The sequence below is a fragment of the Pseudoalteromonas sp. SR44-2 genome, from assembly GCF_014163745.1.
GTDB lineage: Bacteria > Pseudomonadota > Gammaproteobacteria > Enterobacterales > Alteromonadaceae > Pseudoalteromonas > Pseudoalteromonas distincta.
In genome coordinates, this window is sequence record NZ_JACJDW010000028.1 from 1 (window position 1) to 51,752 (window position 51,752).

Sequence of the window (51,752 nt, forward strand, 5' to 3'; positions counted from 1 at the left end):
GCGTGAGCAGGACGCGGAAGCTTTGCTCGGTTTTTACTTAGCCCACTAGGTTACAAATCTCGCGCCGCGATTAAATAGCCCCTAGTTTGAACAAATTTTAATCCGCAAAGTTCAACAGACCCTAAAGTTAATAGCTTAAACCTCTCGTTTGTTTTTAACATTCACACTTTTTAGTAATTGACCTTTTGGTCAGTAAAGCTACAATCAATCAATACGTTAAACACGCAAACTCTATAATGACCACACAAATAAAGCCAAATAAAAAAGAAATTACACGCGAGAAAAACCAAAAACTAATTTTAGATGCCGCCGAGCAATTGTTTTCGCAATTAGGTTACGACGGAGCAAGTATGAGCATGGTTGCTAAAGAAGCGCAGGTGCCAAAAGCTAATATTTTGTATTACTTTAAAAGTAAGGATGGTCTGTACGAGTCTGTGATTGACCGCATAATAGCTAATTGGAACTTAGGGCTCGATAACGTCACAATTAACGACGATCCAGCTACCGTGCTTTATAACTATATTAAAAGCAAAGTAATACTGGCCGTAAATCAGCCAATGCAATCTCGCTTATTTGCCAGTGAAATACTGCGCGGTGCCCCTTATTTACAAAACTACTTTAGAACCAATACCCGCCCTTGGGTTAAACAAAAGGTTGATGTACTTCAAGCATGGATGGATGCAGATAAAATGGATAAGGTTGACCCCTATCATTTGCTCTTTACTATTTGGTCTACCACGCAATATTACGCCGACTTTCAGGCTGAGGTTTTACTCGTAATGAACAAATTAGAGTACGACGAAACCGATGTGGCACAAATTACGCAATCAATTGCCCACATAATTTTAAAAGGTATTGGCCTTAAAATACCTGAGCAAAGTGAGACTTAACCCATGACACCCTTTACTACACCCGATTTATTTGACGATCATCGCGATAACGTGCAAGTAGCAGACAGCGGCCTTTACCACTTTGGTAAAAAAAACACGTTTTATGGCAAAGTAGTTACCGTTACCTGCCCAGAAGATAACTCTTTTGCCGCCGATATATTGCATGAAAATGGTGAAGGTAAAGTATTGGTTATAAACGGGTTTGCGAGCAAACGCTTTGCGTTTATAGGCGATATTATGGCTGAGCGTGCCTTAAGTAATGGCTGGGAAGGCGTAATAATAAATGGCTGTTGCCGAGATATAGAAATACTTGCCACGATGAACTTACCTGTAATGGCGCTAGGCTCTACACCACGTAGTACCTTAAAGCGCGGCTTTGGTGATAAAAACCAAGCTATTACCATGCTTAGCACCACCATAGAACCTAACGATTGGGTTTACGCCGATATTAACGGTTTAATCATCAGTAAAACGCCCCTTATTTAGCACTCAAAACCATATAAATAAAGACCAACTTGGTGCATCTGCGCACCAAATTGGTTTGTTTTAGCTCATTTTAATCTCAATATTTTTATAGCCCACACTTACAAATCTCATACAACCCACTAAATCCTGACCAGTTGGACAGGATTTTAATTTATGGCATTCCTCTTGCTTAGTCTAAGCACTATAAAATCAAAACTACCGATTAAAAAGCACAGCTTTAGCAATTGCATTAAATTAGTGATCTATTATAACGAGAAGAAAATGACGCAGTGAGTGCGCTATTTAATCCGATAAAATGATCATGTTTTTAATAAAATTGGTATTCATAATAATAATAACCAGCCCGCTTTTTAATCACTCTTAACTTAATAAGTAAGTACTTGGTCAGTTTTATAATAATGAGCTGCAAATGAGTGATAAAAAAAACAACAAAGGTATATTTTGCAATCACGGTCCTACCCTGTGGCAAACAAACCACTCTGGAGTGCTTGCAAACAATCGCTTAGCTGTAAAAGATGTATTTGCAGTAAAGGGCGAGCGTAACAGCGCAGGCAACCCACACTGGTTTAAAACAGCTAAACCGGCTCAAAATACGGCAAGCTCGGTTAATAAGCTCATGACCGCTGGTTGTAACTTTATAGGCTTTACCCATACTGACGAGCTGGCTTATAGCTTAGAGGGTAATAATATACATTATGGCGCTGCGCAAAATCCTAAATTAAAAGGGCATGCTTGCGGTGGTTCGAGTATGGGGTCTGCAGCAGCCGTTGCTGCTAACTTAGCTGATATTGGCTTAGGCACCGACACCGGCGGCTCAATTAGAATACCCGCCAGCTATTGTGGTTTATATGGCATAAGGCCAAGCCATAACGTGATTGAAAAAGACGGCCTAATACCGTTGGCTCCGCCTTTTGATACCATAGGTTGGCTTACCCAAAGCGCCGAGCTATTAAGCAGCGTTGGCGATATATTATTACCACAACAAGCTATTAATAAAGTAAATACGCTGGTTATTTGCGAAGCACTATTCGAACTCGTTGACCCTGCTTTACAAGCCCCACTTAAACAATTGCTTGAAAAAACCAAGCCTAATTTTAAGCACCATAAAGAATTTGAACTACCTAACAGCAACTTATTAAATGAACTTGCGGATAGTTTTAGAGTACTGCAAGGGCGAGCAATCGCAAAAACGCATAAAGATTGGCTTCAATTGCCGGGGCAACTTCCCCAGTTTGCTCCAGCAATTGCGGCACGTTTTAATATGGCGCTTGCCCTAACTGATCAAGAAGAACAAGAAGCACTAAAAGTACAAACCCAATGGCAAACACTAATAGCTAAAAACCTAAATACAAACAGCTGTTTATTTTTGCCAACCACCCCCACAACCGCACCTAAATTAGGCGCCGACACAAGCGCCTTACGCATGCAAATTATTACGCTTTCGGCAATTGCAGGGCTTAGTGGCTCAGCGCAAGTGCATTTACCGCTGGCTGATTTAGCAAATGATCATCCGTATGGTTTTTCATTAATGATGAGCCACGGTAACGATAAAAGCCTACTTGCTTGCGTTAAGCACCTAGCTGCACACTTTAAACAGGACACACCGGCATGACCACACACAACATTGCATTTACCGCGTCTCATTTTTCGGCCACTGAGGCGGGTATAAATATACTAAAACAAGGCGGTACAGCTACCGAGGCTATGGTAGCGGCTGCCGCTGCTATTAGCGTTGTGTATCCACACATGAACTCAATTGGTGGCGACAGCTTTTGGCTTATCGATAACCCAAACCAAAAAACGCCCACAGCTATTGACGCCTGCGGCCGCGCAGCAACTAATACAACGGCATATAACTCGCTCACGCAAATACCAGAGCGCGGCGGATTAAGCGCACTTACTCAAGCGGGCACAATACGCGGCTGGCAAAAGGCGCTTGAACTAGATGAGCACGCAGCACTACCACTGTCACAAATTTTAGCACCCGCTATTGAGCTTGCGCGCGAGGGCTTTACCGTTACAAAAAGCTTGCAAGCAGGCTGCGAAAAGCTAGCCACTGCTAACAATACCAATAACGCGTTTAAAAACCTCTACATACCCAATGGCAAGCCCTTACAAGCAGGTCAACATTTTAAAAACCCTAAACTTGCAGCAACGTTTGAATACCTAGCAAAACATGGTTTAAACGCATTTTATGAAGGCGCACTTGCCAACTCATTTGCCGCCGACTTAGCAAAAGCAGGCAGCTCAATTACCGCAGGTGACATTGCAAATACTAAAGCCGAGGTAGTTACTGCGCTAAATGCAAACCTCAGTGGTATTGATTGCTACAACTTACCCGCGCCAACACAGGGCGTGCATTCACTACAAATAATTGGTGCCGTAAATAAGTTAAAGCATTTAGCTAAAACCGATGCCGACTGGACGCACTTAATTGTTGAGGCAACTAAGCAAAGCTTTACCCATCGCCCTACCCTTTGGGCTGACCCTGATGTGTTGGGGGATGATTATAAAAACGCACTAACCGATAATCGCCTAAGCGAACTTGCTAACAATATTGATATGAGTAAAGCCAAAAAATGGCCATTTAACGCAGAGCCTGGCGATACTGTGTGGATGGCAGCCAGAGATAAAAACGGGCAATTAGTCAGCTTTATTCAAAGTATTTACTGGGAATTTGGCAGCGGAATATTAATGAGTGAAGGCGGCTTTGTGTGGAATAACCGTGGTTTAAGCTTTAGTTTAAACAATCAAGATACCAACGCTCTTGCTCCAAATAAAAAGCCCGCTCATACACTTAACCCAGCACTGGCAAAGTTTAGCGATGGTCGTCGACTTGCTTACGGAACAATGGGCGGTGAAGGGCAGCCACAAACTCAAGCCGCTGTTTTTGCAGGCTACGCATGGCGAAATAAATCTATTAAACAAGCAATTAGCGACCCTCGTTGGTTACTTGGACGCACATGGGGCGATACGAGTACAAATTTAAAAATTGAAAAAGGGTTAGTTTTTCATATAGAACATGAATTAAATCAACGTGACCACGATTGGGTAAGCGTTGATAATAATAACGAAATGATGGGGCACGCTGGGGCGATTTTAGATACACCTACAAGCCTTGAAGCTGCAACAGATCCTCGTTCAGATGGACGTGCAACAGTAACTAAAGCAGGAACACAATGTCAGAAATAATAAACCAATGGCCAATAGTAGCGGCCTTAATAGCAACCGGTATTTTTGCCGGAATTTTAGCAGGACTTTTTGGTGTAGGCGGCGGTATTGTTATCGTCCCTGTGCTGTATTTTTTACTGCAAGGTTTTGGCGTAAGCCCAGAATCGGCAATGATGATAGCCACCGCTACATCACTTGCAACCATAGTACCTACTTCGCTTTCATCTATTCGCTCGCATCATAGCAAAGGGAATATTGACCTTGCGCTAATAAAATACTGGGCACCATTTATTTTAGTTATGGCCGTTGTAGGCAGCTACTTAGCGCACTCAATACGCGGTAATGCACTGGTACTTATGTTTGCCTGTATTGCTATTTTAGTCAGTTTAAACATGCTATTTAGAGCCGGCGCACCCGCGCTTGTAAAACAACTACCAGGTAAATTTGGTCAAGGCGTTATGGCAAGTATTGTAGGTGGTTTGTCGGTAATGATTGGCATAGGCGGCGGCACTATTGGCGTACCTATGCTAAACGCATTTAATGTACGTGCCCATGTTGCAGTAGGTACTGCGGCCGTTTTTGGTTTATTGATTGCGCTACCTGGCGTTATTACCTTATTAAGTATTGGCACAACGCCAACCGATGCTCCCCTAGGTACGTGGGGGTTGGTTAACCTCCCTGCCTTTTTTCTTATTATTCCGTTGACTATTTTATTTGCGCCTATTGGCGTAAAAATTGGTAGCAAGCTGGATCAAAAACAACTAAAACGCGCCTTTGCCGTTGTCTTAATGATAACCGGCATACGCATGCTTATTCAGACTCTGGGAGCCTAAAATATGTTTAATAACACGCAAGTTCAAACCTTAAACCCACCACAGCGTTTATTAATGGGACCAGGCCCTATTAATGCCGATCCTCGTGTTTTACGTGCTATGTCGGCGCAGCTTATAGGCCAATACGACCCAGTAATGACCGGTTTTATGAACGAAACCATGGCACGTTACCGCGAAATTTTTAAAACCAAAAACGAATGGACCATGCTAATAGATGGCACATCGCGCGCAGGTATTGAAGCCGTATTATGCTCAATTTTACGCCCAGGCGATAAAGTCCTTGTGCCAATTATGGGGCGCTTTGGCCACCTACTTGCTGAAATAGCAGAACGCGTTGGCGCAAAGGTGCACACAATTGAAGTACCGTGGGGCGAAGTGTTTACGCCAGAACAAATCGAAAAAGCCATTGTTGATGTAAAACCCCATGTACTTGCTATGGTACAAGGCGATACATCCACCACCATGAACCAACCTCTTGAACATATTGGCGATATTTGCCAAAAGCACGATGTACTATTTTATTGCGATGCCACCGCCTCTATTGTTGGTAACGAACTTCCTGCCGATGAGTGGAAACTCGATGCACTTTCTGTTGGCCTGCAAAAATGTTTAGGCGGTCCTTCTGGGTCTGCGCCATTAACACTTAGCGATAAATGCGCCGAGTGGATCCAAAAACGTAAAAAGGTAGAGGCAGGTATTCGCACGGCCGACCATACCGACGGCACAGAACCCTTTGTACGCTCAAACTATTTTGATTTAGGCATGATCATGAATTACTGGGGAGAGGAGCGCCTAAATCATCATACCGAAGCCACCAGCATGCTGTACTGCGCCTCAGAATGCGCCCGCATAGTCATTGAAGAAGGCGTGGATAACTGCGTATCGCGCCACAAATTACATGGCGATGCCATGCTAACAGGCATTCAAGCGCTCGGCTTAAATGTATTTGGCGATTTAACGCATAAAATGAACAACGTACTGGGTGTTTATATACCCGAGGGCATTAATGCCGATCACGTACGCGGACAAATGCTAACCGATTTTGGAATAGAAATTGGCACCTCATTTGGACCGCTGCATGGCAAAATTTGGCGTATTGGCACTATGGGCTACAACGCCCGAAAAGATGCTGTATTACAAACACTTGCAAGCTTAGACGCTTGCTTACATGCCAACGGTTACAAAGGCCCTAAAGGCGAAGCCGCCATTGCTGCCCTTGCTCACTATAAATAAAAAAGGATTTAGCATGACGATTGAATGCCCACAACATAGCCCTTTATTAGATAAAGAACTTGCTGATGAATACGCTACACGCGCTTTATCTCGCTGTAAAACCCTCAGCGCACTATCGCAAATGCAAGCCGGTATTCACCGCGTGTACTTATCAAAAGAGCACAAAGAGTGTAACGCCGTTACTGCATCGTGGATGGTTGAAGCAGGCATGCAATCGTGGCAAGACGAAGTGGGCAACCTTTGGGGGCGACTTAAATCATCAAACCCACATGCTAAACGTTTAATTATAGGCTCGCACCTAGACACCGTACCAAACGCAGGTGCGTTTGATGGTATTTTAGGTGTACTACTGGGGATAGAAATTGCAGCGCTTGCACATAAGTTAAAGCTCGACCTGCCCTTTCATTTAGATGTAGTGGGCTTTTGCGATGAAGAAGGCACCCGCTTTGCCACTACTTTAATTGGCTCAAAAGCACTCGCTAACGAATTTGACCCACAGTGGCTAAACATTGAAGACACAAACGGCATAACAATGCGCCAAGCCATGCTGGACTTTGGTTTAAACCCTAACGACTATGCAAAAGCCGCACTAAACAAAAACGAATTACTAGGTTACTGGGAAACTCATATTGAACAAGGTCCTGTACTCGAATCGGTTAATCAGGCGTTAGGCGTTGTAACGGCTATTGCAGGGGCAAAACGCGCCATGCTTACCCTAACAGGCCAAAGCGGTCATGCAGGCACTACGCCTATGAATTTACGTCAGGATTCGTTAGCAGGCTGCGCCGAATTAGTAACCGAAATCGAAAAACTAGCAAGCAATGCTAAAAATGGCGAAGTTGCCACCGTAGGGCAAATACAGTCTCGCCCTGGGGCTACAAACGTGATTGCAGGCAAAACAACCATAAGCCTAGACGCACGTGCACAAAGCGACACCGATCTCGCTAACTTACTAAGCGCCATACAAAGCAGCGCACAATCTATAGCAAGCAAACGCAATTTAACACTTGATTGGCAATGGACTCATGCCGCCGATGCCGTAGCGTGCGACACTAAAATTCAGCATTTGTTTTCAAGCGCATGTAAACTCAATAACCAAGCATCGCCTTCACTTGCCTCAGGCGCAGGGCACGATGCAATGGCAATCGCTCCAATTTGCCCCGTTGGCATGTTGTTTATACGCAGCCCTGGCGGTATAAGCCATCACCCAGCAGAAGCGGTTATCGACAGCGATGTAACAAAGGCACTCAGTGTAATGTACAGCGCGCTCTTACTTTATGTGAAAGAGTGTGAGTGATTTAAGGTAATCGAGTAAACCAAGTATATTAACTTGGTATGCTTAGGGGCTTAAACCTCCTCAAAGTCATTTGGAGGTTATTACTGAAGGCAGGTAAATGCAGGAATATACGTTATTTAAAGTAGCTTTATCGGGCTGCCCTTTGCTCTTTTAGGCTAAGGCGTTTATGTGAGCTATATACATGTTGAATGCTTATACCATTAACCAAATATGCATCCATTTCGACGGTAATTAAACCCGATAATGGCTTGATTTCTAGAACACCCAACTCACCTAAATTTGCAGATAGTAAAGTATTATTCCTAATAGCTAACAAAGTTTTGTCAGTATCTCGTAAGTCACCATTCACATATAATTTAGCACCACTAAACCAAGTGTTAATTATTTCAACTTTGATTGACTTAATAGTAAATTCAAAGGATTTTCTCATCAGATCTCCATACCCAGAAATGTAATTATTATACTTTATGTTTTTATGTGTTTGGCGCACAAACACTTTCTTTTAATACCCGTTTAGTCGATGCTGGGTAATTTTTTAGTGCAGCCAAAGGGCGAATTGGCCGCTGAACCAAATTACCTGTTTTGTCGGCCTCGCTCCCAACAAAATAATTTACTCAAAAAAACATACAATCCCTCGAAACAGCTAACAAGCTGCAGGTTAACTCTTTTTTTTATTTTTATTGATAAACAAACCATAGCCGAGTTCATATTTTGATTCAATCGATTACTGTATTTTACGTGGGATATAAAAGGGAGTTTTAATGGTGTTTTGATTGGCGTTTTAAAAGGCATTATGGTGGCTATAATTGACAAGAAAATCAAAATATAGCTACCCGTTTTCTTTAATGCTTATTTAAGGTCTTATTTAATCGTTACCTTAGCATCACTTACCCATGTTTCAGTTATAGCTTCATCATTTTTATCAACTAAATACGCGCGTATGTTCACCGGATTGTTGTTAGCTTGTTTGTAGTCAAACGCTAATCGCCATTGGTTTGTACCAACTACCGGATAAACTCCAATAGGTTCTAGTATTTCACCGTTGCTGGCTTCAACAATCGGCTTTATACCACTTTTGTTATCTAAGCCTTTAAATACTGGACCTTCAAAATCAATCACCATCTTGTTAACACCTTCAGGAATAGGCTGGCCGGGAATTCCGCCTAAGCCTTGGCGAGTATTTACAACGCTTGCAAGCGTTTTTGATTTTGGATCGAGTGGACGCCATTCAATATCATAAGAAAAGGTAAACTCATCACCTTTGCGCGCCTCTTTTTCGGGCAACCAGTAGGCAACAATATTGTCGAACGTTTCATCTTTTGTAGGAATTTCGATTAACTGTACTGCGCCTTTTCCCCAATCGCCAGTAGGTTTAATCCACGCTGATGAACGCTTATTGTAAAATACGCCGTCGTCTTGGTAGTTATTAAAGTCACGATCTCTTTGGATTAAGCCAAACCCTTTTGGGTTCTCATCAATAAAACTATTGGTCGACACCGACTGAGGATTATTTAATGGGCGCCAAACGTATTGACCCGATCCTGTGTGAATCGCCAGGCCATCGCTGTCGTGAATTTCTGGGCGCCAATCTTTAGCTTCTGTTTTATCTTTTTGTGAGTACCAATACATACTGGTTAATGGCGCTACGCCTAAACGCTCAACATCTGCGCGCATATACAAATTTGCCGTTACAGAAGTAATATGGCCTTTGGCTTCTTTGTTATCTTTGCTTAAACCAAATCGATAAGCACCAGTGATAGAAGGCCCTTCAAGCAATGCCCAAACAGACACACTTTCACCTTTTTTCTCTGCAGGGCCAATCCAAAATGCAGAAAAGCGCGGAAATTCTTCTGGCTGATTCATACCCGTATTAATTGCAATACCTCGAGCCGACAGTCCATATTGCCCCTCTGGCCCGTCGGTACGAAAATAAGACGCGCCTAAAAAAGATATCCAATCGGGTTTCATATCTGGGCGCATTATTCTAAAGCCTGCAAATCCAAACCCCTCTGGGAGATCGTGAGCTGGGCTGTCATCAGGCATATCAAAAACATCATTACTAAAAGGTACATTTTGAACCTGATTTTTATCGTCTCTGATGTAAATACTTACAGGCTCTGGAAAATATCGGCCAGGGTAAAATAATTGTACGGGCGCCTTTTTTCCACTTGGATATAAGGTTTCATCTTCTTTAAAGCGTATTTTCCAATGTTCGTCATACGTAATTTTATCGATAAGCTCAGGGGCTGGTACTGCAGTTGGCGTATAGGGCTTTTCGGCTGAAGCTTTTGCTAGGGCTTTTAAGTCTTCAAATGAAAACTGCGTTTTATCTACTGCTTCTGTCGCGTAAGACGACATCGAAGTGCTAAAAATAATTGCGATAAATAACTTTAACTTCATAAAAAGAATATCCAATAAATTGAGTCAAATAAAAATGGGAACGCTGCACGAACGTATGTTTAACTTAAAGTTCTGTATGGATATTACGTGACGCAATATGAACTAGCGTTTACTAAAATATTGTTATTTGACTATAGGACCTCCCATAATTATTTTTTTAGGGTATTGGTTTTAAGGGAAATTGCGCGCGTTTGATGATATCGCTGAAGTGAAAATAAGTGGAGATAGGGCAATTTATTATTAGATCGCTGATATTCAAATGGATAAGGGTTGTATTTAGGCGGTGGAAAACAAAGAGGCTCACCACTTTTAAAACTTGCAATTAATGGCTGAATTTTACTTGGCCTTCACTTCAGGGCATATTTTGAAGTTAATTTTTCAATGGCATTTTTAGCTTCTTTCAAACTTACACCAAGAGCAAAATGTATTTTTATCTTATTTTAATTATTCTTATTGGCTACTGGTTAAATAGCCTTTCGCATTTTATTTAATAACTCGTAGCATGCTTTATACAACAGTATTTCCATGTCTTCGTTATGATAAAAAGGACCCCAACGAAAAAAGCCTCTTAAGCTAAATTTTTTAGCTATGAATTCGCGCCACGTAACAGATTTAGAAACGCTGAACGTTTTAATCGTCTTGTTGTGTTTAATGTTATACAAGCGCGATACTAGCTTAACTTTTGGTCGCCAAAATAGCGGAATAATAGCTGTATCAAAATCTATAGTGAATGCATCACCACCATGCAAAGTAACTATAACAACATCTAAACCAATATCTGACTTTTTAGGCTCTTTAATAGATGAGATGCTGTGAAGACAAAAAATATCCTCAAGCTTCTTGTGCATATGATCTTGTAGTGAATCGCCCGTTATATAAAAAAACGACTCTACCTTAGAAAAATGGCTGTTATTAGCTACAGCTAACGATCCCAAATAAACATTTGGCTTTTCAGAGCTAAACCAATCGAATAGCAAATTTAAATTCCTTTTTTACTTATGCCGAATAAATAGGCCGTAAGGTTCTTATCTAAGGTTAGGATGAAGGAGCAAAAACCAGTTTTTTTTATTCTGCTTTACGGTTTATGTATTTACGCTCAACTCTTTTACGACGTAATTGAATACCAAGTAATGTCCCTAATAAAACAGCAACAACATGCAGAAAAGCTGGAATTAAATATATCAGAGGATCCATTGATATTTCTAATAAAATGTATAGTAAGGCACCGACACTTAGATCAATGAGGCACCGCAACTAAAAAGGCTTGCTTATAGGACTCGCTGTTTGCTTATAGCCTAGGTAACAATAAACGATTAAAGAGGTTACAAATCCGAGGACGTAATAAGTAAAAGTTAATGGGGTACTTTGAGTCATTTCATCAAAGCCAACAATCTTTGTTGCTATTGTTGATAAAGCAACTAGCAATAAATACAAGCCTACTGAAAAGAGTACAATCCTAGAGTATTTCACGATAATCCTTTAGTAATATAATTAGGCTGTAGATTTGAATGCTAACGCCTTGCTAAGCGGCGTAAAATTGTTGGCTAAAATTAGTGAGGCATGAACGCAAGCCAACTGTTTTAAGTCCGTTTAAGCAACTTGTTAGGCTTAATTGCGCGATATATAGCTATTGGCTGAAGCATAATCCTCGGATATCTACAGGTTCGAATCATTGCTTCTAAACCGTCAAATCCTCTAAACATTCCTCGAAAAGCACTTTCTACTGACAAATGCTCATTACCTTCTTGCTCAAGGTCTTCACTATCAAATTCCTCCATAGGATCAAAACCTTCGTCATCTCTTTTAGGAATTGAAGTGATTACCCCTAACATTGTCACTTTAATGGTTGGCTTTGAGCCAAATAAAAAGTGTACTGATTCAGTATCATCATCGAGGAAAAACTCCCTTTTAACATTTGACATGACATGGAAGTTCATAAAATCAGAAAACGGGTAAAGACGTACATTAAATATATTTGGCAAAAATACGTTTACCCAAGTTTTAAGCCCTTCGATAATCCACTCATCGACTTTACCAACCAACTTAGTGCAAATTAAAGTATCTAGTGAGTTTTCAAGTTCTTTTAACTCATTTATTTTCTTATTTTTTTGTGAACCATTTTTAATTTTGCTGATGTCTTCTTTCATGACTTTTATATTATCAAAAAAGCCCTCTAACTCAGGAGCCTCTTTTAAACTTGACTTGATACTATTATTAATAAAGCCAGTGACATCCTCATAATTATCAGCTATTCGAGTTATTCTTTCATAATCTTCTAAAACGATATGTCCTTCAGCTTTTACACATAAAGCACTTTCAAATATATCAGTAGCAGTACCTGACTCAACATGTTCTTTAGTAACATCCGTTCCAATTTCAGCAATGTAGCCATGCTTAAATAGTTCTCGTTCTAATTCCGTATATACCTCATGATGACTCACTCTGACTTCTTTCAGACCTTGTGATTCTGTCTCTGTTCCACCAGCTTCATGTTTGAATATTTTAAAATTATAATTGCGTAGATTTTTACTATTTTCAGAAGAGTTTGACGATACTTCATACGTTTGCAAAATCCCTCCTGAAACTTGACTATAAAGGGAGCTTACCTTACTCATATCCAAATAAATAAAATCTTTAACTTCTTCCATGTTACCCACTTTGATTTTAAGCCTAACATCTTATTGAACACCACTCTGGGGGTTTATAACACCCCAAAACGGCGTATATTACATTGTTCAATAATTCCACTAAATAACTTTAATGTAAACAAGTAATTAGGCATGTTATAAAAAGCCCTTTGTTATTTTGCTCCAAAACGACTTTTAATAATGTTATTGGACAAACTAAAATAGCTATTTATAGAAACAGCTCGCTTTGAAGGTTTACTTACTACTTGTTAGGGGCTTTATACGTTTCAATAGTTAGCGTTTGACCTTATTCGGTAGACAAACTCGAGTAAAGAACAAAAGAAGTAATAGAAAAATTTTGGCTTTATGTGCTTAGCGTGTAATTAGCTCAAACACTAGTTAAATAAGCGAGCCTTAACATACTAATGATACAGGCCCGCTGAGGTGTTTATGATAAAAACGAATGAATGAGGTATTTACTTTACATCAAAGTTCACATGGTCAAAGTATGGGTTTTTCTCTCGCGCTTTAAGTACGCTGATTGTAGTTAGCACAATGAGTTGCAGCTCGCTATTTACGCTAACAACTATGCATTCGTCTCTATTAGCATTGCGTTTTGTGTCAGTTGCTACGCCACATACACCATCGCCATTTTTTAATATAAGCTCAATGCTTAAATGGTGCATACAGGCAATTTCGATGTAGTCGTATTGGTTGCAACTGATCATAATGTCCTCTTTATATGTTATTTAGTCGGTTTAAAAATCATTAAAAAAGCAATAACAACAAGGTTGGCTATATACCACAAATCTTTAATTACAAATTGCCCTAAACGATCCAATAAAGTGGATGAACTAAATGCACCGGTTGCGGTAATTAAGAATGTTTGGGTCATCATAAATACGCTTAAACACGCTAAGCCACTTACAATAATTAGCTTTTTATTATTTAAAAATAGCCCTAAGCCCAATAACACAGCAAATAATACATCAAACCCGCCAATCATGTTAGACGCGCCTTGTACGCTAAATACCGTGTATAACCACGACATAAATGGTGAGGTTTCTACTAAACTTACAATGCCTTTTGCTTCAAATTCATAAAACTTCATGCCGCCAATCCACAATAAAACCATAGCAACCGGTATAAAGTTTAAAAGTACGTGTTGTTTGTCGGTAAGTTTGTCTTTATAAAACAAAAATACATACAAAGGCACTACAGCAAAGTATTTAATTATGCCCTGCCCGCTACCAATGATTGGAAAGCCACCAAGTTGCGCCATCCAACGGTTACTGGCAAATAAGGTAAGTAATGCAACCAAACTTATAATTGCTGCAAGTAAAAGTGCTGGCGTAGGTTTCATTAGTTTAAGGTGAGCGAGCACGGTGGCAAACGCTAAGGCAATCATAAAGGAGCCACTAATTAAACCTAATGCAGATACAGACATTAGTGAGTCAACGCCATAAAAACTAAACGTAGCCGTTAACGTATTAGGGTTTGATCCTAACGCAAACGACAAGCCAAGTAGTAAAAAGCTACTCGTTAATAAAAAAGTAATCACGTTATTGGTTAGTTTTAAGTTCATTGTATTTCCAAGTATTCGTTGAGGTTTATAAAGACCTTACGAACCTATAAAACAATTCAAGCTAACTCTAAAAAATTAGAGTTAATTAAGCACACTGTAAGCTCTTATCGGGTAATGTAATCAATCACTTTAGTTTATAGTTTATTTCCTCTTTATTAATAAAATTAAATAAGTCTAATATTCATATGATGTGCGTCATCTTTTTTATTATTAAATGAAGTAGAATAACGTCGCCTTTTCAATAAACAGAATGCAAGCATTTCTAAAACTTAGGGATATTTTTAATGAAGGGTACTGATATTCGAGTTACCTCTGGACTGATTTCTATAGCCATTGTTTTACTACTTTGGTTTGCTGTACCGCCTCCGCAAGGTGTTACCGAAAACGCATGGCATTTATTGGCTTTATTTGTAGGCACCGTGGTTGCCATTATTGGAAAGGCGATGCCAATTGGCGCGATAGCAATTTTAGCCATTACTGCTGTTGCATTAACGGGAGTGACTAATAGCAGTCCTTCGGGCGCTATTAAAGATGCATTAAGTGGCTTTTCTAATTCATTAATTTGGTTGATTGGTATTGCTATTATTATTTCTCGGGGTTTAGCTAAAACTGGTTTGGGAAATCGTATTGGCTATAATTTTATTTCTCTTTTTGGTAAAAAAACAGTTGGTATTGGCTATGCACTCGCACTTTCTGAACTTGTTATAGCGCCTGTAACGCCAAGTAATACCGCGCGAGGCGGCGCTATTATTCACCCAATAATGAAGTCTATAGCAACAAGCTTTGGCTCTTCCCCTGAGGAAGGCACATCTCGTAAAATTGGGCACTACCTTGCTTTAGTTAGCTACCATATAAACCCTATTACATCAGCTATGTTTATTACCGCCACGGCTCCTAACCCGCTAATTGTAAAGCTGATTGCTGATGCTACTGGTGCAAATATTAGTATTACTTGGAGTACGTGGGCGCTGGCAGCGCTTGTTCCTGGTTTGCTATGTATTGCCCTTGTGCCTTTGGTTGTTTATGCCATTTACCCACCTGAAGTTAAAAGTACGCCCGACGCTAAAACCTACGCAGAATCTAAATTAACTGAAATGGGCCCAATGAGTTACGGCGAAAAAATAATGGTGGGTGTTTTTGCTATGCTGCTTGTTTTATGGGCCGGCGTACCTGCAATGATTTTAGGGGCTGACTACGCAGTTAACACAACCGCAGTGGCTTTTTTAGGTTTGTCGGTTTTATTAGTGACTGGTGTATTAAGCTGGGACGATGTACTTAAAGAAAAGTCTGCGTGGGATACCGTCGTTTGGTTTTCTGCATTAGTAATGATGGCCACTTTTTTAAATAAACTAGGTTTGGTAACGTGGTTTTCAACACTTGTTGAGAGCAATATTGCGCAACTAGGTTTTGACTGGATTGTATCGGCCATTATATTGGTAGCTGTATATTTTTACGCACATTACTTTTTTGCCAGTACTACAGCACATATTACTGCTATGTTTGCCGCATTTTACGCCGCAGGTTTAGCGCTTGGCGCACCGCCTTTATTTTTAGGTTTACTGTTAGCTGGCGCTTCATCACTGATGATGTCGTTAACGCATTACGCAACGGGCACATCTCCCATAGTGTTTGGCTCAGGCTATGTATCATTAAAAGACTGGTGGGTAATGGGCCTTATAATGAGCATTATTAATTTAAGTGTATGGGGAATTATTGGCGGGCTTTGGTGGAAAGCACTTGGGTATTGGTAATATTGTCTTTGTTAGTTTGGCTTGCACATTTAATACTGCGCACTTGAGTTTAGTAAAAACTCAAGTGCTTAAGCCCTAAAAATATAAACATTAGGGCTGTTATAAGGAAGCATTCTGTTTTTTAAATTTATAAAGGCAGCATATTCAGACCGAGACTATTTATTAAGCCTCAGAAAACTGACTATGGTTGAACACTTAGAAAATGCCGAGTTATTTTTAACATGTTTTAAGGCTTGATGACCAATATGACTGCTCCCATCTTATAGTTTTAAATGAGGTACCTATTGGTACTTTAAAATACCGAATGCACGCCCAATACGTTGAAATAATGCAATTATAAATACATCCATTGCACCAAAATAAAGGGTATGGGAAAGCGGTTATTAAACAAGTAATTACAAGTGCGCAGTCAAAACCTATTAAACCCGCAGTGCTTAAAAACAACCCAGCATTAGGACTTTATAAGCGGCTGGGTTTTACTATAACGGGTGAGGATAATTACGAGTACCACATGCAAACGCGGGCTACTCGTAGCTAAAATTAGTCGCTTTGATCTCTGAAGTCTTTTTTTCTGAAAATAGTTAAATGCCAACCCCAATGCAAAGAGCCTAATCTTAAAAAGATAGTCGTGAAAAATGAGCCTAAAATACACCAAATGTAATCCACATTAAGGCTAAATAAAGCGGCATAAACTGCACCACCCGCTAAACACGCAGAGGCGTAAGGTTCGCTGCGCATAACAGTTGGCACCTCACGGCAAATTACGTCACGTATTAAACCACCAAATATACCTGTAGTGATACCCATGGTAATTGCGACCACCATGCCAGAGCCATTAATGAGTGCTTTTTCTATCCCCATAATATTAAATAGCGCCATACCAACAGCGTCTACCAATAAAAAGTAGTAATTATTAACGCGCGGTAAATATCGAATAAAGGCAATTGTTGCTATAACGGCCCCATAGGTTGAATATAAATACTCTGGGGTTGCAATCCAAAATACCGGTTTGTTTAAAAGTATATCTCTGAGGGTACCGCCCCCTAGTGCAGTAACGGTTGCAACCACTACGACGCCAAAGCCACTAATGTTTTTTTCATACCCAAGCAATGCCCCTGCAACAGCAAAAAATGCAACACCGAGTAACCCTAGTACCATAAAGTATTCAGCAGTCATGGTAATTCCTTTTTAAAAATTATAAGGAGTTGTATCAACTTACGTGCCAAAAAACATCCTTCAAAAGTTAAATTAACTTTAAAAAATACATTTAAAAACAAAGATGTAACTTAAAATGAATATAGTTTGAGGTTAGGTTTTATGAAAGGTAATATTTGAGAAGGTAATTATTTTAAAAGTAGGTATTTTTTACACATTGTTTATAAGTCGGCCCATAAATTAAGCTAGCGCTATTTATACACTCAAAATAAGCAAGATAGCCTACAAAAATTGACTCGAAGATTAATAGGCTAATACCTATCCAACTTGCAGAATTAATATATTCAAAAATAAAGAAAATACAAACTATTACCCAAAAGCAGTTGGCTATAGCTAACACTTTAATGGCTAATAGGCTTCTTGTTCTTTTAAATGCTAATAAAAGTGCGCATATACCATAAAGTATATTAGCTGCTGTAATAAATTGAAGTGTAGGTAAAGTTAAAGAATAAATTTCGTAGAACCAGGATTGAAAACTAAACAAAGTTAAACCAGCAAGTAAACCTGCTATACCATCAAAGTAGAGTATGTCTAATTTTTTATGTGCAATCACTTTTAATACCCTTCAGCTTTTTAACTGTGCTGCCTTTTTAAGCGCCCACCAACCAATTACTAAGCTCATTAATATACGTACAGGAAAGTAAATAATAGCTGGTAGGCCAAATAACCAATTGGCAAAGCCTTGTGGCATTACATAAAATGCGACCCGCTTCACCCAAAATATAAACTCAACATACTGCGCTAAAAAGTCATTAAGCGATAAGCTTAGTAGCGCTAATTCATTACTTATTAGAACCCATAAGGCATATAAACCAAGCAGACTATCACCCATACTACCAATATAAGATGAGTAGCCTATAAATAATAAAAAACTGCGCATGGTAAGTCCTTCTTAGCTATACCAACAAGTTAAAATACAAACTAGCTAATCCAAAAAATATTAAAAATGGCTTTGTTAATTGCACCCTTTAGACGTTTTAACTAATTGAATATTATTAACACTTGCGTGTACTCCACAGTAAAACATGTAGTTAGAGCAATGATAGTTTTCATCCATAATATTCAAACCATTCTCATCAAATTCTAGCTCAAACTTACAGTTAATATCGTATTCGGGCTCTTGCTCTTCAAACACCAATTTTTTACCCTTTAGTACTAAAGGTAATGGTTCTGTCGCCCCTTCTAACGGTGCTGTTATCGTGCAAATATGAAAGTTAAAGCCCCAGATAAGACCTTCTGTAAAATATTTATCGTCTTTTTTAAATATATTTATATAGCTCGTTTTTAATTTAAAACGCTCATCACTTTCGCTACCATCGTCGTTGAGCATAGGGGTCGCGCTAGTTATTTTGTCTGTTCTTGAATAGCATCCTTCAAATGAGTCTGCATGTGAATATCCACTAAAGACCGCACTTGCTAACATAAAAGCTGTTTTAATCATCACTCGCTCCTTGCTGTAACGTTAAGTTCGCTCAAAAAAACGCCCTGTATCGTCTGTCATTTTTACTGGTAAACCGTTACCAACCATAAAGTGATAAAAACGTAAATCATCAATCAAGTCAGGGGCTGATATTTCTATGTCTCGGTAAGTCGCGTCTCTAAATTTAAACCTTAAGGTATGCTCAAACCGCTTCGTTTGACAGTAAAGTACTTCTTCTAGCTCAGACACCTTTATATTTATACCAAGTAATTTAAATTCACCATTGGCAATATCAATAACTTGTGATTGCTTATTATTTGTAGATAGCCATTCAATAACCACTCCTAAAGAAGATAATCCAAACAAATATAAAAACTGATGCAATAAAGGTTTTTCGTTAATTACTTCCATGTAAAATAGCAAAATGACAATAAATAATGCTGATAAAGCCAAACTATAGACTATTTTAAATCCGGGTAGTTTTTTTTGCCTAGGCAAAGCTGCCATAATTAATATCCTGATTAATCTACATAACTCACTTTTGTTCCTGCTAAATGATCATGTAAACATCGTTTATCTTTTCCAAATATAAATAATGGATTAACAAAACCAGCTATAAATTGACCTACCGAAGGGACAAGTGATAATAGTTGCATACAAAGCATGCGTTTAAAGTAAATTGTAGTAAAGCTTGCTTGTGTACCATCTAAATTTTCAATACGGATAGACATTAAAGATTTACCAATTGTTTGTCCGCGTTGGTACATGAGGTAACCATGAAGCACTAACGTGCTTAATATGCCATAACCTAGCAAACCTGCAGATAAAGTAAGTGTTGGTTGGCTTAAATTATCAAACCCTACGAGTATGAATACAGGTATAAAACAAGCAACACCTAAAACGCCATCAACAATAGCAGCTACTAGCCTATCTGAGCGCGTTGCTTTTTCTCCTGCTACTTTTGATACAATATTTTCAGATGGGTTCTGTGCTTCTCGCGTTTTAATTAAGTCGTCTATTTCTTTTGCTCGATCTGGGTAGGCTTCGCGATCTATAGCTCTCGCTGATGAGTAAAGCTCATCTAAAGTGTAGGTAGAAAAATCAATTTCAGAGTCCATGCAAAAAATCCATATAGTGTTATTAAAAAGCAATCTAACACAACTAATTCAAGCTATTCAATTATTTAAGATTATCAAATAAAAAAGCTACTAAAAAGTAGCCTTTAATTATTAATTAAATACCATTCAATTTGCTGTTAAAAATGCCATTTAACTAGCAAGTTTGGATTATGTTCGGTTTGCCCATCTACACCAAATTTATTTTTCCAATAAACATACTCAATACCCACATCAAGACGAGTGGTATCTAAGCCGAGCATAGGGGCAATATTGTATTTAATCTGCGAGGTAAAGTTAAAGCCACCTTCACTTTTACCAAACATTGTGTCGGTGCTATCTACAATATCTAAAAAGCCATCGTATCTAAAGTTACCTTTGTTATAGCCCCACGTGACTGTTATTTGGTTATTATCTTCACGTTGAATACCTATATCATCTTGAAAACGACGATAATAAGCCACATTAAAATATTGAAAGCCAGGTACATCAAGTGATACACCGCCCCCTAATAAATAGTTATTTTGATCCGTATCTCCCGAGCCATACTCTGTTTGTAGGCCTAAAAACACCTCTTTAACAAAGCTATTTTGTGGCTTGTAAAGAGTAGGGTTTATGTTTAGCTCACCGTACACTTCATCGGGATTACTTAGCCTATCCATAAAGAAGAACGTACTGCCCCATGTATGTCCCGATGCATGCTCTATAGTAACAACATTTCTATCATCTTCCTCCCCTGAAAACGGCTCTAGGTAGTCGGCTCCTGTCATTGCGGTAATACTAAAATCAGACCAAAGCTCTTTAGCCGATACACCTGTAGAGCACATTGCAATTGCAGTTACTAATGCTAATTTTTTTATTGTTTTGATTTTCATTGTTAATCCCTTTTATGATTTTTATTAGTTTAGTTAAGATGATCCGTACTTGCTGAGTAATTTTCTGGTAGTACCAACGTCATTATTATTGCGGTGATACCCGACACCGTCACTGCACTACCAAATATGGCAGTAACTAACTTAGGTGCGTTTGCAAACAACTCCGGTACAAAACTAACACCTAGCCCGAGCCCCAAACTCACCGCAATAATAAGTAAACTTCTGCGATTTATTTTTTCGCTGGCGAGTATTTTGACCCCAGCGGCTGCTACGGTGCCAAACATTACAAGCGTTGCACCGCCCAAAACAGGTTTAGGTATATTTTGTAATACAGCGCCAATCACAGGAAACAAACCAAGAATGATTAAAATACTGCCTATCCACAGGCCAATATATCTGCTGGCAACTCCAGTTAGCTGAATAACGCCGTTGTTTTGACTAAAAGTAGTATTAGGAAAAGTATTAAATAAAGCGGCAATCATCGAGTTAACGCCATCACCTAAAATACCGCCGCGAATACGTGCTAAGTAACTAGGTCCTCTAACAGGTAACTTAGAAACCGCACAATTGGCAGTAATATCGCCTGTCGATTCAATTGCAGTAATAAGGTATAAAAAACCAAAGGCTATGAGTGCACCAAAATCAACATTAAAGCCGTATTTAAAAGGCAGTGGGATAGCAATTAGGTCAAATTCACCTAATTTAAGATTAGCGATACCTAATACAAACGCAAGTAACCAGCCAAGTATCATTGCAACTACCACAGCCGTTAGCCTCACCCATTGGTTTTTACTTGCATTAAGCAGCACCACTAAAGCAACAACCGAAAAACCAACAATTAAGTTGCTCGTTGAAGCAAATTTTTCAGGCATATTAGTAAGTAGCCATTGCCCGCCACCTATATCAGTCATGCCTACTTTAATTAGGTAAATACCAATAGTAGTGATGACCACACCAGTAACTACTGGCTTAATTATTTTGCCTAATTTACTAATAAAAAAACTAATAAATACTTCAACAAAAGCGGCCAAAAAGCACACTGCAAATATAGTGGCAAGGACCTCGTCGTTATTGCCTCCGGTGGCTTTAACGGTAAAGCCTGTTGCTAAAATGGTCCCTAAAAAGGCAAAGCTTGTACCTTGCACACATATTAATCCTGAACCCACAGGGCCAACACGCCGCGCTTGTATAACCGTGCCCACACCAGATACAAATAATGCCATACTAATTAAATAAGGTATTTCTGCAGCTAAACCAAGCACACCACCAATAATAAGCGTGGGTGTAATAATACCTACAAAGCTTGCGAGTACGTGCTGTAGTGCGGCAAAAAATGATTCAGTTACGCCTGGTTTGTCATCAACTGCATATATAATATAGTCAGACGAGCTTGTATTTATTGACATATAAACCTCTACGTTTTGCGAGTTAGCCACTGTATTTGTCTAAGTGATTAACTCATTGTTATTGCGTTAACCGCTTATTTAAGCTGCCCTTCAACGCCCTCAACATAAAAATCCATACCCAACAACGTTTTGTCGTCTATTGTTTTACCCGCATCAATAATCAGCTCACCTTGCTGATTTTTTATAGGGCCAGTAAATGGATGAAATTCACCTTTACCAATTTTCTCTGAAATAGCATTTACTTCACTCACTACATCACTTGGAATGTCTTTACTTAGCGGCGCCAAGCGAGTCATCCCTGAGCCTATCCCTTTCCATATATCTTGCGATTGCCATTTATCGTCAAGTACTTGCTGTACGCGATCTGCATAAAATTCATCCCAGTGATGAACCGCTGCTGTTAAATGTGCTTTTTTACCGTATCCGCTCATATCTGAGTGGTAGCCAATAGCGTAAATACCAGCGGCTTGCGCTGCTTGCAGTGGTGCAGGCGAATCAGTATGTTGGGTAATAATATCAACGCCTTGATCTATTAGGCTATCGGCAGCTTCGCGCTCTTTACCCGGATCAAACCAGCTATTAACCCACACTACTTTTACTTTTGAATTAGGCTTTACTGAGCGCAAGCCAAGCGTAAATGCATTTATACCGCGTATTACCTCCGGAATAGGAAACGCAGCAATATAACCAATGCTGTCGGTTTTACTCATGTGCCCTGCAATAACACCTGTTAGGTAGCGTCCTTCGTAAATGCGATCAAAGTAAGTACTTACGTTTTTTGCGCGTTTATAGCCTGTGGCATGCTCAAACTTTACATTAGGAAATCGTTTAGCCACTTTAAGTGTTGGGTTCATGTAGCCAAACGACGTGGTAAATATTAAATCGTGCCCGCTTTTAGCCAGTTGCGTAATAACACGCTCTGCATCGGCCCCTTCTGGTACGCTTTCGACAAAAGTGGTTTCTATTTTGTCGCCAAACTTTTCTTCAAGGTAGCGGCGGCTAGAGTCATGTGTATAAGTCCAACCGGCCTCACCTATGGGGCTTACATATACAAAGCCAACTTTTACGCTATCTTTTGCAATAGCAGATGCGCTTATGCCTAAGCTCAATGCAACCCCGAGTACTGTTATAAGTTTTTTCATTGTTATTCTCCGTGTTATATTTTTAATATCCTGTTGAAGCAGGTGATTTACCTTATTGATTTTGTAATTAATTTAATGACCCTTGTGCCAAGGTTTACCTAGCCACATGGGTTCGTACATTTTTAATTTTTGTTTATTTTTGCTGAGCATAATCAGTACTATAAGCGTTGCACCATAAGGCAACATGGCCAGTAAGTTAGACTCCACAGCCCACCCAAAAGCCTGTGCCACTAAGTGCATAATGCTGGCAAAGCCAAATAAATAAGCGCCAAGCATTACGCGCTCAATACGCCAGCTTGCAAACACCACTAAAGCAAGGGCTATCCAACCTCGCCCTGCCGTCATGTTTTGAGTCCAAAGTGGTGTATAAGCCAACGACAAATATGCGCCCGCAATGCCAGCCAGTGCGCCGCCAAACATTACGGCTAAATAACGTGTACGCATTACAGGTAATCCTAAGTTATTACCCACACTTGGGTTTTCGCCAATAGCTCGTACTGCAAGCCCTGCTCTGTGGTATTTAAAAAACAAATACGCACCAAGCACTAAACCCCAACTTAAATACACAATGGCGTCTTGCGAAAATAGCGCTTTGCCTAAAACTGGAATATGCTCAAACCCTGCAATTGCTAAAGTAGGTAACGCGTTAATGGTTTTTCCCTCATAGTCGGCACCTAAAAATGCCGAAAGGCCTGTACCAAAAATAGTCAGCGCCAAACCTGCCGCTACTTGGCTAGCATTTAAATTAAGCGCTACAAAAGCGAAAATAAGTGAGGCCATAACACCAACCAAAGCTGCTACCGTAAAACCAATAAATAGGTTGTCGCATTGGTACATGGTTATAAACCCTGCCACCGCGCCTAAGAGCATCATGCCTTCTTGCCCTAAATTTAAGGTGCCGCTTTTTTCGCATACCATTTCACCCAGCGCCACCAGCAATAAGGGGGTGCCTGTACGAATAGTGGCGTATAAAATATTAGTAATTACATCTAATTCCATGATTTAAGACTCCTGTGCAATATGTATTGGCTGCGCTTTTTGTTGTTTAAATGGCAGCGAAAATTTAAGGCGATAAGTAATAAGCACATCGCACGAGAGTAAATAAAACAGCATTAATCCCTGAAAAATACCGGTTATAGCGTTAGGTAATCCCATGTTAATTTGCGCAAGTTCACCTCCCATATAAATAAGCCCCATTAGTAAGCCCGCAAACGTAATTCCTACTGGGTGGAGTCGCCCTAAAAAAGCAACAATAATGGCGGCATAGCCATAACCGGGTGATATTTGCGGAACCAGCTGCCCAATAGGCCCAGCTACTTCGCCCGCTCCAGCAAGCCCCGCCAAGCCCCCGCTAATAACTAGCACTCCGGCAATTAATAATGCTCGCTTGTAACCCGCCATTTTGGCCGCGGATGCATCAAGCCCAAGTACTTGTATTTGAAAGCCTATAAAGGTTTTACTAATAAAAACCCATGTGGCGCATAGCGCTAATAACGCAAACGCCAGGCCTAAGTGCAATCGAGTACCGTCGAATAAAACAGGTAATAGCGTGCTATCGCCAAACAATGCACTTTCAGGAAAGTTATAACCGTGAGGATCTTTGAGTGGCCCATGAACAGCCCACAGCAATACATTTACTGCTATGTAGTTGAGCATTATGGTGACTAAAATTTCATTGGTGTTTAAACGCAGCTTCATAAAAGCAGCAAGCCCCGCCCACAACATGCCACCAGCAATACCAGCGAGTAATGTAAGTGGCATTGCAAAAGCACTTGTTGAGTCAACAAAGTTAACGGCTACAGCACTTGCACATACACCACCAATAAGCAGTTGCCCTTCTGCGCCTATATTCCAAACCGATGCTCTATAACAAAGCGCTAAGCCATAGGCGCATAGCAAAATAGGAATGGTCATTACAAGTAGCTCAGTTACACCATACCAATCGGCAACAGGTGCTATAAGCAATGTATACAGGGCATTTAAAGGATCATGCCCTAATAAGGCAAACACCACGTAACCGGTTATTAATGTGAGTAAAATAGCTAAAACAGGAGAGAGATAACTCCAAGCCGGTGAGCGCTCAACACGTGGTTCTAACTTAATCATGCAAGTTCCCCTTGTGGTGTGTGTACTTTAGGCTGGTTATTAAAAACATCGCTAAAGTCGCCAGCCATCCACTGCCCTAACTGCACAAGCGGTACGGTATCGGTATTTAAAATAGGAGACAGTTTGCCATCACAAATTGCGCCAATGCGGTCGCAAATTTTATAAAGTTCGTCTAAATCTTCTGAAATAACGAGTACCGCACACCCTTCGTCGCGAAGCTTTAAAATTGCTTCATGTATCGCCACTTGTGCGCCTATATCTACACCCCAAGTAGGGTGCGACATAACGAGTAGTTTTGGGCTTTGCTCTACCTCGCGACCAATAATAAATTTTTGTAAATTACCACCTGAAAGGCTAGCTGCATGAGTGCGAAAACTTGGCGTTTTAACCTTGTATTTTGTAATGATTTTATTAGCAAGCTCAGTAATTTTTTGTTTTACTAAAAAGCCATTTTTAACTAGTCCATTATCAAAACTAGTAAGCAATGCATTTTGTGCTAAATCCATAGTGGGCACGGCTCCTCGCCCAAGCCTATCCTCTGGCACACATGCAAGCCCAAGGCGGCGCCTTTTTAGCGGGCACAGTGCATCAACTACGGTATTTTTAAATTTAATGGCGCTACTACTAGCTTGAATTTGCTCCCCTGAAAGCACTTTTAATAACTCTTCTTGTCCGTTGCCAGCAACACCCGCAATCCCCACTATTTCGCCTTGCTGTACTGCAAAGTTAATGTTTTTAAGGGGTGTTTCAAATAACGCTTGTGCGGCGGTGGTTAGATTATTAACGGTTAAAAAATCCGCAGTACCCAAAGCTCTGCGAGTTTGGTTACTAATTGGCGTGCTGTCGCCTACCATCAGCCTAGCAATTGACTCACTAGTTTCGTTTTTAGGAATACAATGCCCGCTTACTTTCCCGCCTCTCAAAATGGTCGCACTGTCACATAGCTCAATCACTTCGTGCAGTTTATGGCTAATAAACAGCACAGAGCAGCCTTCTTTTTTAAGTGACTTTAGGGTTTTAAATAATGCATCGACTTCTTGTGGAGTCAGTACTGAAGTGGGTTCGTCTAAAATAAGTAACTGAATATCTAATAATAAGCATCTAACAATTTCTACTCGTTGGCGCTCGCCAGTTGAAAGTGTTGATACCAGTCTATGGGGGTCTAATGGCATACCATAACGTGTTGATGTTTTCGTAATTCGACCCGCAAGCGTGCTGCTATGCCCTGCTAAATCACCTAACGCTAGTTCAATATTTTGGGCGACCGTAAGTGTTTCAAATAACGAAAAATGCTGAAACACCATTCCAATGCCTAAATCACGCGCATCAGCAGGCTCTTTTATATTCATTATACGGCCGTTGAAAAACATGTCCCCTTGGTCAGGTTTAATCACACCATAAAGCATTTTCATTAATGTGCTTTTACCTGCACCGTTTTCACCTAATAAGGCATGCACTTCACCATGCTTAATTTTTAAGGTTACGTCATTATTGGCTATACATCCGGGATACTGCTTTGTCATTCCCTGCATAGTAAGGCGGTATTTATTATTCATTATTAGGGCCTATTTGTACTTAATGAGCAATTTAGCATACTCAAAACAACAACTGACCAACCGGTCAACAATGGCATGGTAACTGCAATATACTTACCAAGATGAAAAAGTATTTTTCTTACCCGTGCGCAAACAACAAGAAAAAACATACGCCAAGCCTTTATGTATCAGGGCTTTATAAAAATTAAGGGGGTCTGTGTGATTCAATTTTTATTAAATAACACGCCAATTGAAGTACAAGAATGTTCGCCAAGTCTCACCATTTTGGACTGGCTACGCACCAAAAAAGGGAAAGTGGGCACCAAAGAAGGGTGTGCAACTGGCGACTGTGGTGCGTGCACAATATTAGTGGGTGAAGAGCGTATAAATGCAAACGGGCAAACTAGTTGGCAATACAAAACAATGAACAGCTGTTTATTGTTATTAGGTAATGCGCATGCAAAACATATAGTAACGGTAGAGGCTGTGACTACTGGCTTATACCCAAACTTAACCGATTTACACCCCGTACAACGTGCACTGGTGGAGTGCCATGGTTCGCAGTGTGGTTTTTGTACGCCTGGTATAATAATGAGCTTGTTGGCTCTTTATATTAATGAACCAACGTACCCTGGTAAAAAAGCGGTTATTCATGCACTTGGTGGTAACTTATGCCGTTGTACAGGTTATAGCCCTATATTACTTGCAGCCGAAAAAGCCTATAGCTATGAGCGTAAAGCTGAACCGTACTCAGCAATGGCCGCTCAATTTAAAGCATCACTTAATACGCAATATGATGACGATATTCCATTTTTAAAAAATGGTCCTCGTAAATTTTACTTACCACAAACTGCCCAGCAACTTGTTGAGCTAAAAGCGCTTTATCCTTATGCACATTTAGTTGCTGGTGGCACCGACTTTGCCATTGAGCTTAGCCAAAACATGCTCTTACCGGATGTAATTATTTCCCTTAGCCAAGTAAAGGAGTTTTGCACCTTGGCAGATAATAACGGTGAGTTACACATTGGTGCAGCACTCCCTTATAGCCAATTTGTTGAAGTATTTTATAACCATTACCCAGAGTCAAAAGAGCTATTTGAACGCTTAGGATCAAGCCAAGTACGTAACAGCGGCACGCTTGGTGGCAGCATAGGGAATGCCTCTCCTATTGGCGATCCCGCTCCCCTTTTAATCGCTCTTAATGCATCAATAGATTTATTAAGCAGCGCTGGTACGCGCACTATTAAAGTTGCCGACTACTTTATTGATTACAAAAAAACAGTTCTTAAAAGCGATGAAGTAATTAGTAAGTTCACCATCCCAAAGCGTCCAGAGTCGCTAAAACTGGCCTGTCATAAAATATCAAAACGCTTTGAAGACGATATATCTACCGTTTGTTTGGTACTTGCTATAGAGCATTCACAAAACATGATTACTCAAGCCCGCTGCGCTATGGGCGGTATGGCTGCTATTCCAAAGCGCGCACATCATATTGAGCAAAAGCTGATATCTCAATCATTACAAGTAAGTAGTTTTATAGACGCAGCAACGGCTATTAACGATGGCTTTACGCCCATGAGCGATGTAAGAAGCAGTGCGCATTACCGCACCACGGTAAGCAAAAACTTATTACAACGCATTGGTATTGAGTTTTGTGAGCCGCAAGCACGCAACAATAACAACATTGCCATTACGAGGATCTCACATGCGTCACTTTGAAATGGATAAACTAAAAGCGCAAGGTGGTAGCGTTGGACAATCTAAATATCACGAAAGCGCTATTAAACAAGTTTGTGGCAGTGCAAATTTTGCCGACGATAATCCTGAGCCTTACGGTTGCCTGCATGCCTACCCAGTACTCGCCCCTGTTACAAGTGGCTTTATTAAATCAATAGATACAAGCTTCGCACTGGCAATTGAAGGCGTTAAACGTATTTTATCGGCCGAAGATGTACCGGGTAAATTAGATATTGGCCCGGTATTTCCTGGTGATGTATTACTCACTAATCATGAAATTCAATACCACGGGCAACCTGTATTAATTGTCGTTGCCGACACCTACGAAATTGCGCGCCGCGCTGCACGTTTAGTGGTTATAGAGTGCGAGCAAACCACACCCATACTTGATATTAAAGAAGCCATTAGCAAAGAGCATTGGGTGAGGCCGCCCCATTCACTTAACCGTGGTAACAGCGAACACACCATTAATAACGCAGCCCACCAGCTTAAAGGCGAAATAAACATAGGCGGGCAAGAACACTTTTATTTAGAAGGCCAAATAGCGCTTGCGCAACCTGATAACGACGGGGGCATTCATGTTCAGTGCTCTACGCAGCACCCTACTGAGGTTCAACACTTAGTTGCTAAAATTTTAAAAAAGCCATTTAGCTTTGTAAACGTAGAAACCCGCCGTATGGGCGGTGCTTTTGGCGGAAAAGAAACCCAAGGCGCACCATGGGCATGCCTTGCAGCTCTTGCGGTTTACCACCTTGGCTGCGCAGTAAAAATGCGCCTAGCCCGTAGCGACGATTTTAAATTAACCGGTAAGCGCCACCCGTTTTATAATCACTATCATGTTGGTTTTGACGAAAATGGTTTAATAGAAGGTGCCGACATTACTGTAAACGGATTTTGTGGCTACTCGCCTGATTTATCAGATGCAATTGTAGACCGCGCCATGTTTCATGTCGATAACGCCTACTACTACCCAGCCGCCACAATTAAGGGTAATCGCTGTAAAGTAAATACCGTAAGCCATACCGCATTTAGAGGATTTGGTGGCCCGCAAGGCATGATTATGGGCGAGCTAATAATGGACGATATAGCCGCCAAATTAGGTAAAGATCCGCTTGAGATCCGAAAACTCAATTTATACAAAAAAGGCCGCGATACCACGCCGTACCATCAAACCGTAGAGCAACATATTTTAATAGATATGGTTGCTCAGCTTGAGGAGTCGGGTGACTACTGGGCACGTAAAGAGGCTATTAAAGCATTTAACGTATCGTCACCTATTATCAAAAAAGGCCTTGCGATGACGCCGGTTAAATACGGTATATCGTTTACCGTACAGCACTTAAACCAAGCCGGTGCGTTAGTGCATGTATATAGTGATGGCTCTATACATTTAAACCACGGCGGCACCGAAATGGGCCAAGGGCTAAACACCAAAATTGCGCAAATTGTGGCCCATGGCTTTGGGGTCGATTTTAACGCGGTAAGTATTAGTGCTACGCGTACCGACAAGGTGCCAAACACATCAGCAACAGCGGCCTCAAGTGGTACCGACTTAAACGGCATGGCGGCGCTAAATGCAGTAAACACAATAAAAGAGCGCTTAATAAACTTTATTACCGAGCACTTTGAAGTAGACAGCAACACTGTTGTATTTAAAGATAACCTCATTACTTTTAGTAAAGGGGAAATTAGCTTTTGCGAACTTGCAAATCTTGCTTACATAAATCGCATATCGCTTTCATCTACCGGTTATTACGCCACACCAAAAATTCATTACGACAGAGCCAAAGGCGAAGGCCGTCCGTTTTTTTACTACGCTCACGGCGTGGCACTCAGTGAAGTAGAAGTAGATACCCTAACTGGCGAAAACACGGTAACTCGCGTTGATATACTGCACGATGTAGGCAGTTCAATTAATCCAGCACTTGATATAGGGCAAATTGAAGGCGCTTTTGTGCAAGGCATGGGCTGGCTAACAACCGAAGACTTACAATGGAATGATAAAGGCCAGCTAGCAAGCTTTGGCCCAGCCAACTACAAAATACCAGCCATTGGCGATACCCCGGCCGAATTTAACGTCAATCTTTATAACTCAGCAAATCCAGAAACCACCGTGTTTAGATCAAAAGCCGTAGGCGAGCCGCCATTTATGTTGGCCTTTAGCGTGTGGAGTGCCATTCGTAATGCCATAAGCAGTGTGGCTGATTACAAATACACCGCCCCACTGGATACACCCGCAACCCCAGAGCGAGTATTGAGTGCAATTGAGCAAACCGCTAGCTGGTTTAAGGAGCATCAACATGACTAATTTAAATGAGTCGTTTCAGGGTTTTCATACGCAAAATTGGGCGCAGGCTATAAACGAGCACGAACAAAGCGGCACTAACTATGTAATTGCCACGGTACTTGGCACCAATGGCTCAACCCCACGCGGCACAGGCTCTAAAATGGTAATAAGCGGCGAGCATATTTACGACACCCTTGGCGGTGGCCATCTTGAGTACGTAGTAATAGAAAAAGCCCGCGAACTACTTGCCAAAGGCGAAGCCGCCCAAGTGATAGAGCAATTTAACCTAGGCGCAAATTTAGGCCAGTGCTGCGGCGGGGCTGCAACCGTTATGCTTGAGTGCATGCAATGCGAGCGCTTTACGCTTGATATTTATGGCGCAGGCCATGTAGCACAAGCGCTTATTGGTATATTGGCACAGCTGCCTATGCGTATACGTTGGATAGATAGCCGCGCCGATGTATTCCCACAGAACATTCCTAATAACGTAGTAAAAGTGGTTGATGAAGAGCCAACAGAGCAAGTTAAACGCGCGCCCAAAGCTAATAATTACTTAATACTCACCCATAACCACCAGCTCGACTTTGCACTTACACAAGCCATTATTAAACGCGCTGATGCCAATTGGCTTGGCGTTATTGGCTCAGATACCAAAGCAAAACGCTTTAAGCAACGCCTAGCACATCGCGATTTTACAGCCGATCAAATACAGCAAATGACCTGCCCTGTTGGGCTTAATAACATTTCGGGCAAATTACCAATGGAAGTGGCTATTTCGATTAGTGGACAGCTAATTGGCCTTTATCAGGCTATGCAAACCCAAGAGCCAAAACGCCAAGGCTTGCAATGGCGCACACTAAAAAATGCCTTAATTAGCACCACGCAAGAGGAAGTAAACGCATGAGTAGTTTACAAATAAATACGCTAAATGATGCACAAGCAAAACAAGCACTTGAGCATTGCTGCGCGGCCCCTAACTGGGTGGCGGGCATGGTAAAAGCAATGCCATTTAAAAGTGCTCAGCAGCTGTTTGAATACGCACAAAGCACATGGGATAACCTTGGCGAAAGCGACTATTTAGCTGCCTTTGAAGGCCACCCGCAAATAGGCGACTTATCAACCCTTAGCAAAAAATACGCTGCTACCGCACAAAAAGCGGGGCATGAGCAATCGGGTATGAGCAAAGCAAACGAAGCCGTACTTACCAAAATGATTGCCCTCAATAAAGAGTACCTGAACAAGTTTGGCTTTATTTTTATTGTGTGCGCCACCGGTAAAACGGCCGAACAAATGCTCGAACTCATAGAGCAGCGCATACACAACACCCGCAGTACAGAGCTAAATATAGCCGCGGGCGAACAAGCCAAAATAACAAAAATAAGATTGGAGTCACTGCTATGAGCAAAAGCCCTATAACTACCCATATACTTGATACAAGCACCGGAAAACCAGCAGCAAATGTTGCTGTTAAGCTATTTAAACTTACAAATAACGAATGGGTACAACTAACCCAAGGCAAAACCGATTCCGATGGGCGAATTACCGATTGGCTAAATACAGAAGTAGAATTTGCAACCTATAAGCTAGTATTTGATTTAGATAGTTATTACCAAAACCAACCTGCCCCTGCGTTTTACCCAGAGGCGCAAATAACGTTTAGATTACAAGATACTAAACATCATCATATCCCGTTGTTGCTTAGCCCGTTTGGCTACTCTACATACAGAGGTAGCTAATAATGAGCACGCAAAACAATAATAACTTAACAGTAGTTTGTGCCGATATACTCGACTTTGTTGACGACCCTGCCATTGCTGGCGAAAACGCCCATCGTTTTTTTGAAAAGGGCGCATTAGTTATCAAGCATGGCAAAGTAGTTAAACTTGGCTATGAGCACGACATACTGCCTACAATTGATAAATCAGCGCATATTATCCGCCACGATGGCAAACTCGTTATGCCAGGCATGATAGACACCCACATACACTTACCACAAACCGAAATGGTGGGTGCGTACGGCGAGCAGCTTTTAAGTTGGCTCACCGAATACGCGTTTCCGACAGAGAAAAAGTTTACATGTAAGCATTATTCAAAAGAGATATCTAACCGCTTTTTAGACGAGCTACTGCGCAACGGCACAACCACTGCCCTTGTATTTGGCACTGTGCACCCGCAATCGGTTGATGCGTTTTTTAAAGAATCACAAAAACGCAATTTACGCATGATTGCCGGTAAAGTAATGATGGACCGTAACTGTCCTGACGACTTATCTGATTGCGCGCAAACAAGTTATGACGAATCTAAAGCCCTCATCGAAAAATGGCACAATGTTGATAGGTTAAGCTACGCAGTTACACCGCGTTTTGCTCCTACATCAACCCCTGAGCAACTTCAAAAATGTACTCAGTTGCTTGAAGAATACCCAGACACCTACCTGCATACACACTTATCTGAAAACAAAGACGAGTGCGAATGGGTAAAAGGGTTATTTCCAGAGTTTGATGATTACTTAGGCGTGTACGAGCAAGCAAAAATGGTACGTAAACGCTCGGTATTTGCCCATAGCATTCATTTATCTGAGCGCGAGCTATGCTGCCTTGCAGATAACAATGCGGCAATATCGCACTGCCCTACCTCAAACCTATTTTTAGGATCAGGACTTTTAAATTTAAAAGCCTGTGAAGAGCACGGTATAAACGTAGGCATGGGTACCGATGTAGGCGCAGGAACAAGCTTTTCTATGCTACAAACAGGTAACGAAGCTTATAAAATTCAGCAATTACAAGGTCAAAAGTTTTCAGCATTTAAAGGGCTGTATTTAGCAACACTCGGCGGTGCTAGAGCGCTCGATTTAGAAGGAACAATTGGTAATTTTGAAGCCGGTTGTGAAGCCGATTTTATTGTAATGGATTGTTCAGCAACCCCATTTTTAAAATTTAGGATACAGCATGCCAAAACCCTGCATGAAAAATTATTTGCAATGATGATGTTAGGCGACGACCGCTGCGTTGAGCAGACCTACATTATGGGTAAAAGTGTGTATAAGCGCGATGATAACAATCAATTTTCAGACACCCGCTCACCGGTATTAGAAGAGGCTTAACCGTTATGGAAAACTATTTATTTGAGCTTGCTCATTTAGTACTGCGTTATTTTCATGTTATTGCTGGTATAGCCTGGATTGGCGCTTCATTTTATTTTGCATGGCTTGATAACAACCTACAAACACCACCGCAATGGAAAATAGATAAAGGCATAAAAGGTGATTTATGGGCCGTGCATGGCGGAGGCTTTTACGAAGTGGCTAAATATCAAAATGGCCCTGAACAAATTCCCCATACCCTGCATTGGTTTAAGTGGGAAGCCTACACAACGTGGATCACCGGTATATTGTTATTTAGCTTACTTTATTATGTTGGCGCCGATGTATACTTAATTGATAACAGTAAAAGTGAGCTAAGTAAATTTGCAGCTATTGGCGCATCACTTGGTTTTATTGGCTTGGGCTATGGGATTTATCGTTTATTGTGCAAAAGCCCACTGGTCGAAAACGGCAAAGTGTTTATTGCTGTAGTTATTGGTTTATTAGCTCTGTGGACTTTTGGGGTTGATCAATTATTTAGCGACCGCGCTGTGTATATTCATGTTGGTGCGCTTATTGGCACGTGTATGGTGGGTAATGTGTATCATATTATTATGCCCGGGCAGCGCTATATGGTGAGTGAAGTAGAAGCCGGTAGAATCCCTAATTCAGCGCCAGGTTTAAAGGCAAAGCTGTGTTCTATTCATAATAACTACGCCACATTACCTGTGGTATTTATTATGCTTAGCAATCACTTTCCCTATACCTATAGCCACAACTTTGGCTGGCTTATTTTAATTGCGCTGTTTGGTATTGGTATGTGGATACGCCACTACTTTAATTTAAAGCACCAAGGCGTTAATAAACCCTCTGTACTTGTAAGTGGTATTGCCGCTTTTTTTGCCCTTATGTTGGCCATAGCTCCGTGGCCAAATACAAGTACACCAAAAAATGCTGACGAAAGCGCGTATTTACAAGCAAGTATTACCGACGTACAAGCGTGGAACATAATCAGCAAGCACTGTACGCAGTGCCACAGTGAAACACCGACCTCTGCGCTTTTTCAAACAGCGCCACTTGGTTTTAAACTTGATTCAATTGAACAGGTAAAAAAGTCGCAAGTACTTGTGCATACCCGCGCCGTAATAACCAAAGACATGCCACTGGCTAATATGACCAAAATGACAGACTCAGAGCGCGAAACGCTCGGGTCTTGGCTCACGGCACTTAAAAAGGAGCAATAAAATGAGCGAGCAATTTAAAAACTACCCGCGCGATTTAATTGGTTATGGCACAGATGTACCCCATGCAAATTGGCCTAATAAAGCACGTATTGCCGTGCAAGTGGTATTAAATTACGAAGAAGGCGGCGAAAACTGCGTACTGCATGGCGATGCAGCCGCTGAAACGTTTTTATCAGAAATAGTCAGTGCTCCGCATGTAGAAGACCGCCATATCAGCATGGAGTCTATTTACGAATATGGCTCACGCGCTGGCGTGTGGAGGCTACTGCGTTTATTTAAAAAATACGATATACCGGTCACCATTTTTGCAGTGGCGATGGCCCTTGAGCGCCACCCCGATGTAGCTAAAGCCTTTGTTGAAGCGGGCCACGAAATTGCAAGCCATGGCCTGCGCTGGATTAATTATCAAAATATAGATAAGCAAACCGAACGCGAGCATATGCAACAAGCCATTGATGTCATTAAAAAGCTCACAGGTAAAAAGCCCAAAGGCTGGTATACAGGGCGCACAAGCCCTAACACAGCAGCCCTTGTGGTAGAAAATGGCTCGTTTTTATATGATGCCGACGATTACAGCGACGACCTACCTTTTTACAGTATTAAAGAAGGTAAACCACAGTTAATAGTGCCCTACACGCTTGATGTAAACGACATGCGCTTTGCTGCCGTGCAGGGTTTTAACGCAGGCGATCAATTTTATAATTATTTAAAAGATGCCTTTGATACGCTATACGAGGAAGGCGACCCAGAAGGTGAAAACGCCCCTAAAATGATGTCGATAGGGCTGCATTGTCGCTTAATTGGCAGACCAGGAAGAATAAAAGCATTAGCACGGTTTTTAGAATATGCTCACTCGCATGATCAGGTTTGGTTTGCCACACGTGAGCAAATAGCCGAGCACTGGCTTAAAACCCATCCATATAAAAAAGCATAGTTTATATTTTTTAAAACATAAAAAAGCCCAGCAATGCTGGGCTTAAAGTCACTTTAGGAGTAGTTAGTTAAATGAAACCGTAATGATGTTAGAACATACATTTTCAGTTACACATAATTGGTAATCGTACGATGGTAATGTAGCACCACGTACGTAGTCGCGGTAACGACCTCGGTCAGCAGTAGTATCTACAAGCTCACCATTACGGTAAACACTTAGTGATTCAGCGCCAACACTTTCCCAACTAAGCTCTACACGCATAGTATCAAGGCGAGACTTATTAGCACGTTTTAAGGTAATTTCTAGCTCTACATCACTTACAACAACCGTTTGAGTTGATGTACTTGTATTGCCTTCACTGTCTGTTACCGTTAGTTCTACATCGTAATTACCTGATACTGCATACACATGCATAGGGTTTTGATCAGATGATGTTGCACCATCGCCAAAGCTCCAGCTCCACTGTGTAATATCGTTATTTGAATCAGTGCTTGAATCAATAAAGTTAACTGTTAAGCCTTGTGTCTCAACGTCAAAACTAGCACGTGGTGGTTGTGGGCTAACTTCGCCAATAGCGCTTAGCGTTAATGACCAGCCATTAATTGTGCCGGTATCGGCTGCGGCAGTATCTTCTACTTGTAGTGTCCAATCGCCTGTAGCAACTTCGCCGTTAAATGATTCAGAAGTAAAGCTTCTAACTATGTCGTCGTTTGAACCACCCACATTGCTTTGTAGCGTTACTTGTGTGCCTTGAGCAGATACTAACTTAACCACTAAATCGCCTGAGTAAGTATGCGAAATATCTACATCAGCAGTAGTGCCAAATACTGTTAAGTCATCAGGAACATTAATTACTGACACTGCACCTACTGGCGAGTTATCAGGAATATCAACACTTGTGTTACTGCTGTAAGTAAAGTCGTTTAAACCAACAGGTTGAACCATTAATTTAACTGACTGCTCTTTAACAATATCACCAGCTGTAGCTGTTACAGTAAGCTCGTATTCGCCCCACTGAGTGTTAGTATCGGTTTCAACATTTAGCATTACTTCATCGCCTGGGCGCGCTGTAAGCGAAGATAAATAAGCGCCGCCTAATGTTGTTGATAACTCAAGCGTTACTTCTTCATCCCATTCGGCAATTGAACCAATTGTAAATGTGTAGTTTGTAGCTTGGCCTGCTTCAATTTGTTGCGTAAGTGGATCGGCTGATATTTTAAAGCCAGGTGTAGGGTCTGCATCAATAAGCGCTTGGTTAACATTAAGACGAGTACCTGCAACCGTTACACCTTGTAGCGCAGCATTTGCATCGCCAGAGTTCATTAGTAAATCTTTCAGCTCTTGAGTGCTAAGCTCAGGATTAATTGACAACACTAACGCTGCAGCACCTGCTACATGAGGGGTTGCCATAGATGTGCCAGAGTAAGATGCATAGCTCTCACCTGGTGTAGTAGATAAAATAGCACTACCCGGCGCGCCCATATCAACGCTTGTTAAACCATAATGTGAAAACCATGAAATACCATCGGTTTGATCTGTACTTGCAACCGATAATACACTTGCGTTTTCGTAGTTAGATGGGTAATGCGGGTTAACATCGTTATCAATAGTATCGTTACCAGCTGCGGCTACAAAGAGTAAATCCGCCGCTTCGCTTGATGCAATTGCATCTGCTAGTGCTTGGCTGTAACCGCCACCACCCCAGCTATTATTTAATACGCGTAAGTTAACGCCTGAGTTTTTAAGGCTAACCATGTAATCAATACACTTAATGGCGTCTGATGTTGAGCCACTCCCCGCAGCATCTAAAAACTTACAACCAACAAGTGATACTTCATGGTTAACACCTACAACACCAATACCATTGCCACCACTTGCGCCAATAGTACCTGAAACGTGGGTACCATGGCCTTCGTCATCCATAGGGTCGCCACTGTCAGTAATGGCATTTATACCATGCACGTCATCTATAAAACCGTTACCATCATTATCAATACCATCTCCTGGTATTTCGCTGCTATTTACCCACATATTGCTCGCTAAATCACTGTGGCTGTAATCAATACCCGTATCGATTACACCTACCACTACATCGCGGCTACCTGTCGAAATATCCCATGCTTCTACTGCATCAATATCAGCGTCTGCTGTACCACCCGTTTGGCCATCATTATTTAAGCCCCAAAGCTCATCAAAACGAGGATCATCTGGCGTACGTGCAATGCTTACTTGGTAATCAGGCTCTACATATTCAATAGCTTGATGAGACTTTAAAAGCGCAATTGCGTCTTTGGTGCTCATTCCCGACACTTTAAACTTAGCTAAGCGACCTGAAAGTAAAGACGTATAGCTGTCATCAAGTTCATCTTTATTTAGATCAGTAATTTTAGCTTTAACTAATGAACGAGCCTGCTTACGCATTTCTTTCGTTGCATTACTTTTATATTTAACAATTATAGAATCACTGCTAGCAGTTACAGATTGCTTTACACCCACATCAGGAACTTTTGCAGCTGCTAAGCACGGAAGTAAGGCAAGAGTAATAATAGATAATTTTGTTTTCATTGTTCTATCCATAGTTTTGTTGGGTTAGCTTAGATGCTCTAAGCACGTTCTTTCACTATTTCGAGTACAAGGGATCACATGGCATACCCTAAGGAAACAACCAAACTAATCATTTAACAAGTTAAAAAATAAAAACGTTGTTAAAACCAACAATTTTGACCAGTTAAAGTATAAAAAAAACACTAAAGACAGACCTTTTAATGAAATTCACGCAAAGCCATTTACCTAATAAAGGGTCGGAGATTTTTACTGCTTTTAGATTGAATTAATAAAAAACCTCAACAACCGCACCATAACCCACTGAAAAATAAAAATTAAAAAATTGGTAAAAAATGATGATTTCAGAAAATACATTTGAGGAATACAGTAATTAGGTACTTAATAATTAACAGTTATTAAACGTAAGTTAAAAATAATGACAAAGCGTTTCGTGATAATTATTAACTACATCGAAAAATTTTACTTTAAGAGCTTTTCAAGCGGATCACAAAACATTATATCGGCACGGCATGCTGACACAGCAAATACCTTATAAAACCTATAAAATTTAAGGTGTTTGGTTTTAATATTTCAAGGAGAAAATAATGAAGTTGAACAAATCACTTTTAAGCTGCGCAGTTGCAATTGCAATGGGTACTAGCTTTGCTTCTTATGCAGATACTAACAACAAATCAGCATCAAGCTCAGAACTTGCTACCAACGTTTCTGTAGCAAGTGTTGAAAACTCAATGACTCTTATCCAAACTTTTAATGAAAATACTGCACTACTTACACAAGATGGTGATAGCAACACCATGCTTGTAACAACAACCGGTAATAATAACGAAACTGAAGTTGTGCAGAGCCAATTTGGTAATTATGCTGAAGTAATCACCACAGGTGACAACAACTTACAAGTATACAGCCAAGATGGCGTTGCTAATGGTTTTATCTCTGAAGTGACTGGTAATAATAATATGTTATTTGTTTCACAATTTGGCCAAGGCTTTTTTGTAAATAATGAAGCGATTAATATTGTAACTGGTGATGATAATATCATTGATGTTGAACAAGGCACTGGTGGTCACTGGTTCTACAACATGGATATGCAAGGTAACGCAAATGAAATTACCTCACTGCAAACCGGTGAATGGCATGAAGCAGAAATTACGATGCTTACAGGCGACGAAAATACTCTTGATTTAGTTCAAGACGGTTATTGGAGTACCTTTAAAGTAAGTAGTTTACAAGGCAATGACAACGAGCTTGAAGTTGAACAAGTAGGTGATCGTAATGCTGTAGCATTTAGTGCAATTTCTGGTGATGCAAATGAAATTGAAATTGAGCAAGATGGCTTAACTAATGCGGTAACGTTTGCAACTGTAATTGGCGACGACAACCAAATAGATTTAGATCAAGAAGGTTCACTTAACACAATTGAATCAAACTTATTTGAAGGTTCTAATAATGAGGTTTCAGCAACACAAGTTGGCGCTGAAAACTTAATGACAGCCGATTTAATTGGTGACAACAACGAACTAACTTCAATGCAAAACGGTGATTTAAACGAAGCCTACATGGGTGTAATTGGTTCAGACAATGAATTTACATCAGCCCAAATAGGTGATTTAAACTCGATTCACTTAGCTAACTTTAACGGCTCTGGCAATGATGTTGATTTAGTACAAGCTGGCGATGAAAATGCCGTACTTGTTCAATCTTCATACCCAGATGTAACGCTTACATCTAACGATAATGACATCGATATTGCTCAAGACGGCTCTCAAAATGAAGCAATTGTTACCCTTGCTGGCATTTTAGATAGTAATAATAACCAAATTGATATTGCACAAAGTGGCACGTTAAACCTTATTGATATGATGGTTGAAGGCAATAACCACAACATTGATATTTCACAAACAGGTGAAGGTAACTGGGTTACTGGCGTTGAACAATCAGCATTTTTAGTTGGTGGTGAAAACGTATCGTTTAGTGTTACTCAAATTGGTAACGACAATATTGTTGAAGGCTCAGTAATTGGCTTTGACAGCACTGTATCTGTTACCCAAATTGGTGATGGAAACGCAGCAACAATTACTCAAATGTAATTGTTGAGGTGGGGAGAGCGACCCTCTCCCCTTTTTAAATTATGAAAAAAAATATTAACTTTAATCGTTACCTACTCACACTTTTCCTATGTTTTTCTGGGGCAACTCATGCTGCGGATGAACTAGAAATAGATGGCTTATTACTTGATAGAAGTATTAGCCGCTTTGGTCATCAATTTTATTATGAATTTTCAAACTACTGGCGAGATCTCCCTTCAACAGCTGGTTTTAATATTGAAATAAAAGAAACCGTAATACCAAAAGCGGGTACACAACTTTCTTTAATAATGAATAACCAACTTGTTTACGCGACTTATTTAGGTCGCAGATTAGAACCCCTCGATGAACGTGTTGAGCAAGCTGTTTATACAGTAATAGATGCAATGGCTCGCTCAAACATGGCTGCATCAACACCAGATATGGCTAAAGATGGATGGTAAAATGAAAAAAATAGCCCTTATAATAACAATATTAAGCTTTTCAGCTTCCGCGACTGAAATAATTTACACCCCAATAAATCCAAGCTTTGGTGGTAATCCACTCAATGCAAATATGCTGCTGAGCAAAGCACAGGCTCAAAATAAGCACAAAGCTCCGGTAATCGAAAAAGGTTACGCTGAACAATTTCAAGACTCTTTAGAGCGCACTTACTTAAACCGCATGGTAAGAGAAATTACCGATATGGCTTTTGGTGAGGATATTGAAGATAGTATTTTTAATCAGGACTCAATTTTTATGAGTGGTGATTATCAAATTGAAGTTATAACCAGCACAACCGATTCTATTACAGTAAAAATAACAAACATATTAGATGACTCTGTTGTGATCATTGAAGTACCGAGGTTTGGATAATGTATAAACTACTAATAACAATAACATTACTGGGTTTGAGCGGCTGTACAAGTTTAGGTAAGCTTATTCCACCATCACAGCAAAAAGCAATTAGCCTAGAACCAACTGAATTATTTGCAGATTTAAAAAATTTACCAAAACCTGTTGGCAGCATTCCTGTATCGGTCTACTCATTTAGAGACCAAACAGGTCAATACAAACCACAAACTAACGTTAGTTCGTTTTCGACTGCCGTTACACAAGGTGCTAATTCAATACTCGTACAAGCACTGCATGAATCTGATTGGTTTACACCTGTTGAGCGTGAAGGTTTACAAAACATTTTAACTGAGCGAAAAATTATTCGTGCAGGCCAAGCCGATAACCCGAACCAGGCTGAGTTACCTCCACTTACCACAGCTAAAATCATTTTAGAGGGCGGTATTATAAGCTATGACACCAATGTGAAAACGGGTGGGTTAGGTATGGAATACTTTGGTATAGGCGCATCTGAGCTTTACCGTGAAGATGCTATTTCAATTTATCTACGCGCTGTGGATGTTCGTACAGGTCAAGTGTTGCTTAGTGTGGCCACCAGCAAAAAAGTATTAAGCCAAGAGATGCGTGCAGGCTTTTTTAGATACGTAAGCTACAAACGTCTAGCTGAAGCTGAAGCCGGCTTTAGTGACAACGAACCTATGAGTATTTGCGTAACTCAGGCAATAGAAAAAGCACTGACAGACCTTATAACAAAAGGCATTGATAAAGGCTTATGGGCTAAAAAAGTGAGCTAATTACACAGGCCGTCATAACAAATAAAAAAGGCTACTAACAGTAGCCTTTTTTATGGGAGAAATTGAGATTATATATGCTATTTATTTAGCCATTGGTAATAAAACAGAAACGTAACGCTGAGCCCAATTCGCAAGCTCTACCCTGTTACGTGAGTTAGTTTTTTTAAACGCACTGTACAAATGTGTTTTTACAGTGTGGTCGCTAATATTGAGCTTATCAGCAATTGTATTGTTACTCGCACCTTGTGCAATTAAATGAATAACGGACTTTTCTCGCTTTGTTAAATGATCGTAATCGTCCTGCTTTAATTCAATGTCGTCATGTAGGTTATTAAATGATGATGCCACGGCTAAAATGTCGTTAAAAGCTTTTGAAATTACTTTACGCGTAAACCAAAGCTCGCCAGTATCAACACGAACTAACCCTTTAAAAATATCTTCTGGCGCATCAGATTTATAAAAAACACCATTAAAATGGTTAAGCAATAAGTTTTGCTCGCACACATCTTCTTTATCAACATTAAAGATAACAACACTATGGTGTTTAGCTAAACAAATCAGGTCTGCGGGAATGAGATCTTGCCATTTGCTTTTAGCACCATCTATTAAAAACAAATCATAATTTGCACGCTGCTCAGCTTTAGGAATAACATCGTCCATTTTAATATCACCAAACAAGGCCTGTAGTGTTCTTAAAATAGCTGTATAGTTGTGTGAATGAAAAGATGATTGAAATGTAGTTTTTACGAATACTGAGTTTTTATGGGGCATAAATTTCGTCCTTGAAACATTTACACTACATTACCTAAATCAAATACAACTTACAATGAGATTTTGGTATTAAAATAAAGTTATCGTTTCTCATCCTAAAACAGATAAAAATCTATTAAATCAATACATAACCTACATTACTTTTGTTTTACAATTGATTTTGTAAGATAAATAACAGTTCGGATTAGTAGTTTAGTAATTTATAAAATCGAGTCGTTACGCCATTAGTCCAACCAAAACCCTGCTGTACTTGATATTCACCACCACCGGCTAAAACCGCTGGTGTGCACACATTGTATTTTTCGAGTAAGCACTTATTTACTGCAAAATTTTGCTCAACCATATTTACCCAATTTTGCATTATATGTGTACTCAATTGAGTAATACCGTAGTTATTAAGCCCTTTTACCGCAAGCCATTGGAGTGGAGCCCAACCATTTGGACTATCCCACTGCTGAGGCGTTTGAGTAATAGTTGTAACAATGCCACCCTTTTTTAAAAATTCATTGGCTAATATTGTAGCTACCTTGATTGCTTGCTCATTACTGGCTAAATTAACAAATAAAGCAGTAGTTGCCGCTGCACTAAGTATTGGAGATTGAGTCGTTGTACGGCAGTTATAATCAACAAAAAAACCGGTTGGTTCATTCCAAAGGTAAGCATTAATAAGTGCCTTGCGATTGCTGGCAAGTAATTGGTAATGCTCTGCTTGTTCACTATTGCCGAGCAATTGAAAGAATTTGCTTAATTGATTCTCTAAGTTATACATAAGGCAGTTTAAATCTATAGGAACAATATCAGTTGTTTGAATAGAGCTTAGTAAATTAGACTCACCAAGCCAACGAGAACTAAAGTCCCAACCCGACTCACATGCAGCGCGAATATTACGATAAAAATCAGATTTTTTCTCCTTCGCCAACCCTTCCGCTAGCGCTAAATCTTCACGCAATGACTCTGCTCTTGGCTCACTTACATCGTCCCAATAACGATTTAAAACACCACCACAAGGCATTCTTACTACCCGCTTTGAGCCCAATAAATCACTCGAAAGCAACTGCGCGTCTTGCATCCAAAATATATATTCTTTTTCAAGTGCTGCAACACACATAGCAAGCCATTGCGCATTAAGTGATTTGCTATGCGTATGTTCCCATAATAACTCGACCATGAGTGCTAAAACCGGTGGCTGCGAGCGTGATAAATAATAGCGACGGTTACCATTTGGAATACAACCATAATCGTTAATTAAATCTACAAAGTTAAGTAGCATATCTTCAACTACATCACCTTTATCTGCATCGATTAAGCCCAATGCTGTAAAATAACTATCCCAATAGTAAATCTCTTGAAAGCGCCCGCCAGGCACAATATAGCTGTGCTTTAGTGCTAGTAATGAATCTTGCTTCGGGGTATCCGCCTCTCTTCTAAGGCCACTCCATAACGAGTCTATATAATGTTTAACCGATGACGTATCAGCCTCAGTGCCCATTGCTAGCACTGGAGAAGTAATAAAGTGTGCGTTTACAAACTCACTAAGCTGCGTATTAGTTAAAGGCGCTAATTGTTCATAGCTTTTACATGCACTTTGCCAATTAACACGCGCAATTGCATCTGCGAATGTTTTACAGTCGCTAAATACATGCTGCATTTGAACATCTTTAAATAATTGGCTGTCAAAAAAACTCATAACTTTCCTTACTGTTAAGCTGTCGTCGCGTGTTGTGAGATAGCGTCGGTTCGTTTTTTGAAAAAAATCACGCTAATAAAAATCAAACTAATGGGAACCAAAGAAAGGTAAAACGCATGCTGGCCACTAAAGTGCTCAAATACATAACCAGTTATTATTGAGCCTGTTGTTCCACCAAGTGCTGAAAAAACTACAATTAAGCCAGTCATAGCGGCATGACGATGTTTTTCAAGAGCGCTGAGCATAACTGAGTTAAGTACCGGATAAATAGGCGCCATGAAAAAGCCAATTAACGGTAAAATAAATGCAGCAAGTGGTGCATCAAATAAGCTAATTACTGTATTTTCAGTAACATTCTCAGTAAGCGGTAGGGTAATAAGTATGAGGCCGGCCATCGCAATTAAACAACTGCTCAATACAACAAACCAGTGAATGTGTTTAAGTACTTGCCCTGCTACTAAGCGCCCAAATGCAAGTGCCGCAGCAAAAATACTGGCCAGCTGAATACTAATAGCTATAGGAAGTTTTAAAACTTCATTATTGAATGTGGGTAGCCAAGTACCTACGCCCTGCTCAATTAATACGTATAAAAAAGCACTAATTATAAATATGAGTACCAACGGTTGATATGTTAGCTTAAGCATGGCGATAAAATCGAACCAACAGGAGCGTTTAGTTTTACTTATAATGGCGGGCTTTATAGGCGCAGCAATTACGCTCGCTATAACGATTAGGGCCAGAGCTGCTAGCAAGTAATAAACGTTGAGCCACGCGGTTGAATCGTTTGGATCTATAAAAGCAGTAAAAATCCAATAGCCACTTAACACACCAACCATGAAAATGCCCTCAATGGTGTTTAATAATGAAGAGTGGCTATTTGCATCATCTGTCACTTGGCCGATAATAGAGTAAACCGACACTTTAACCACAGCAAAGCCACAACCAATGGCGGCAAATAAAATTTTAAACGCATAAAAGTCACTAATTAAAGCCGTACTTACACAAGCAAGGGCAACAACAGTAAGTGCCCCAAGCATAGCCAGTTTATAGCCTAGGCGAGGAATAAACGAAGCCACTACAAATGACATTATCGCAATGGATAAATCTTTAAACCCCTCAAGCACTGAAGCTTCTGTTTTACTTACCCCAAGGGTATTTATTGCCTGCAAAATAACGGTGCCCACGCTATTTAACAAAATAGCGAAAATAAAGTAACTTGCTGCAATTGCCAGTGTGACTTTTGTTTTACTCATAATTACCCTCGCTTTACAGCGTTATTTAAACGCTATAACGACCTTTATTGTATGCCCATAACGAGTGCATACACAGTGTGTGTTTATATCAGTGAGGTTTGAGTTTAGTTTAGAATAGCCCTCAATGCAATCGTTTGCATTTTAAATTTAACATTAACTCAACATGATTTATAAACTATCTTTTACTTGATTGGCGGGTAATCAGTTCAATATCAATTACTTGTGATTCAACTTTTTCACCAGCTAGTTGCTGCATCAACTTTTGTACTAATAGCGTGGCTGCGTACTGTGTGTTTTGTCGGATAGTTGATAATGAAGGGTGGCTAATGTCGGCCATAGCAATATCATCAAAACCTACTAGAGCGACATCATTAGGAATGCTTACATAACGCTCTTTTAAGGCTTTCATGGCACCTAAGGCAACCATATCACTACATGCCACTATAGCATCAAAATAAAGGCCTTTTTCACGCAGTAATTGGTTAATTGATTGATACGCTGAGCTACTTGTAATATCAATAGATACAACATGTTGCTCTAATTTATGGGATGCTAATGCGGCAGAGTACCCTCTATGACGCTCACTAATTTCACCATGTTCTGGGTCGCCTAAAAATACAATGTTTTTAGCTCCGTGCTCTATTAAATGCGTTGTTGCTTGCAAGCCTCCCAAGTAATTGTCACTTCCTACAATGGGGTAATTGCTAGGTGTTTTAGGATCTCCCCATACCACCAGCGGAATACCTGCGTTAGCTGCATTTTCTATATTGGTTTGGTTTTTACCTTGACCTACAACAATAATACCGTCTGCACGGCGGCTATTAATAAAATAATTAGCCCAATCGTCTTGCGCCATGATGGAATTAGATAGTAAAAGCTCTAACCCTTGCTGATTAAGTGCAAGATTAATTTCGCTCACTACTTTAAGTAAAAACGGATCGCTAATCGACTGCTCTGTTTGTTCGTCAAGGTTAATTATAACCGCAACTACATTGGTTTTTTGTGTCCGCAACCGACTTGCAGCCGTATTAAGGCTAAAATTATGCTCTTTAGCTAAGCGCTGAAGTTTATCGCGGGTTTCTTGCTTAATTAGCGGATTATCATTAAGCGCACGCGAAACTGTAGAGGTAGACACGCCTGCTAGTTTCGCTAAATCAGTTAATTTAATTTTTTTGTTATTCATGATCTTCCTAAATAGTCGCTTACCACTGATCAATACAATTATCTAACTCGCTGACAATATAGCATTATTATTTTTTGCTGGCGCGAACAACGACCTAAAAAGTGTTTAACATATAAATAAGCTCAATAAATAAACTATATAAATTCATAAATAATTTACAAATAAATATTGCAAACGTTTGCATTTATCTCTAAGGTTTCAATATACACAGCCTATTTACAATGATTTTTAGTAAAAAGGCTGCTGAAATACACTGTTTAATACACTAAAAACGGGATCACACACATGAAAATCAATAAAGCAAAAAGTACATTAGCGTGTGCAATTACTTTAGCGCTTAGCACTCAATGCGCATTTGCAGCAGAGCAAACACAAGAAAAACAGAAAGTTGAGCGCATTGTGGTATCGGGAACACCTACGGGTGTTGGAGTTAGAAAAATTGATGCCAGCTATGCGGTAACTAATATCGATAGTGAACAAATTATTAAACTGTCTCCAAAAAGCACCGCTGACTTGTTTAAAGCAATACCTGGTGTTTGGGTAGAAAGCTCAGGTGGTGAATCGGGCGCTAATGTATTTGTTCGTGGTTTTCCTGGTGGTGGTGATGCCCCATTTTTAACACTCAGTATTGAAGGCTCACCTATTTATCCTGCTTCAACATTGTCATTTTTAGAAAACTCATCAATGTTTCGTGTTGATGAAACCATTGAGACAGTAGAAGCCCTGCGTGGTGGACCTAATCCTGTTTTATCTAACGGACAACCAGGATTAACAACCAATTTTAGATTAAAACGTGGTGGCGAAGAAACAGAAGGCTTATTTAAATACACAACTTCTGATTACGACTTACAGCGAGTTGACGCTGTGATGAGTGGTGAAATTACTGACGATTTATACTTTATGGTTGGCGGTTACGTAAAAAGCTCACCGGGTATTCGTGATGCGGGCTTTACTTCTGAAAAAGGTAGCCAATTTACAATCAACATTACTAAAGATTTAGACAACGGTGAGCTTAACTTTTATACCCGCCAAACAGACGATCACGGTGCATGGTACTTACCAACACCCCTTAATGTTGATGGTATTGACGCAGAATATACGCAACTTGGTACGCTAAATCGTCAAGCAACAATATTTACAGGCCCCGATGCGCAAGCACTTGATATTGACCTAGGTGATGGCCGAGGGTGGGACGGCCATGTTTCGGGCGGTAGTATTAAGCTAGAGCTAAAAGGTGGTTGGCATTTTTCAGATCGCTTTAACATTACCAAAGGCGATGCAAATACCTACGGTTTAGTACCTAGTGGCTCAGCAACAACGGTTGGAGCAGTTGCTGATAACGGCCAAACTGCATTTGGAGCAGTTACAAACACTGAATACGCAAGCGATACCCCAGTCCAACAACTTGGTCGATGGGTAGTACTTAAAGAAATCAGCTCATTTACAAATGATTTAGCTTTTTCGAAAAAATTTGGCGACCTATCAACAACCTTTGGATATTACACTGCAAGTACTTCAGCAAAAGATTGGTGGAGCTTAGGTAACACTGCATACCATGTACTTGAATCAGGTGGCGAAGCATTAACCGGTATTGAATGTAATCAAAACACCGATGGTTGTGATTTTAACTACGACATAAGCTCAACAGGTGATGCGCGCACTAACGCGTTTTATGTTACTGGTGAATACAAATTTGCTGATGCGTTTACACTTGATGTTGGCGTACGTCAAGAAAACCACGAAGTAGAATACAGTGTAGATGAGGGCCTTGACGGTATTATTACTAAAACCGTTAGCTATGATGAAAGTAAAACATCGTGGACTACAGGGTTAAACTATTCAATTAATGATGATATGGGTGTGTTTGCCCGTGTTAACCGTGGTTATAAAATGCCTTACTTTGATGACTTTAGAGATAACTTTGATGCTTACGAAGGCGGCGAAAAGCTTATTAAAGAAATTACCCAAGGTGAACTAGGTTATAAATTAATTACTGAATCAACCGACTTTTATGCAACCGTATTTGTAAATGAAGTTAAAGGCGACACATTTGTAAGAAGACCTGGCGTACCAGCAGAAATTTTAACAAACGAAGCATACGGTATAGAGCTTGATTACAACTTTAATCATGATTCTGGTTTTTCTGTTAATTTAAATACGACATTACAAGATGCTGAAATTACAGAGAGCCCAACAAACGATGGTAACCAGTCGCAGCGCCAACCAAAATGGCAAGTACGTATAACGCCAAGTTACGATTTTGAGCTACAAGGTATGTATGCAACTTTATACGGTACGCTTTCAGCGGTTGATGATCGCTTTGGCAATAACGAAAACACTGTAACACTCGATGGCTACGAAAAAGTTGATTTAGGTTTAATATTAGAACCAATGGAAGGCATCAAGCTTCAAGTAGCAATAGATAACTTAACGGATGAGCAAGGCATTACAGAAGGTGATCCACGTAATGCTGATGCACCAAATGGTCGTTACATTATGCCTCGTACAACGCGCTTTAGTGTAAGTTACGCGTTTTAAATAAAATACAATATAAAGGGAGCATTCGCTCCCTTTCACTTTAATTAACCTAAACAAATGAATTTAAAGGCTAAAGTGAATTACTCAATACTCGCTTTTAATTTATTAAGTGCATCAACCGAAAAACCTCGATCATAAAAATATAAAACTTCGCCGCTGCTATTTATAAGTACCACACGAGAGTTATTTGGGCTTTGATTACCTGTAAACTTTTGAACTGTCTCGCCATCTTTATAAATAGTGATTACCCCACCCCATAATTCTTTAGGGATGCCTTTGCGCATACCGCTGTCTATAAATGTGCTAAACATACGTGGTGCCATGCCGGCAATGGTTGGTAGTTCGTATGTAGGGAGCGTTACGCCCGCCATATCTAAACCAATTAACCAACGGTCTATATCAAACTGGCTGTCTTGCTTGTACCCAATGAGCAGTAGTGTTTTATCTTCCTTAAAATCACTAGGTATAGTCACCAAACTTTGCTCTAAGCTTTCGCCACTAATGCTTGGGAACTGCTTACCTGTTAATTGCTGGTTTGGGTACTGTGTTGTACATGCGCTAAGTAGTAAAAGTGCAAAAGCACTTAATGTTAATTTGATCATAATAAACCTAATATTTATAAACTTCATACCGATACGTTTAGTATGGCAGCTGAGATCTAAAAATGCTGACTAGTTATATAATTTTTAAATTTAGACGCAGTCATGGGCTTACCGTACTTCCAGCCTTGTCCGTAATGCACACCCGCTGTTTTTAAAATGGCTTCTTGCTCAGTGGTTTCAATTCCTTCTGCTACACAGGTATAATTAAACTTATGCACAAGTTCCATAATATTCGGGATCATAGAGGCTTTTAAGCCCTCAGTTGTTATATCTTGAACAAACGTACGATCAATTTTAAGTTGATGAAAGCTCAAATTTTGTAAGTTTCTTAAATTTGAATAACCCGTACCAAAGTCATCTAATGATAAGTTAAATCCCGATTCAACCAAGGTTCTAAAATGAGCATGCGCGATGCTTGTATCAAGGTATTCGTCTTCAGTTATCTCTAAACAAATAATAAAGCGTGAATTGGTAAGCTCTGTAATTTGTGGTAACAACGAGACATTACCCAGCTCTACATCACACGGAAATATATTAAGCGACACTTTAAAGCCTTCAGGCAATACCTCTATAGAGGTTAGCTCTTTGATTGTGGTGGCAATCATGGCCTCAGTAAAAGTCCAGGTTAAATTGTTTTTTCTAATAACCGGAATAAACTCATCTGGAAATAAAACACCGTACTTATCTTCAAAACGTGCAAGTACCTCGCAACCAATCAGCTTGCCACTTTGCAAACAAATAATAGGCTGGTAAGTCCAATAAAATGATCCCTTTTTGAGTCCTTTACGAATACGCTGATTAATAGAGCGACGTGCAGCAATTCTTGCATCAACTATTAACGCACTCGATATTCCCGCTAAACAGGTTAAAATTAACGAAATTATTAGTAATAAGTGGTTATTAGAAAAAAACAGACTCCAAGGTAAGTGCACTACCACACAATATTGTAGTGGCATAGTTAATTTGGCCACCCATTAAGAAAGAAATGTTATGCTAATAAGCATACAAATTTGGGTGAAAAAATGACGAAATTAACACGCGCAACGTATTCTGCTGCAATCAAATTAGAA

The 51,752-nt window shown here is 40.2% G+C and carries 47 protein-coding genes and 1 pseudogene; 22 read left to right on the forward strand and 26 right to left on the reverse strand.

Annotation, left to right across the window (positions count from 1 at the left end):
* The first annotated feature begins 236 nt into the window (after positions 1–236).
* The 7 genes from H5115_RS15465 to H5115_RS15495 all read left to right on the forward strand — a co-directional run bounded on the left by H5115_RS15465 (position 237) and on the right by H5115_RS15495 (position 7,910).
* On the forward strand, positions 237–890 hold the full coding sequence (locus H5115_RS15465) for a TetR/AcrR family transcriptional regulator (RefSeq protein WP_007584328.1): 654 nt from the start codon (positions 237–239) through the stop codon (positions 888–890).
* A gap of 3 nt (positions 891–893) precedes the next feature.
* Positions 894–1,376, forward strand: a complete 483-nt coding sequence (locus H5115_RS15470; protein ID WP_182756177.1) for a putative 4-hydroxy-4-methyl-2-oxoglutarate aldolase — start codon at positions 894–896, stop codon at positions 1,374–1,376.
* 409 nt (positions 1,377–1,785) lie between these two features.
* A complete protein-coding gene (locus H5115_RS15475) occupies positions 1,786–2,988 on the forward strand; it encodes an amidase family protein (RefSeq protein ID WP_182756179.1) in 1,203 nt (400 codons plus the stop codon).
* A complete protein-coding gene (locus tag H5115_RS15480) occupies positions 2,985–4,568 on the forward strand; it encodes a gamma-glutamyltransferase family protein (RefSeq protein ID WP_182756181.1) in 1,584 nt (527 codons plus the stop codon). Before H5115_RS15475 ends, H5115_RS15480 begins: the two co-directional genes overlap by 4 nt.
* Positions 4,556–5,380, forward strand: a complete 825-nt coding sequence (locus H5115_RS15485; RefSeq protein ID WP_010553591.1) for a sulfite exporter TauE/SafE family protein — start codon at positions 4,556–4,558, stop codon at positions 5,378–5,380. Before H5115_RS15480 ends, H5115_RS15485 begins: the two co-directional genes overlap by 13 nt.
* Positions 5,381–5,383: 3 nt before the next feature.
* The gene (locus H5115_RS15490; protein WP_182756183.1) at positions 5,384–6,613 is read left to right on the forward strand and encodes an alanine--glyoxylate aminotransferase family protein; all 1,230 of its coding nucleotides are present in this window, start codon (positions 5,384–5,386) and stop codon (positions 6,611–6,613) included.
* Between the two features lie 13 nt (positions 6,614–6,626).
* Positions 6,627–7,910 carry an allantoate amidohydrolase gene (locus H5115_RS15495; RefSeq protein ID WP_182756185.1) on the forward strand — a complete coding sequence of 428 codons (1,284 nt, stop codon included), beginning with the start codon at positions 6,627–6,629 and terminating at the stop codon, positions 7,908–7,910.
* Positions 7,911–8,037: 127 nt separating this feature from the next.
* On the opposite strand, the gene H5115_RS15500 is transcribed toward H5115_RS15495, so the two are convergent.
* The 7 genes from H5115_RS15500 to H5115_RS15530 all read right to left on the reverse strand — a co-directional run bounded on the left by H5115_RS15500 (position 8,038) and on the right by H5115_RS15530 (position 14,522).
* A complete protein-coding gene (locus tag H5115_RS15500; protein ID WP_182756187.1) occupies positions 8,038–8,340 on the reverse strand; it encodes a hypothetical protein in 303 nt (100 codons plus the stop codon).
* A gap of 431 nt (positions 8,341–8,771) precedes the next feature.
* Complete coding sequence (locus H5115_RS15505; protein WP_182756189.1) at positions 8,772–10,310, reverse strand: glucan biosynthesis protein; 1,539 nt, start codon at positions 10,308–10,310, stop codon at positions 8,772–8,774.
* A 464-nt stretch (positions 10,311–10,774) separates the two neighbouring features.
* Positions 10,775–11,287 carry a hypothetical protein gene (locus tag H5115_RS15510; RefSeq protein ID WP_182756190.1) on the reverse strand — a complete coding sequence of 171 codons (513 nt, stop codon included), beginning with the start codon at positions 11,285–11,287 and terminating at the stop codon, positions 10,775–10,777.
* Between the two features lie 88 nt (positions 11,288–11,375).
* Positions 11,376–11,504 (reverse strand): hypothetical protein, encoded by a 129-nt coding sequence (locus tag H5115_RS20260; RefSeq protein ID WP_259396414.1) that lies wholly within the window; start codon positions 11,502–11,504, stop codon positions 11,376–11,378.
* A gap of 386 nt (positions 11,505–11,890) precedes the next feature.
* Positions 11,891–12,958: a hypothetical protein gene (locus tag H5115_RS15520; protein WP_182756191.1), complete on the reverse strand. Its 1,068-nt coding sequence runs from the start codon at positions 12,956–12,958 to the stop codon at positions 11,891–11,893.
* 455 nt (positions 12,959–13,413) lie between these two features.
* Positions 13,414–13,665 (reverse strand): Rho-binding antiterminator, encoded by a 252-nt coding sequence (locus H5115_RS15525; RefSeq protein ID WP_008133487.1) that lies wholly within the window; start codon positions 13,663–13,665, stop codon positions 13,414–13,416.
* 17 nt (positions 13,666–13,682) lie between these two features.
* Positions 13,683–14,522 (reverse strand): DUF417 family protein, encoded by an 840-nt coding sequence (locus H5115_RS15530; RefSeq protein ID WP_182756192.1) that lies wholly within the window; start codon positions 14,520–14,522, stop codon positions 13,683–13,685.
* A 284-nt stretch (positions 14,523–14,806) separates the two neighbouring features.
* On the opposite strand from H5115_RS15530, the gene H5115_RS15535 reads away from it, so the two are divergent.
* Positions 14,807–16,273: a DASS family sodium-coupled anion symporter gene (locus tag H5115_RS15535; protein WP_182756193.1), complete on the forward strand. Its 1,467-nt coding sequence runs from the start codon at positions 14,807–14,809 to the stop codon at positions 16,271–16,273.
* Positions 16,274–16,622: 349 nt separating this feature from the next.
* Positions 16,623–16,811 carry a GNAT family N-acetyltransferase gene (locus tag H5115_RS20380; protein ID WP_259396415.1) on the forward strand — a complete coding sequence of 63 codons (189 nt, stop codon included), beginning with the start codon at positions 16,623–16,625 and terminating at the stop codon, positions 16,809–16,811.
* 2 nt (positions 16,812–16,813) lie between these two features.
* Here H5115_RS20380 and H5115_RS15545 read toward each other — a convergent pair whose 3' ends face one another.
* The 12 genes from H5115_RS15545 to H5115_RS15600 all read right to left on the reverse strand — a co-directional run bounded on the left by H5115_RS15545 (position 16,814) and on the right by H5115_RS15600 (position 27,108).
* A complete protein-coding gene (locus tag H5115_RS15545; RefSeq protein ID WP_004334621.1) occupies positions 16,814–17,449 on the reverse strand; it encodes a trimeric intracellular cation channel family protein in 636 nt (211 codons plus the stop codon).
* Positions 17,450–17,621: 172 nt separating this feature from the next.
* Positions 17,622–18,041 carry a hypothetical protein gene (locus tag H5115_RS15550; RefSeq protein WP_182756194.1) on the reverse strand — a complete coding sequence of 140 codons (420 nt, stop codon included), beginning with the start codon at positions 18,039–18,041 and terminating at the stop codon, positions 17,622–17,624.
* Between the two features lie 12 nt (positions 18,042–18,053).
* Entirely contained in the window at positions 18,054–18,368 is a 315-nt protein-coding gene (locus tag H5115_RS15555) for a hypothetical protein (RefSeq protein WP_182756195.1), read from the reverse strand.
* A 75-nt stretch (positions 18,369–18,443) separates the two neighbouring features.
* Positions 18,444–18,929 carry a hypothetical protein gene (locus H5115_RS15560; protein ID WP_259396416.1) on the reverse strand — a complete coding sequence of 162 codons (486 nt, stop codon included), beginning with the start codon at positions 18,927–18,929 and terminating at the stop codon, positions 18,444–18,446.
* Positions 18,930–18,950: 21 nt separating this feature from the next.
* A complete protein-coding gene (locus H5115_RS15565; protein WP_182756196.1) occupies positions 18,951–19,415 on the reverse strand; it encodes a hypothetical protein in 465 nt (154 codons plus the stop codon).
* Between the two features lie 14 nt (positions 19,416–19,429).
* On the reverse strand, positions 19,430–20,026 hold the full coding sequence (locus H5115_RS15570; protein ID WP_182756197.1) for an RDD family protein: 597 nt from the start codon (positions 20,024–20,026) through the stop codon (positions 19,430–19,432).
* A gap of 137 nt (positions 20,027–20,163) precedes the next feature.
* Positions 20,164–20,898 carry a DUF5020 family protein gene (locus tag H5115_RS15575; RefSeq protein ID WP_182756199.1) on the reverse strand — a complete coding sequence of 245 codons (735 nt, stop codon included), beginning with the start codon at positions 20,896–20,898 and terminating at the stop codon, positions 20,164–20,166.
* A 29-nt stretch (positions 20,899–20,927) separates the two neighbouring features.
* Positions 20,928–22,304 (reverse strand): uracil-xanthine permease family protein, encoded by a 1,377-nt coding sequence (locus tag H5115_RS15580; RefSeq protein WP_182756201.1) that lies wholly within the window; start codon positions 22,302–22,304, stop codon positions 20,928–20,930.
* Between the two features lie 74 nt (positions 22,305–22,378).
* The gene (locus H5115_RS15585) at positions 22,379–23,446 is read right to left on the reverse strand and encodes a BMP family ABC transporter substrate-binding protein (RefSeq protein WP_182756203.1); all 1,068 of its coding nucleotides are present in this window, start codon (positions 23,444–23,446) and stop codon (positions 22,379–22,381) included.
* A 72-nt stretch (positions 23,447–23,518) separates the two neighbouring features.
* Positions 23,519–24,445 (reverse strand): ABC transporter permease, encoded by a 927-nt coding sequence (locus H5115_RS15590; RefSeq protein WP_024591976.1) that lies wholly within the window; start codon positions 24,443–24,445, stop codon positions 23,519–23,521.
* 3 nt (positions 24,446–24,448) lie between these two features.
* The gene (locus H5115_RS15595) at positions 24,449–25,552 is read right to left on the reverse strand and encodes an ABC transporter permease (RefSeq protein WP_182756206.1); all 1,104 of its coding nucleotides are present in this window, start codon (positions 25,550–25,552) and stop codon (positions 24,449–24,451) included.
* Entirely contained in the window at positions 25,549–27,108 is a 1,560-nt protein-coding gene (locus H5115_RS15600; RefSeq protein WP_182756208.1) for an ABC transporter ATP-binding protein, read from the reverse strand. The genes H5115_RS15595 and H5115_RS15600 overlap by 4 nt, the downstream gene beginning before the upstream one ends.
* Positions 27,109–27,306: 198 nt before the next feature.
* Here H5115_RS15600 and xdhA point away from each other — a divergent pair, with 198 nt between their 5' ends.
* Genes xdhA through puuE form a run of 8 tightly spaced genes read left to right on the forward strand, consistent with a single transcriptional unit; the run spans position 27,307 to position 36,371 of the window.
* Positions 27,307–28,806 (forward strand): xanthine dehydrogenase small subunit, encoded by a 1,500-nt coding sequence (gene xdhA, locus H5115_RS15605; protein ID WP_182756209.1) that lies wholly within the window; start codon positions 27,307–27,309, stop codon positions 28,804–28,806.
* Positions 28,793–31,132 carry a xanthine dehydrogenase molybdopterin binding subunit gene (xdhB, locus tag H5115_RS15610; protein ID WP_182756211.1) on the forward strand — a complete coding sequence of 780 codons (2,340 nt, stop codon included), beginning with the start codon at positions 28,793–28,795 and terminating at the stop codon, positions 31,130–31,132. The genes xdhA and xdhB overlap by 14 nt, the downstream gene beginning before the upstream one ends.
* The gene (xdhC, locus tag H5115_RS15615; RefSeq protein ID WP_182756213.1) at positions 31,125–32,015 is read left to right on the forward strand and encodes a xanthine dehydrogenase accessory protein XdhC; all 891 of its coding nucleotides are present in this window, start codon (positions 31,125–31,127) and stop codon (positions 32,013–32,015) included. Before xdhB ends, xdhC begins: the two co-directional genes overlap by 8 nt.
* Positions 32,012–32,512 carry a 2-oxo-4-hydroxy-4-carboxy-5-ureidoimidazoline decarboxylase gene (gene uraD, locus H5115_RS15620; protein WP_182756215.1) on the forward strand — a complete coding sequence of 167 codons (501 nt, stop codon included), beginning with the start codon at positions 32,012–32,014 and terminating at the stop codon, positions 32,510–32,512. The genes xdhC and uraD overlap by 4 nt, the downstream gene beginning before the upstream one ends.
* Entirely contained in the window at positions 32,509–32,847 is a 339-nt protein-coding gene (gene uraH / locus H5115_RS15625) for a hydroxyisourate hydrolase (RefSeq protein WP_182756217.1), read from the forward strand. The genes uraD and uraH overlap by 4 nt, the downstream gene beginning before the upstream one ends.
* A 2-nt stretch (positions 32,848–32,849) precedes the next feature.
* Positions 32,850–34,214 carry a guanine deaminase gene (gene guaD, locus H5115_RS15630; protein WP_182756219.1) on the forward strand — a complete coding sequence of 455 codons (1,365 nt, stop codon included), beginning with the start codon at positions 32,850–32,852 and terminating at the stop codon, positions 34,212–34,214.
* Between the two features lie 5 nt (positions 34,215–34,219).
* On the forward strand, positions 34,220–35,437 hold the full coding sequence (locus H5115_RS15635) for a urate hydroxylase PuuD (RefSeq protein WP_182756221.1): 1,218 nt from the start codon (positions 34,220–34,222) through the stop codon (positions 35,435–35,437).
* Position 35,438: 1 nt separating this feature from the next.
* On the forward strand, positions 35,439–36,371 hold the full coding sequence (gene puuE, locus H5115_RS15640) for an allantoinase PuuE (protein WP_182756223.1): 933 nt from the start codon (positions 35,439–35,441) through the stop codon (positions 36,369–36,371).
* A 63-nt stretch (positions 36,372–36,434) separates the two neighbouring features.
* Here puuE and H5115_RS15645 read toward each other — a convergent pair whose 3' ends face one another.
* Positions 36,435–38,936: a S8 family serine peptidase gene (locus tag H5115_RS15645; RefSeq protein ID WP_182756225.1), complete on the reverse strand. Its 2,502-nt coding sequence runs from the start codon at positions 38,934–38,936 to the stop codon at positions 36,435–36,437.
* Positions 38,937–39,520: 584 nt separating this feature from the next.
* Between H5115_RS15645 and H5115_RS15650 the strand changes: the two genes are divergently transcribed.
* Genes H5115_RS15650 through H5115_RS15665 form a run of 4 tightly spaced genes read left to right on the forward strand, consistent with a single transcriptional unit; the run spans position 39,521 to position 42,648 of the window.
* On the forward strand, positions 39,521–41,023 hold the full coding sequence (locus H5115_RS15650) for a curlin (protein ID WP_182756227.1): 1,503 nt from the start codon (positions 39,521–39,523) through the stop codon (positions 41,021–41,023).
* A gap of 41 nt (positions 41,024–41,064) precedes the next feature.
* A complete protein-coding gene (locus tag H5115_RS15655; protein WP_024595596.1) occupies positions 41,065–41,463 on the forward strand; it encodes a curli production assembly/transport protein CsgE in 399 nt (132 codons plus the stop codon).
* On the forward strand, positions 41,453–41,875 hold the full coding sequence (locus H5115_RS15660) for a curli assembly protein CsgF (RefSeq protein ID WP_182756229.1): 423 nt from the start codon (positions 41,453–41,455) through the stop codon (positions 41,873–41,875). The genes H5115_RS15655 and H5115_RS15660 overlap by 11 nt, the downstream gene beginning before the upstream one ends.
* Complete coding sequence (locus H5115_RS15665) at positions 41,875–42,648, forward strand: CsgG/HfaB family protein (protein WP_182756231.1); 774 nt, start codon at positions 41,875–41,877, stop codon at positions 42,646–42,648. The genes H5115_RS15660 and H5115_RS15665 overlap by 1 nt, the downstream gene beginning before the upstream one ends.
* Before the next feature lie 81 nt (positions 42,649–42,729).
* Here H5115_RS15665 and H5115_RS15670 read toward each other — a convergent pair whose 3' ends face one another.
* From H5115_RS15670 to H5115_RS15685, 4 genes are all read right to left on the reverse strand, one after another.
* Positions 42,730–43,419, reverse strand: a complete 690-nt coding sequence (locus H5115_RS15670) for a LuxR C-terminal-related transcriptional regulator (protein WP_024595599.1) — start codon at positions 43,417–43,419, stop codon at positions 42,730–42,732.
* 184 nt (positions 43,420–43,603) lie between these two features.
* Positions 43,604–45,106, reverse strand: a complete 1,503-nt coding sequence (locus H5115_RS15675) for a trehalase family glycosidase (RefSeq protein WP_182681478.1) — start codon at positions 45,104–45,106, stop codon at positions 43,604–43,606.
* Between the two features lie 14 nt (positions 45,107–45,120).
* Entirely contained in the window at positions 45,121–46,359 is a 1,239-nt protein-coding gene (locus H5115_RS15680; RefSeq protein WP_024591993.1) for a sugar MFS transporter, read from the reverse strand.
* 175 nt (positions 46,360–46,534) lie between these two features.
* Positions 46,535–47,542: a LacI family DNA-binding transcriptional regulator gene (locus tag H5115_RS15685; RefSeq protein WP_007378432.1), complete on the reverse strand. Its 1,008-nt coding sequence runs from the start codon at positions 47,540–47,542 to the stop codon at positions 46,535–46,537.
* Positions 47,543–47,827: 285 nt separating this feature from the next.
* On the opposite strand from H5115_RS15685, the gene H5115_RS15690 reads away from it, so the two are divergent.
* Positions 47,828–50,080, forward strand: a complete 2,253-nt coding sequence (locus H5115_RS15690) for a TonB-dependent receptor (protein WP_165726775.1) — start codon at positions 47,828–47,830, stop codon at positions 50,078–50,080.
* Positions 50,081–50,160: 80 nt separating this feature from the next.
* Here the strand turns inward: H5115_RS15690 and H5115_RS15695 are convergent, their stop codons facing one another.
* Both H5115_RS15695 and H5115_RS15700 read right to left on the reverse strand, forming a co-directional pair.
* The gene (locus H5115_RS15695; protein ID WP_182756232.1) at positions 50,161–50,682 is read right to left on the reverse strand and encodes a hypothetical protein; all 522 of its coding nucleotides are present in this window, start codon (positions 50,680–50,682) and stop codon (positions 50,161–50,163) included.
* A 56-nt stretch (positions 50,683–50,738) separates the two neighbouring features.
* Positions 50,739–51,626: pseudogene (locus tag H5115_RS15700) on the reverse strand (EAL domain-containing protein); the annotation flags it as partial.
* Positions 51,627–51,752: the final 126 nt, after the last annotated feature.

What these genes read in the sequence shown, in the direction of transcription:
- xdhB (WP_182756211.1), top strand. Translation starts at nt 28,793, where the DNA reads ATGCGTCACTTTGAAATGGATAAACTAAAAGCGCAAGGTGGTAGCGTT.
- H5115_RS15520 (WP_182756191.1), bottom strand. Translation starts at nt 12,958, where the DNA reads ATGGAAGAAGTTAAAGATTTTATTTATTTGGATATGAGTAAGGTAAGC.
- xdhC (WP_182756213.1), top strand. Translation starts at nt 31,125, where the DNA reads ATGACTAATTTAAATGAGTCGTTTCAGGGTTTTCATACGCAAAATTGG.
- H5115_RS15675 (WP_182681478.1), bottom strand. Translation starts at nt 45,106, where the DNA reads ATGAGTTTTTTTGACAGCCAATTATTTAAAGATGTTCAAATGCAGCAT.
- H5115_RS15465 (WP_007584328.1), top strand. Translation starts at nt 237, where the DNA reads ATGACCACACAAATAAAGCCAAATAAAAAAGAAATTACACGCGAGAAA.
- H5115_RS15695 (WP_182756232.1), bottom strand. Translation starts at nt 50,682, where the DNA reads ATGATCAAATTAACATTAAGTGCTTTTGCACTTTTACTACTTAGCGCA.
- H5115_RS15685 (WP_007378432.1), bottom strand. Translation starts at nt 47,542, where the DNA reads ATGAATAACAAAAAAATTAAATTAACTGATTTAGCGAAACTAGCAGGC.
- H5115_RS15480 (WP_182756181.1), top strand. Translation starts at nt 2,985, where the DNA reads ATGACCACACACAACATTGCATTTACCGCGTCTCATTTTTCGGCCACT.
- H5115_RS15655 (WP_024595596.1), top strand. Translation starts at nt 41,065, where the DNA reads ATGAAAAAAAATATTAACTTTAATCGTTACCTACTCACACTTTTCCTA.
- uraH (WP_182756217.1), top strand. Translation starts at nt 32,509, where the DNA reads ATGAGCAAAAGCCCTATAACTACCCATATACTTGATACAAGCACCGGA.
- H5115_RS15545 (WP_004334621.1), bottom strand. Translation starts at nt 17,449, where the DNA reads ATGACTGCTGAATACTTTATGGTACTAGGGTTACTCGGTGTTGCATTT.
- H5115_RS15635 (WP_182756221.1), top strand. Translation starts at nt 34,220, where the DNA reads ATGGAAAACTATTTATTTGAGCTTGCTCATTTAGTACTGCGTTATTTT.
- H5115_RS15660 (WP_182756229.1), top strand. Translation starts at nt 41,453, where the DNA reads ATGGATGGTAAAATGAAAAAAATAGCCCTTATAATAACAATATTAAGC.
- H5115_RS15650 (WP_182756227.1), top strand. Translation starts at nt 39,521, where the DNA reads ATGAAGTTGAACAAATCACTTTTAAGCTGCGCAGTTGCAATTGCAATG.
- H5115_RS15500 (WP_182756187.1), bottom strand. Translation starts at nt 8,340, where the DNA reads ATGAGAAAATCCTTTGAATTTACTATTAAGTCAATCAAAGTTGAAATA.
- H5115_RS15690 (WP_165726775.1), top strand. Translation starts at nt 47,828, where the DNA reads ATGAAAATCAATAAAGCAAAAAGTACATTAGCGTGTGCAATTACTTTA.
- H5115_RS15585 (WP_182756203.1), bottom strand. Translation starts at nt 23,446, where the DNA reads ATGAAAAAACTTATAACAGTACTCGGGGTTGCATTGAGCTTAGGCATA.
- H5115_RS15525 (WP_008133487.1), bottom strand. Translation starts at nt 13,665, where the DNA reads ATGATCAGTTGCAACCAATACGACTACATCGAAATTGCCTGTATGCAC.
- H5115_RS15595 (WP_182756206.1), bottom strand. Translation starts at nt 25,552, where the DNA reads ATGATTAAGTTAGAACCACGTGTTGAGCGCTCACCGGCTTGGAGTTAT.
- H5115_RS15485 (WP_010553591.1), top strand. Translation starts at nt 4,556, where the DNA reads ATGTCAGAAATAATAAACCAATGGCCAATAGTAGCGGCCTTAATAGCA.
- H5115_RS15535 (WP_182756193.1), top strand. Translation starts at nt 14,807, where the DNA reads ATGAAGGGTACTGATATTCGAGTTACCTCTGGACTGATTTCTATAGCC.
- guaD (WP_182756219.1), top strand. Translation starts at nt 32,850, where the DNA reads ATGAGCACGCAAAACAATAATAACTTAACAGTAGTTTGTGCCGATATA.
- H5115_RS15495 (WP_182756185.1), top strand. Translation starts at nt 6,627, where the DNA reads ATGACGATTGAATGCCCACAACATAGCCCTTTATTAGATAAAGAACTT.
- H5115_RS15670 (WP_024595599.1), bottom strand. Translation starts at nt 43,419, where the DNA reads ATGCCCCATAAAAACTCAGTATTCGTAAAAACTACATTTCAATCATCT.
- H5115_RS15600 (WP_182756208.1), bottom strand. Translation starts at nt 27,108, where the DNA reads ATGAATAATAAATACCGCCTTACTATGCAGGGAATGACAAAGCAGTAT.
- uraD (WP_182756215.1), top strand. Translation starts at nt 32,012, where the DNA reads ATGAGTAGTTTACAAATAAATACGCTAAATGATGCACAAGCAAAACAA.
- H5115_RS15490 (WP_182756183.1), top strand. Translation starts at nt 5,384, where the DNA reads ATGTTTAATAACACGCAAGTTCAAACCTTAAACCCACCACAGCGTTTA.
- H5115_RS15665 (WP_182756231.1), top strand. Translation starts at nt 41,875, where the DNA reads ATGTATAAACTACTAATAACAATAACATTACTGGGTTTGAGCGGCTGT.
- H5115_RS15555 (WP_182756195.1), bottom strand. Translation starts at nt 18,368, where the DNA reads ATGCGCAGTTTTTTATTATTTATAGGCTACTCATCTTATATTGGTAGT.
- H5115_RS15560 (WP_259396416.1), bottom strand. Translation starts at nt 18,929, where the DNA reads ATGATTAAAACAGCTTTTATGTTAGCAAGTGCGGTCTTTAGTGGATAT.
- H5115_RS15645 (WP_182756225.1), bottom strand. Translation starts at nt 38,936, where the DNA reads ATGAAAACAAAATTATCTATTATTACTCTTGCCTTACTTCCGTGCTTA.
- H5115_RS20260 (WP_259396414.1), bottom strand. Translation starts at nt 11,504, where the DNA reads ATGGATCCTCTGATATATTTAATTCCAGCTTTTCTGCATGTTGTTGCT.
- H5115_RS15580 (WP_182756201.1), bottom strand. Translation starts at nt 22,304, where the DNA reads ATGTCAATAAATACAAGCTCGTCTGACTATATTATATATGCAGTTGAT.
- H5115_RS15505 (WP_182756189.1), bottom strand. Translation starts at nt 10,310, where the DNA reads ATGAAGTTAAAGTTATTTATCGCAATTATTTTTAGCACTTCGATGTCG.
- H5115_RS15570 (WP_182756197.1), bottom strand. Translation starts at nt 20,026, where the DNA reads ATGGACTCTGAAATTGATTTTTCTACCTACACTTTAGATGAGCTTTAC.
- H5115_RS15590 (WP_024591976.1), bottom strand. Translation starts at nt 24,445, where the DNA reads ATGGAATTAGATGTAATTACTAATATTTTATACGCCACTATTCGTACA.
- H5115_RS15575 (WP_182756199.1), bottom strand. Translation starts at nt 20,898, where the DNA reads ATGAAAATCAAAACAATAAAAAAATTAGCATTAGTAACTGCAATTGCA.
- H5115_RS15475 (WP_182756179.1), top strand. Translation starts at nt 1,786, where the DNA reads ATGAGTGATAAAAAAAACAACAAAGGTATATTTTGCAATCACGGTCCT.
- H5115_RS15680 (WP_024591993.1), bottom strand. Translation starts at nt 46,359, where the DNA reads ATGAGTAAAACAAAAGTCACACTGGCAATTGCAGCAAGTTACTTTATT.
- H5115_RS15470 (WP_182756177.1), top strand. Translation starts at nt 894, where the DNA reads ATGACACCCTTTACTACACCCGATTTATTTGACGATCATCGCGATAAC.
- puuE (WP_182756223.1), top strand. Translation starts at nt 35,439, where the DNA reads ATGAGCGAGCAATTTAAAAACTACCCGCGCGATTTAATTGGTTATGGC.
- H5115_RS15530 (WP_182756192.1), bottom strand. Translation starts at nt 14,522, where the DNA reads ATGAACTTAAAACTAACCAATAACGTGATTACTTTTTTATTAACGAGT.
- H5115_RS15565 (WP_182756196.1), bottom strand. Translation starts at nt 19,415, where the DNA reads ATGGCAGCTTTGCCTAGGCAAAAAAAACTACCCGGATTTAAAATAGTC.